The 57,671-nt window shown below is 64.9% G+C and carries 44 protein-coding genes and 1 pseudogene (1 of these 45 running past the window's edge); 42 read left to right on the top strand and 3 right to left on the bottom strand.

The features are described 5' to 3' along the window. The 30 genes from AC1VXC_RS02690 to AC1VXC_RS02545 form a co-directional block, all read left to right on the top strand. Positions 1-599: the 3' portion of an ESPR-type extended signal peptide-containing protein gene (locus AC1VXC_RS02690; protein WP_481538797.1), read on the top strand. 5,509 nt of this gene lie to the left of the window's left edge; 599 of the gene's 6,108 nt are visible here — the last part of the coding sequence; its start codon lies off the left edge, out of view; its stop codon occupies positions 597-599. Positions 600-972: 373 nt separating this feature from the next. Further along, positions 973-2,778, top strand: coding sequence for a S8 family serine peptidase (locus tag AC1VXC_RS02685; RefSeq protein ID WP_481538796.1), 1,806 nt, complete (start codon positions 973-975; stop codon positions 2,776-2,778). Between the two features lie 693 nt (positions 2,779-3,471). Beyond that, positions 3,472-11,841 carry an ESPR-type extended signal peptide-containing protein gene (locus tag AC1VXC_RS02680; RefSeq protein WP_481538795.1) on the top strand — a complete coding sequence of 2,790 codons (8,370 nt, stop codon included), beginning with the start codon at positions 3,472-3,474 and terminating at the stop codon, positions 11,839-11,841. Between the two features lie 155 nt (positions 11,842-11,996). Continuing rightward, positions 11,997-13,880 (top strand): S8 family peptidase, encoded by a 1,884-nt coding sequence (locus AC1VXC_RS02675; RefSeq protein WP_313493086.1) that lies wholly within the window; start codon positions 11,997-11,999, stop codon positions 13,878-13,880. A gap of 123 nt (positions 13,881-14,003) precedes the next feature. Next, positions 14,004-15,731 carry a type II secretion system ATPase GspE gene (gene gspE, locus AC1VXC_RS02670; protein WP_313172435.1) on the top strand — a complete coding sequence of 576 codons (1,728 nt, stop codon included), beginning with the start codon at positions 14,004-14,006 and terminating at the stop codon, positions 15,729-15,731. A 31-nt stretch (positions 15,732-15,762) separates the two neighbouring features. Continuing rightward, positions 15,763-16,980 (top strand): type II secretion system protein XpsF, encoded by a 1,218-nt coding sequence (gene xpsF / locus AC1VXC_RS02665; protein ID WP_313172431.1) that lies wholly within the window; start codon positions 15,763-15,765, stop codon positions 16,978-16,980. 27 nt (positions 16,981-17,007) lie between these two features. Beyond that, the gene (gene gspG, locus AC1VXC_RS02660) at positions 17,008-17,436 is read left to right on the top strand and encodes a type II secretion system major pseudopilin GspG (protein WP_313172429.1); all 429 of its coding nucleotides are present in this window, start codon (positions 17,008-17,010) and stop codon (positions 17,434-17,436) included. A gap of 72 nt (positions 17,437-17,508) precedes the next feature. Next, complete coding sequence (gene xpsH / locus AC1VXC_RS02655; RefSeq protein ID WP_313172658.1) at positions 17,509-17,955, top strand: type II secretion system protein XpsH; 447 nt, start codon at positions 17,509-17,511, stop codon at positions 17,953-17,955. Beyond that, complete coding sequence (gene xpsI / locus AC1VXC_RS02650; RefSeq protein ID WP_313172427.1) at positions 17,952-18,344, top strand: type II secretion system protein XpsI; 393 nt, start codon at positions 17,952-17,954, stop codon at positions 18,342-18,344. Before xpsH ends, xpsI begins: the two co-directional genes overlap by 4 nt. 17 nt (positions 18,345-18,361) lie before the next feature. Further along, positions 18,362-18,991 (top strand): prepilin-type N-terminal cleavage/methylation domain-containing protein, encoded by a 630-nt coding sequence (locus AC1VXC_RS02645; RefSeq protein ID WP_481538800.1) that lies wholly within the window; start codon positions 18,362-18,364, stop codon positions 18,989-18,991. Then, positions 18,988-19,842 (top strand): type II secretion system minor pseudopilin, encoded by an 855-nt coding sequence (locus tag AC1VXC_RS02640; protein WP_313493088.1) that lies wholly within the window; start codon positions 18,988-18,990, stop codon positions 19,840-19,842. Before AC1VXC_RS02645 ends, AC1VXC_RS02640 begins: the two co-directional genes overlap by 4 nt. Next, the gene (locus AC1VXC_RS02635; protein WP_313172423.1) at positions 19,839-20,966 is read left to right on the top strand and encodes a PilN domain-containing protein; all 1,128 of its coding nucleotides are present in this window, start codon (positions 19,839-19,841) and stop codon (positions 20,964-20,966) included. The genes AC1VXC_RS02640 and AC1VXC_RS02635 overlap by 4 nt, the downstream gene beginning before the upstream one ends. Continuing rightward, complete coding sequence (gspM, locus tag AC1VXC_RS02630) at positions 20,941-21,549, top strand: type II secretion system protein GspM (protein ID WP_313172421.1); 609 nt, start codon at positions 20,941-20,943, stop codon at positions 21,547-21,549. Before AC1VXC_RS02635 ends, gspM begins: the two co-directional genes overlap by 26 nt. Beyond that, positions 21,539-22,216: a hypothetical protein gene (locus tag AC1VXC_RS02625; protein WP_313172419.1), complete on the top strand. Its 678-nt coding sequence runs from the start codon at positions 21,539-21,541 to the stop codon at positions 22,214-22,216. Before gspM ends, AC1VXC_RS02625 begins: the two co-directional genes overlap by 11 nt. Positions 22,217-22,225: 9 nt before the next feature. After that, positions 22,226-24,463, top strand: coding sequence for a type II secretion system secretin GspD (gene gspD, locus AC1VXC_RS02620; protein ID WP_313172417.1), 2,238 nt, complete (start codon positions 22,226-22,228; stop codon positions 24,461-24,463). Next, positions 24,460-25,329, top strand: coding sequence for a glycosyltransferase family 2 protein (locus AC1VXC_RS02615; protein ID WP_313172654.1), 870 nt, complete (start codon positions 24,460-24,462; stop codon positions 25,327-25,329). The genes gspD and AC1VXC_RS02615 overlap by 4 nt, the downstream gene beginning before the upstream one ends. Then, the gene (locus tag AC1VXC_RS02610) at positions 25,326-26,159 is read left to right on the top strand and encodes a glycosyltransferase family 2 protein (RefSeq protein WP_313172415.1); all 834 of its coding nucleotides are present in this window, start codon (positions 25,326-25,328) and stop codon (positions 26,157-26,159) included. The genes AC1VXC_RS02615 and AC1VXC_RS02610 overlap by 4 nt, the downstream gene beginning before the upstream one ends. Positions 26,160-26,403: 244 nt before the next feature. Further along, on the top strand, positions 26,404-27,573 hold the full coding sequence (gene pncB, locus AC1VXC_RS02605; protein ID WP_313172413.1) for a nicotinate phosphoribosyltransferase: 1,170 nt from the start codon (positions 26,404-26,406) through the stop codon (positions 27,571-27,573). 357 nt (positions 27,574-27,930) lie between these two features. Next, positions 27,931-29,301: an undecaprenyl-phosphate glucose phosphotransferase gene (locus tag AC1VXC_RS02600; protein WP_313172411.1), complete on the top strand. Its 1,371-nt coding sequence runs from the start codon at positions 27,931-27,933 to the stop codon at positions 29,299-29,301. Beyond that, positions 29,301-29,552, top strand: a complete 252-nt coding sequence (locus tag AC1VXC_RS02595; RefSeq protein WP_482994994.1) for a glycosyltransferase family 2 protein — start codon at positions 29,301-29,303, stop codon at positions 29,550-29,552. The genes AC1VXC_RS02600 and AC1VXC_RS02595 overlap by 1 nt, the downstream gene beginning before the upstream one ends. 5 nt (positions 29,553-29,557) lie before the next feature. After that, positions 29,558-30,226 (top strand): glycosyltransferase family 2 protein, encoded by a 669-nt coding sequence (locus AC1VXC_RS02590; RefSeq protein ID WP_482994993.1) that lies wholly within the window; start codon positions 29,558-29,560, stop codon positions 30,224-30,226. Continuing rightward, on the top strand, positions 30,223-31,008 hold the full coding sequence (locus AC1VXC_RS02585; protein WP_313172407.1) for a polysaccharide biosynthesis/export family protein: 786 nt from the start codon (positions 30,223-30,225) through the stop codon (positions 31,006-31,008). Before AC1VXC_RS02590 ends, AC1VXC_RS02585 begins: the two co-directional genes overlap by 4 nt. Then, positions 31,005-32,987, top strand: a complete 1,983-nt coding sequence (locus AC1VXC_RS02580) for a GumC domain-containing protein (protein ID WP_481539123.1) — start codon at positions 31,005-31,007, stop codon at positions 32,985-32,987. The genes AC1VXC_RS02585 and AC1VXC_RS02580 overlap by 4 nt, the downstream gene beginning before the upstream one ends. Next, positions 32,988-34,154 (top strand): glycosyltransferase, encoded by a 1,167-nt coding sequence (locus AC1VXC_RS02575; RefSeq protein WP_481539124.1) that lies wholly within the window; start codon positions 32,988-32,990, stop codon positions 34,152-34,154. Next, entirely contained in the window at positions 34,151-35,500 is a 1,350-nt protein-coding gene (locus AC1VXC_RS02570; protein WP_481539125.1) for a glycoside hydrolase 5 family protein, read from the top strand. Before AC1VXC_RS02575 ends, AC1VXC_RS02570 begins: the two co-directional genes overlap by 4 nt. After that, positions 35,500-36,702 carry a glycosyltransferase family 4 protein gene (locus AC1VXC_RS02565; RefSeq protein WP_313493096.1) on the top strand — a complete coding sequence of 401 codons (1,203 nt, stop codon included), beginning with the start codon at positions 35,500-35,502 and terminating at the stop codon, positions 36,700-36,702. Before AC1VXC_RS02570 ends, AC1VXC_RS02565 begins: the two co-directional genes overlap by 1 nt. Further along, a complete protein-coding gene (locus AC1VXC_RS02560) occupies positions 36,693-37,796 on the top strand; it encodes a glycosyltransferase family 4 protein (RefSeq protein WP_481528011.1) in 1,104 nt (367 codons plus the stop codon). Before AC1VXC_RS02565 ends, AC1VXC_RS02560 begins: the two co-directional genes overlap by 10 nt. Beyond that, positions 37,793-39,190, top strand: coding sequence for an O-antigen ligase family protein (locus tag AC1VXC_RS02555; RefSeq protein WP_313493099.1), 1,398 nt, complete (start codon positions 37,793-37,795; stop codon positions 39,188-39,190). Before AC1VXC_RS02560 ends, AC1VXC_RS02555 begins: the two co-directional genes overlap by 4 nt. Then, the gene (locus tag AC1VXC_RS02550) at positions 39,187-40,008 is read left to right on the top strand and encodes an acyltransferase (protein WP_313493101.1); all 822 of its coding nucleotides are present in this window, start codon (positions 39,187-39,189) and stop codon (positions 40,006-40,008) included. Before AC1VXC_RS02555 ends, AC1VXC_RS02550 begins: the two co-directional genes overlap by 4 nt. 3 nt (positions 40,009-40,011) lie before the next feature. Continuing rightward, a complete protein-coding gene (locus AC1VXC_RS02545) occupies positions 40,012-41,442 on the top strand; it encodes a lipid II flippase MurJ (protein ID WP_313172392.1) in 1,431 nt (476 codons plus the stop codon). Positions 41,443-41,510: 68 nt separating this feature from the next. Here the strand turns inward: AC1VXC_RS02545 and AC1VXC_RS02540 are convergent, their stop codons facing one another. Continuing rightward, positions 41,511-41,873 carry a hypothetical protein gene (locus tag AC1VXC_RS02540; RefSeq protein WP_481539126.1) on the bottom strand — a complete coding sequence of 121 codons (363 nt, stop codon included), beginning with the start codon at positions 41,871-41,873 and terminating at the stop codon, positions 41,511-41,513. A 438-nt stretch (positions 41,874-42,311) separates the two neighbouring features. Between AC1VXC_RS02540 and AC1VXC_RS02535 the strand changes: the two genes are divergently transcribed. The 5 genes from AC1VXC_RS02535 (at position 42,312) to AC1VXC_RS02515 (ending at position 48,303) form a co-directional block, all read left to right on the top strand. Beyond that, positions 42,312-42,851, top strand: a complete 540-nt coding sequence (locus AC1VXC_RS02535) for a fimbrial protein (RefSeq protein ID WP_313172387.1) — start codon at positions 42,312-42,314, stop codon at positions 42,849-42,851. A 67-nt stretch (positions 42,852-42,918) separates the two neighbouring features. Next, positions 42,919-43,635: a fimbrial biogenesis chaperone gene (locus tag AC1VXC_RS02530; protein WP_481539127.1), complete on the top strand. Its 717-nt coding sequence runs from the start codon at positions 42,919-42,921 to the stop codon at positions 43,633-43,635. A gap of 69 nt (positions 43,636-43,704) precedes the next feature. After that, positions 43,705-46,335, top strand: coding sequence for a fimbria/pilus outer membrane usher protein (locus AC1VXC_RS02525; RefSeq protein WP_481539128.1), 2,631 nt, complete (start codon positions 43,705-43,707; stop codon positions 46,333-46,335). Next, on the top strand, positions 46,326-47,357 hold the full coding sequence (locus AC1VXC_RS02520; RefSeq protein ID WP_481539129.1) for a fimbrial protein: 1,032 nt from the start codon (positions 46,326-46,328) through the stop codon (positions 47,355-47,357). Before AC1VXC_RS02525 ends, AC1VXC_RS02520 begins: the two co-directional genes overlap by 10 nt. A gap of 160 nt (positions 47,358-47,517) precedes the next feature. Then, positions 47,518-48,303 (top strand): DUF3667 domain-containing protein, encoded by a 786-nt coding sequence (locus AC1VXC_RS02515; RefSeq protein ID WP_313493108.1) that lies wholly within the window; start codon positions 47,518-47,520, stop codon positions 48,301-48,303. A 33-nt stretch (positions 48,304-48,336) separates the two neighbouring features. Here the strand turns inward: AC1VXC_RS02515 and AC1VXC_RS02510 are convergent, their stop codons facing one another. Then, positions 48,337-49,653 (bottom strand): NCS2 family permease, encoded by a 1,317-nt coding sequence (locus tag AC1VXC_RS02510; RefSeq protein WP_313493110.1) that lies wholly within the window; start codon positions 49,651-49,653, stop codon positions 48,337-48,339. 348 nt (positions 49,654-50,001) lie between these two features. Beyond that, on the bottom strand, positions 50,002-51,666 hold the full coding sequence (ettA, locus tag AC1VXC_RS02505) for an energy-dependent translational throttle protein EttA (RefSeq protein ID WP_313317166.1): 1,665 nt from the start codon (positions 51,664-51,666) through the stop codon (positions 50,002-50,004). 217 nt (positions 51,667-51,883) lie between these two features. Here ettA and AC1VXC_RS02500 point away from each other — a divergent pair. From AC1VXC_RS02500 to ribD, 7 genes and pseudogenes are all read left to right on the top strand, one after another. Then, positions 51,884-52,355, top strand: a pseudogene (locus AC1VXC_RS02500) (RcnB family protein). 170 nt (positions 52,356-52,525) lie between these two features. Next, positions 52,526-53,779 (top strand): serine hydroxymethyltransferase, encoded by a 1,254-nt coding sequence (glyA, locus tag AC1VXC_RS02495; protein WP_313172374.1) that lies wholly within the window; start codon positions 52,526-52,528, stop codon positions 53,777-53,779. Positions 53,780-53,795: 16 nt separating this feature from the next. Continuing rightward, positions 53,796-54,356, top strand: a complete 561-nt coding sequence (locus AC1VXC_RS02490; protein WP_313172372.1) for an energy transducer TonB — start codon at positions 53,796-53,798, stop codon at positions 54,354-54,356. Between the two features lie 7 nt (positions 54,357-54,363). After that, positions 54,364-54,897, top strand: a complete 534-nt coding sequence (gene nrdR, locus AC1VXC_RS02485; protein ID WP_481539130.1) for a transcriptional regulator NrdR — start codon at positions 54,364-54,366, stop codon at positions 54,895-54,897. Between the two features lie 33 nt (positions 54,898-54,930). Continuing rightward, positions 54,931-55,857 carry a hypothetical protein gene (locus AC1VXC_RS02480; protein ID WP_481539131.1) on the top strand — a complete coding sequence of 309 codons (927 nt, stop codon included), beginning with the start codon at positions 54,931-54,933 and terminating at the stop codon, positions 55,855-55,857. A 48-nt stretch (positions 55,858-55,905) separates the two neighbouring features. Beyond that, a complete protein-coding gene (locus tag AC1VXC_RS02475; protein WP_481539132.1) occupies positions 55,906-56,373 on the top strand; it encodes a GNAT family N-acetyltransferase in 468 nt (155 codons plus the stop codon). 93 nt (positions 56,374-56,466) lie between these two features. Then, positions 56,467-57,564 (top strand): bifunctional diaminohydroxyphosphoribosylaminopyrimidine deaminase/5-amino-6-(5-phosphoribosylamino)uracil reductase RibD, encoded by a 1,098-nt coding sequence (gene ribD, locus AC1VXC_RS02470; RefSeq protein WP_481539133.1) that lies wholly within the window; start codon positions 56,467-56,469, stop codon positions 57,562-57,564. Positions 57,565-57,671 lie beyond the last annotated feature (107 nt).

Raw genomic sequence — 57,671 nt, 5'->3', positions numbered from 1 at the left:
CGTTGGGAGAAGGTGCCAACGTAACCGCGGCGTCCAGTACCGCAGTTGGCCAGGGCGCCGTTGTCACTGCCAGTGCCGGTACCGCAATTGGACAAGGCGCCAGTGTCCGGGCCGAAGGGGCGGTGGCCATCGGCCAGGGATCCATGGCCGATCGTGCCAATACGGTGTCCGTTGGTAGTGCCGGTAATGAGCGGCAGCTAACCCATATTGCCGAAGGCACGCAGGCAACTGACGCAGTCAACAAGGCGCAGCTGGATCGGAGCGCCGCGGCAGCAAACGCCTATACAGATGGCAAGTTCAGCGCAATGGCTGACAGCTTCGAGGTGTTGCGCAGCGATATGGGCAAGCGCCTGCAGCACATTGATGAACGCATTGACCGGCAAGGCGCGATGAGTGCTGCGATGTTGAACATGGCGACCAGTGCAGCCGGTGTGCGAACAGAGAACCGGGTGGGGGTTGGCGTCGGCTTCCAGGGCGGTGAGTCGGCGTTGTCGGTCGGCTACCAGCGGGCGTTTGGTGATCGCGCAACCGTGACGGTGGGCGGTGCGTTCAGCAGTGACGATAGCTCGGTGGGTGTGGGTGCTGGCTTTGGTTGGTGAAGTGCATTTTTGGGTGCTTCAACGTGGGGTTTGGCGGTGTAGCTGATCCGGCAACAAAAGGTGCTGAGAAGCGGGTTCAGCACCGGCGATGCCGAGGGACCCCGTTGTGCAGGTTCTGGCGTTCGGCATTGGCAAGGAGCCGATGCCGCATCGTTTCGCGGCGCCAGGGAGGCGCTGCTATCGCCCTGCCAAAGGTGGTCGTCATCCATTGCTTGCAGAGGGCAGGCCGTGCGGGCGATTGGCTGCCCAAGCTGCCCTGATTGTGATCTACACCGCGTCGTAAACAGCGTTTTCCTTTGAATCCTCGATTTTCATAGACATGGGGTTTTACATGAAGCAGACATCAAGGCTATGTGCGGTCGTGGTACTAGGCATGTTGCTCGCGCTGTCAAACAGCGAGTCAGCGTTGGCGGCTGGACAAGGGGTCGATACAAAGGCACCGGCAGCTGTTGCCGGTGGACAGCGCTACCTTGTCAAATACCGCGCGGACAGCGTCGAGCGACGTGATGCGAATGCAGTAGCCACGGGGCTGAGATCGGCAATGGCACGCGCGGGGCTGGACCGTGCTGTGGTTGCCAGGTCCGGTGTGCAGGGGCGCAAGGCGGCTACCGCAACGTTGTTGCACCGGTCTGCCAGCCCAGGCTGGAATGTGGTCAAAGCGGACCGCGTACTGGACAGCCGGGAGTCGGCTGATTTCATTCGCGAGCTGAAAGCCAATCCGGCCGTGGAAAGCGTCGAGCAGGATCACCTGGTGCAGTTGCAGAACGTTGGGCAGGCTCAGGTTATGGTCCCAAATGATCCTGACTACGCGAAGTATCAGTGGAACTTGTTCAGCGAGATCGCCGGGGTCCGCGCGCCGCAGGCATGGAACCTCTCGCAGGGCGACGGGGCGGTTGTTGCCGTGGTCGACTCCGGCATCGCCAAGGGCGCTCCTGATCTGGTCGAGGTACTGACTGGTTATGACATGATTACCGATGCGAAGCTTTCCAGGCGCGGTACCAATGCACGCGCGCCCGGTGGCTGGGACCTGGGTAACTGGGTACCCCCTGGTGAGGACTGCTACACCGGTACTCCTTCCGCTCTCGGGTCGCCTAGTAATTGGCATGGGACTCACGTCGCCGGCACGATCGGGCAACTCAGCAACAACGGTAGTTGGTTGGCTGGACTGGCCTACAAGGCAAAAATCCTGCCAGTACGTGCGGCCGGAATGTGCGGCGGCTGGCACAGCGACATCGCCGATAGCATCATATGGGCTGCGGGAGGCAGTGTCCCGGGGCTCCCCCTGAATAAGAACCCTGCAGATGTGATCAACGTGAGTATGGGGTGGGGTGAGGCTGGCACCTGCCCGGACTATATGCAGAGTGCTTTCGATACCGCAGCGGCATTGGGAAGTATCGTCGTGGTTGCCGCGGGCAACGAGAGCACCGCGGCGGCTAATATCCCCTATGCAAACTGCAGGAATGTGATTGCAGTTGGCGCAGTCAATAGTCGTGGTGAGATTTCCAACTTCTCGAACCATGGCCGCGCGGTATCCCTGCTTGCGCCAGGGGGACAGCAGTACAGTAGCGATATCGACGGCGCCATATGGCAGGTTGTCAATGCAAGTTTGAACGCGCCTCTTGCGGGGCGATGGAAACTCGGCGGTATGCAGGGAACGTCAATGGCTGCGCCACATGTCAGCGCTGCGGTTGCAATGATTCAAAGTGCGGTGCTGACGCCATACACGCCGGCACAAATGCTGAAGCTGCTGCAGGAAACGTCGCGACCTCTGGCGGTGCAGCCTACCGCTGACAAGCTCCCAAGCGCCGGGATGCTCGATATTGAGGCGGCGTTGCTGAAGGCGATAGGGGACTGTGACGAGTGCGGGTCGGTTCCGGTAGCGTTGATCAACAAGGTAGCGCTCAGCAATATCGCCGGTGACCAGGGGCAGTCGAGGTTCTACCAGTTCGAGGCTGAGGCTGGCAAGGTGCTCACTTTCATGACCTATGGTGGCAGCGGTGACGTGTCATTGCATGTACGGCAGCCGGGGGTTTTATTTGGTCATGGGGACGATACGCGGTCAGTCCGTGTTGGCAACATCGAAACCGTGCGCTACGTGACTCCAGTGGCAGGAACCTATCTCATCAATTTGGTGGGAGAGCAGGCCTACGCCGGGGTTACGCTGGTGGCAAGGCAGTAGCAGCTGCTGCGTGGTGGTGGAACAGGCTCTGGTTTTCCAGAGCCTGTTTTTTTTTGGGGGGGGCTGCAATTGCCTCCAAGGCAGGTCCGGGGCTGGCAGTCGGCTTTGCCGGTTGGGGCCGGGGAGTCTTGTTCGTTGATGCGGCGTGCTTTTGACGCTTCTGCCGCGTCGATGCTCGGGGCGGTTTGGGTTGGCGCTGACCGCCGCGCAATTAACCTTGTTGCAACGCAGCTGTACAGGGCGCTTGAAGGACATCAACCCGGTCTTCTCAGGCAAATAGGACAAATTGGCAAAAAAGCCCGCAGCCCAAGGCTCGCGGGCTTCTTTTTTATTGTCCATCCGGGCGCCGGCGGAATCGATGTCTCAACAGTCAATTGCGACTAGGCAACTGTTTCAGAAGTAATTTTTCCGAAAATCTCATCAAACTGAGAGATTTGAGTGGTTCCTCACAAAACCTGACTTTTGAGCCAAATATTTGACGAATCATGAATCGTCGATTAAGACTCCATCCATCCCGTAGTCACCCGACAGGTATGGAACCAGGGGGGTAGACCACGACAGGCGTGAGCCTCACGTGCCCAGTTTCAGCGGGACCGGGATCACAACACCACAGGGGGATCGTTGGGTACACGCATGGCCCGGCGATGGCGCGTTTATGCAAGGAAAAAACCGTCCACTTGAGGAGCAGCAGCGATGAACCGGATCTACCGCAAGGTATGGAACAAGGCATTGGGGCAGTTGGTGGTGGCGTCGGAGTTGGCATCGTCCAGCTCGGCCGGTGTGGTCATGGATGAGCGGCATAGCGCCGGAATACGCCTGCAAGCCTTGTCGGTTGCCGTCGCGTTGGGTCTAGGAGCAAGCGCCTGGGTAACCGCGGCGCAGGCACAGTCGGTGGAAGTGGGCGGTAACGCGCAGTGCATGGTGCTTGGCAGTGCAACGCTGGTGGATTGCGCCATCGCCAACAGCGCCGATGCATCGGGCACGAATGCAGTGGCCATCGGTGCGGGCACGGTCGCGTCTGCCGCTGGCAGCGTGGCACTGGGCGCCGGCTCCATCGCCGATCGCGCCAACACGGTGTCAGTGGGCTCGGCGGGCAACGAACGCCAGATCAGCAATGTCGCCGCCGGTACCGCGGGCACCGATGCGGTAAATCTCGATCAACTCAATGCGGCTGCCGATGGTGCGCTGTTGGCTGGCCGCTATTTCAAGGCGAATGGCGCTGCCGACGGCAGCGATGACGCCGTGGCCAGCGGCGAAGGCGCGATGGCTGCAGGTGTTGGCTCGTTGGCAAGCGGTGTGGAAAGCACCGCGGTTGGCAGCTACAACGTCGCCGCCGGTGACTATTCCAGTGCGGTGGGTTATGTGAACACCGCCAACGGCGAAAGCAGTTCGGCTGTCGGCAATTTCAACCAGGTGGATGGTGCCAACAGCAGTGCATTTGGTTCCGGCAACCTGGTGGATGGTGCCAACGCAATCGCGCTGGGCAGCAACAGCGTCGCCAGTGGTGATGGCAGCGTGGTGATCGGCGATGGCGCCTACGCGGCTGCCGATGATTCCACTGCGGTCGGCTCCGGCAGTCTCGCCAGCGAGCTGGGCAGCACTGCTGTTGGTAGCGGTGCAGAAGCGACCGGTGCCTATGCAAGCGCGCAGGGCAGCCAGGCGCTTGCTTCCGGGCAGCAGGCAACGGCCAACGGCTTCCGTGCGGATGCCAGTGGTCGTGGCACCACTGCGCTTGGCGCCTATAGTTCAGCCTCCGGCGACCTTGCTTCGGCAGTGGGGTATGGCGCCGATGCCAGCGGCGATTACGGCGTTGCGATGGGCCTGGGTGCTTCCGCCTCGGCGACCAGCACCACGGCGGTAGGCGAATCGGCGATCGCTTCTGGCGAAGAATCCACTGCGGTTGGCGGCACCACTTTCGGTGGCTTCATCAGCACCGAAGCGTCGGGTACCGGTGCGTCGGCATTCGGCAATGGCGCGTGGGCGATAGGTGAGTACGCCACCGCGATTGGCTTCAACAGCTGGGCTGATGCAGACGATTCCACCGCGCTTGGTCAAAGTGCCACCGCAGCGGCAGCCAACAGCGTCGCCATCGGTGCGAACTCCTGGGCCGACCGCGAGAGCACGGTTTCGGTCGGTGACGTGGGCAGTGAACGCCAGATCACCAATGTCGCTGCCGGTACTGAAGATACTGACGCGGTGAACAAGTCGCAGCTCGACGAAGTGGCGGCCGTTGCCGAGAACACCAGCAAGTACTTCAAGGCAAGCGGCAGTGCTGACAGTGATGCCGGTGCGTATGCGGAAGGTGATGCGGCCACCGCAGCGGGTGAAGCGAGCAACGCGATCGGCAACGGCGCGTCGGCATATGGCAACGGCGCTAATGCCGTCGCCAACGGCGCAACCGCGGTCGGCATGAATGCCTTGGCTGCAGGCCAGAACAGCGCCGCCTTTGGCCAGAACGCCGAAGCGACCGGTCCGGCGGCGGTGGCCGTCGGCGGCAATGCGGTGGATGCCGATGGCAATCCCTTGATCACCTTCGGTGGGCAGCCGGTGACGACCGGCGCAACCAGTGCCGGCCTCGGTGGTACCGCGCTGGGTGCCAGCGCCAGTGCCGAGGGCTTTGCCGCTACGGCCACGGGCCTGGGTGCCTTCGCGCAGGGCGCGCAGTCCTCCGCATTTGGTGCGGTGGCCAATGCCATCGGTGACTACAGTACCTCGGTGGGTAGCCAGAGCGCGGCGTCGGGCACCAGCAGCGTTGCGCTGGGCGGCCCGATCGATCTGATCCCGGGTCTGGGTTTCTTCGTGGATACCCAGGCCAGCGGTGAGGCGTCCACGGCGTTGGGTGCAGGCGCGATTGCCTCCGGCGACTATGCGTTGGCATCAGGTGCCTTGAGCGAAGCCGCGGGTGCCGAATCCACCGCAGTCGGCTACTTCGCCTATGCGCCCGGTGACAATGCCAGTGCGCTGGGCGCCGAGAGTTGGGCCAGCGGTGCCAACAGCACGGCAGTCGGCTTCTACAGTACCAGCCGCGGTGTGGACAGCACCGCGCTGGGGGCCAACGCCACCGCTACCGCCGCCAACAGTGTTGCCTTGGGCGCAAGCTCGCTGGCCGATCGTGCCGATAGCGTGTCGGTCGGGGCGGCAGGTGCCGAGAGGCAGATCACCCATGTTGCTGCCGGTACCGAAGGCAGCGATGCGGTCAACGTCGATCAGCTCACTGCGGTTGCCGAAGGTGCGGAACTGACCGCGCGCTACTTCAAGGCCAACGGCGCCGCCGATGGCAGTGATGACGCGGTCGCCAGCGGCGATGGCGCTACCGCCGCCGGTGTTGGCTCGTTGGCCAGCGGTGCGCAGAGCACCGCGGTTGGCAGCTACAACGTCGCTGCCGGTGATTACGCCAGCGCCCTTGGCTATGTGAATACCGCCAACGGCATGAACAGTTCGGCGGTTGGCAACTTCAACCAGGTGGACGGCGAAAACAGCAGTGCATTCGGCATGGCCAATCTGGTCGACGGTGCCAATGCCATCGCGCTGGGCAGCAACAGCGTCGCCAGTGGTGACGGCAGCGTGGTGATCGGCGATGGCGCATTGGCAGATGCCGATGATGCCGTCGCCGTGGGCTCGGGCAGCGTCGCCAGTGGCGACGGCAGCAGCGCCCTGGGCGCGGGTGCGGAAGCTTCGGGCGCGTTCGCCACGGCGCAGGGTGCGCAGGCAGTGGCCTCCGGACAGCAGGCCTTGGCCAGCGGTTTCCGTGCCGAGGCCAGCGGTCGCGGCACCACGGCGGTTGGCAGTTACAGCGTTGCCTCCGGTGACCTCGCCTCGGCCGTTGGCTACGGGGCCGAAGCCAGTGGCGACTACGGTGTCGCGATGGGTCTGGGCGCGGCCGCATCCGGCGTCAGCACCACGGCTGTGGGTGAATCGGCAATTGCCTCGGGCGAGGAGTCGACTGCAGTCGGCGGCACCACCTTCGGTGGCCTGATCAGCACCAAGGCGTCGGGCACCGGGGCGGCGGCATTCGGCAACGGCGCGTGGGCCGTGGGCGAATACGCGACCGCCATTGGTTTCAACAGCTGGGCCGATGCGGACAACTCCACCGCCCTGGGCCAGAGCGCGGTGGCCGAAGCGGCCAACAGCGTCGCCATCGGTGCCAATTCCTGGGCGGATCGCGAAAACAGCGTGTCGGTGGGTGACGTGGGCAGCGAACGCCAGATCACCAATGTCGCCGCCGGTACCGAGGGTACCGATGCGGTCAACAAGAACCAGCTGGACGAAGTGGCTGCGGTAGCCGGCAACACCAGCAAATACTTCACCGCCACCGGCAGCGCCGACAGCGATGCCGGTGCGTATGCGGAGGGCGACAACGCCACTGCGGCGGGTGAGGCCACCAATGCGATCGGCAATGGTGCATCGGCGTTCGGCAGCGGCGCCACCGCCGTGGCCGACGGTGCGACTGCGGTCGGCATGAACGCCTTGGCCAGCGGCCAGAACGCCGCCGCTTTCGGCCAGAACGCGCAGGCGATGGGTCCCGGCGCAGTGGCCGTGGGCGGCAATGCGGTGGACGCGAACGGTGATCCGCTGATCAACGTGGGCGGTGCGCCGGTGCAGACCGGCGCCACCAGTGCCGGCGTCGGCGGCACGGCGCTGGGTGCAAGCGCCAATGCCGAAGGCTTCGCCGCTACCGCCAGCGGTGTCGGTGCGTATGCCAAGGGCGATCAGTCCACCGCCAATGGTGCGGTGGCCAATGCACTGGGCAACTACAGCACTGCCACCGGCTCGCAGAGTTATGCGGAGGGTGCGGGTACCACCGCGGTCGGCTTCAACGCGGCCGCCTATGAGGACGGCAACGTCGCCGTAGGCCGCAACGCGTCCGCACTCGGCGCAGGCAGCCTGGCAATCGGTGATGGCGCCGAGACCGGCTTTGGCTTCTTCGGCATCGGCGCGACCAATGCGGTAGCGATCGGCAGCGGCAGCTGGGCCTTCGGTGATGACGCTACGGCGGTTGGCGCCAATGCCTGGGCCTTCGGCCAGCAGAGCACCGCCGTTGGTACCGGCGCCGAAGCCGGTGCCACCAATTCGGTGGCGCTGGGCGCAGGTTCGATAGCTGGCCGCGACAATACGGTGTCGGTGGGCGATGCAGGTGCCGAACGGCAGATCACCAATGTGGCCGCCGGTACCGAAGGCACCGATGCTGTCAACGTCGATCAGCTCAACACCGCAGCCGAAGGTGCGCTGCTGGCAGGGCGTTACTTCAAGGCAAACGGTGCGGCCGATGGCAGTGACGACGCTGTCGCCAGTGGTGACGGCGCAACTGCTGCAGGTGTTGGTTCGGAGGCGTCGGGCGCACAGAGCACGGCGGTGGGTAGCTACAACGTCGCCGCCGGTGATTACGCCAGCGCCGTCGGCTATGTGAACACCGCCAACGGCACGAACAGTTCGGCGTTCGGCAACTTCAACCAGGTGGATGGCGAGAACAGCAGTGCGTTTGGCTTCGCCAACCTGGTCGATGGTGACAACGCCATCGCACTGGGTAGCAACAGCGTGGCCAGCGGTGAAAGCGCCATCGTGATCGGCAACGGTGCCAGTGCATTGGCCAGTGGTGCCGCAGCCATCGGCATGAATGCAGTGGCCAGTGGCCAGAACGCTGCGGCGTTTGGCCAGAACGCACAGGCCACCGGTCCCGGAGCGGTGGCCGTGGGTGGCAATGCCGTGGACGAAAATGGCGATCCGCTGATCACCTCCAATGGTGAGCCGGTGCAGACCGGTGCCACCAGTGCCGGCGTCGGTGGTACCGCGCTAGGTGCCAGTGCCAATGCATCGGGCTTTGCCGCAACCGCAACCGGTGTTGGCGCATGGGCACAGGGTGATCAGTCCACCGCCAGCGGTGCAGTTGCCAATGCGGTTGGCGACTTCAGCACCGCCAGCGGTTCGCAGTCGTATGCGGAAGGGGTTGGGACCACGGCGGTGGGCTACAACGCCGCCGCCTATGAAGACGGCAACGTCGCCGTTGGCCGTAACGCCTCGGCCTTGGGCGCAGGCAGCCTGGCAATCGGTGATGGCGCTGAGACCGGCTTCGGCTTCTTCGGCATCGGCGCAACCAATGCCGTCGCCATCGGTAGCGGCAGCTGGGCCTTCGGTGATGACGCGACCGCAGTAGGTGCCAACGCCTGGGCCTTTGGCCAGCAGAGCACCGCCGTTGGTACCGGTGCCGAAGCCGGCGCCACCAATTCGGTGGCGCTGGGTGCCGGCTCGATTGCCGGTCGTGACAACACGGTATCGGTGGGTGATGCAGGTGCCGAACGGCAGATCACCAATGTTGCCGCCGGCACCGAGGGAACCGATGCCGTCAACAAGGATCAGCTCGATGAAGTGGCTGCGGTGGCGGCCGAAGGCCAGACCACGGCGAAGTACTTCAAGGCCACCGGCAGCGCCGACAGCGATGCCGGTGCCTATGCTGAAGGCGACAACGCCACGGCCTCCGGTGAGGCGACCAATGCGATTGGCAACGGCGCATCGGCGTTCGGCAGTGGCGCCAATGCAGTGGCTGACGGCGCAACCGCAGTCGGCATGAACGCCTTGGCCAGTGGCCAGAACGCAGCCGCATTCGGCCAGAACGCACAGGCGATGGGCCCGGGTGCAGTGGCTGTGGGTGGCAATGCGGTGGACGCGAACGGTGATCCGCTGATCAACGTGGGCGGTGAGCCGGTGCAGACCGGTGCCACCAGTGCCGGCGTTGGTGGTACCGCACTGGGTGCCAGCGCCAATGCCGAAGGCTTCGCCGCAACCGCAACTGGTGTTGGTGCGTATGCCAAGGGTGATCAATCCACCGCCAGTGGTGCGGTGGCCAATGCACTGGGCAACTACAGCACCGCGACCGGCTCGCAGAGCTACGCCGAAGGCGTCGGCGCCACCGCAGTCGGCTACAACGCAGCCGCCTATGAAGATGGCAATGTCGCCGTAGGACGCAATGCATCGGCCTTGGGTGAGGGCAGCCTGGCGATTGGTGATGGTGCCGAGACCGGCTTTGGCTTCTTCGGCATCGGCGCGACCAATGCGGTAGCGATCGGCAGTGGCAGCTGGGCCTTCGGTGATGATGCAACCGCGGTGGGTGCCAATGCCTGGGCCTTTGGCCAACAGAGCACCGCTGTTGGTACCGGCGCTGAAGCCGGTGCCACCAATTCGGTTGCGCTGGGTGCAGGCTCCATTGCCGACCGTGCCAACAGCGTGTCGGTGGGTGATGTGGGCGCCGAACGGCAGATCACCAATGTCGCAGCCGGTACCGAGGCAACCGATGCGGTCAACAAGTCGCAGTTGGATGCCGTGGCGGATGTCGCAGGCGAGACCAACAGGTACTTCCAGGCCTCCGGCGATGGTGTGGCAACTGCCAGCGGTACCAACGCGGTCGCTTCCGGTTCGGGGGCGGTTGCCAGTGCCGAGCGCAGCACGGCGCTGGGTGCGTCAAGTACCGCGAACGCCAATGGCGCCACGGCGGTCGGTGCCGATGCATCGGCACGTGCCAGCAATAGCACCGCGCTGGGCCGGCAGACCTCGATCACCGCCACCAATGGTGTTGCCATTGGTTACGGTGCCTTCGCCAACAATGGTGCCAACAGCGTGGCCATCGGCGCGGGCGCCGGGGTCTCGGGGGCCAACTCGGTGGCGCTGGGTGCAGGGTCGCGTGCAGTGGAGGCCAATGTGGTATCGGTCGGTGGCGGCAACGGCACCAGCGGTCCGGTAACGCGTCGCATCGTCAACGTTGGTGCAGGACGCATCGCCGAAGGCAGCAGCGACGCGGTGACCGGCGGCCAGCTGCATGTCACCAACCAGCGTGTCGGCGCGGTGGAAACCCGCGTCACCGACATCGATGGTCGCATCGGCAGCATCGAGGGCGTCACCGCCAATGCGGTGACCTATGACGATGCCAGCCGCGACAAGCTGAGCCTGGCGGGGATCCAGGGCACCACGCTGGATAACGTGGCTGCCGGCGCGATTGCTGCGGGCAGCATGCAGGCCATCAATGGCGGGCAGTTGTTCCAGTCGCTGGGCAATATGGCCAGCTTCCTCGGTGGCGGTGCAGGCATTGGCATGCAAGGCATGTTTGTCGCCCCGACCTATGTCATCCAGGGTGCCAGCTACAACAATGTCGGTGCAGCACTGTCGGCACTTGATGGCCAGGTCACCTCGCTCAACAACCGTATTGCCAACAACGGCAATGGGAACGGTCACGGCAATGGCAACGGCAACGGCAACGGCAACGGCAATGGCAATGGCAATGGCAATGGCAATGGCAATGGTCCGCGCTCGGAGACCGCGGCACCCGCCGCGAGCAGCGGCGTAGCTCTGGGCGAGCAGGCCAAGGCCAACAACGTGGCTGGCAGCGCCGTCGGCAACAACAGCTACGCGCATGGTCCGAATGACACGGCGATCGGCAGCAATGCCCGTGTCAACGCGGATGGCAGTACCGCGGTAGGGGCCAACACCAGCATTGCCGCTGTTGCCACGAATGCAGTGGCGATGGGTGAAGGTGCCACGGTCAGTGTCGCCTCGGGTACCGCGATCGGTCAGGGCTCCAGCGTCACCGCAACCGGTGCCGTTGCCCTGGGACAGGGCTCGATCGCGGACCGTGCCAACAGCGTATCGGTTGGCAGCGTCGGCCATGAGCGGCAGATCACCAGTGTTGCCGCAGGCACGCAGGCCACCGATGCGGTCAACAAGGCGCAGCTGGACAGCGGTATCACCGCGGCCAATACCTATACCGATACCAAGTTCAGCAGCATGGCCGACAGCTTCGACATCTTCCGTGGCGATATCGACAAGCGTCTGCGCCATGTCGACCGCCGCCTGGATCGCCAGGGCGCGATGAGCGCGGCCATGTTGAACATGGCCACGAGTGCTGCGGGCGTGCGCACGCAGAACCGGGTCGGCGTCGGTGTCGGCTACCAGGGCGGCGAATCGGCGCTGTCGCTGGGCTACCAGCGCGCCATCAGTGAGCGTGCCACCGTCACCTTCGGCGGTGCCTTCACCAGTGACGACAGCTCGGTGGGCGTGGGCGCCGGCTTCGGCTGGTAAGCGGTTTGGTTTCGCCCCCGCCTGCTGCGGCGGGGGCTTCCAGGTTCATCGCCAGTGGCCGTGCTGCCCCCGCAGTGCGGCTGTTGCGAGCCAGGACGGCAAAGCGATGCAGCGTTGAAGTTCCATCCCTGTTCTATCAAGACGAGAGATCCGACATGAAGAAGAAGACCCAGCTTGGTTTGGCGATCACCGGTGTCGTACTGATGGCTTCGATCGGCGCGCCCGCCGTATCCGCTGCAGAAATTGGACCTGCAAAAGTCGTTGGCCTGAGTGCGTCCACGGTGGATACCAGCGGTGGCTATCGGTTCGTGGTCAAGTACCGTGCCGGTACCAGCGAGCTGCGTGATGCGGCCACCCTCAATCGTGGCCTGGGTGCCGCGGCGGCGCGCGCCGGCTTGGATCGCGCCGTGGCGAAGACCTCCCGTGCCGCCGCGCGGCCGGCCGTCGAGGCTGCGTTGCTGCGTCGCATGGGTGCACCGGGCTGGAGCGTGATCAAGACCTCGCGCGCGCTCAATGCGCAGGAAGCCGCGGACTTCGTGCGTGAGCTCAAGGCCAATCCGGCGGTGGAACGCGCCGATATCGATCGCATGTACCAGCGCATGGTCGACGTGGCACCGTCGATGACCCCGACCGACCCCAACTATGCACAGTACCAATGGAACTTCTTCAACCCGACCGCCGGCGTGCGTGCGCCGCAGGCCTGGGATCTGTCGCAGGGCGAGGGTGTGGTGGTGGCGGTGATCGATACCGGCATCACACAGGGCAATCCGGACCTGCAGAACAACGTCATTCCCGGTTACGACATGATCAGCGACAAGCGCGTGTCGCGCCGCGATACGGATGGGCGTGCGCCGGGTGGCTGGGATATCGGCGACTGGGTGGAAGCCAACTACTGCACCGGCTGGGCGACCGGCGGCTCGCACGCCGCCGATGTCAGCTCCTGGCACGGCAGCCATGTGTCCGGCACCATCGCCCAGGAAACCAACAACGGCCGTGGCCTGGCGGGCCTGGCCTACAAGGCCAAGGTGATGCCGATACGCGTGCTGGGTTCCTGCGGTGGCTTTGGCAGTGATATTGCCGACGGCATCGTCTGGGCCGCAGGCGGCGAGGTGCCGGGGCTGCCGCTCAACACCAATCCCGCCGAAGTCATCAACATGAGCCTGGGCAGTGTGTCGCCCTCGACCTGCCCGACCGAGTACCAGGAAGCCATCGATCTGGCCAACAGCAAGGGTGCCATCGTGGTGGTGGCGGCGGGTAACGACAATGCCAATGCCGCCAGCTACACCATGTCTTCCTGCAACAACGTGATCAGCGTCGGCGCTACCGGCATTACCGGTGCGCGCGCCTACTACTCCAACTACGGTGCGCGGGTGGATCTGTCGGCGCCGGGTGGTGGCGGTTCGGTAGACGGCAATCCGAACGGCTATATCTGGCAGGTGATGAACGGCGGTGAGAAGGGGCCGGAGCCGAGCAACTGGATCCTGGGCGGCATGGGCGGCACATCGATGGCATCGCCGCATGTGGCCGCGGCGGTGGCGATGGTGCAGAGCGTGGTGGATACGCCGCTGACCCTGAACCAGATGCGCGACCTGCTGAAGAAGACCGCCACGCCGTTCCCGGTGGCGATCCCGGCCTCCACACCGATCGGCGCCGGCATCCTCAACATCAACGCTGCCCTGGTCAAGGCCACCGAGCCGCCGTGCGATCCCAACGTGGAGCAGTGCGGTCCCGAGGCAACCCCGCTGGTCAACAAGGTGGCAGTGACCGGGCTGGCCGGCAGCGCGGGCAGCGAGACCGTCTACAGCTTCCAGGCCGAGGCCGGCAAGGTGCTGACCTTCATGACCTATGGCGGTGCTGGCGATGTATCGGTGTATGTGCGCTACGACGCGGTTGCCAGCAGCACCGCGTTCGATGCCAAGTCCACCCGCGCGGGCAACAGCGAGACCGTGCGCGTGAACAAGCCGCAGGCAGGCACCTATTACGTCACCCTGGTGGGGGCGGGTTCCTTCAGCGGCGTGAGCCTGGTTGCCCGTCAGTAAACCTGACTTCTGCACGAGCTTGGAACCCCGGCATTGCCGGGGTTCTTTTTGCCTGTAATGCAGGTTCATGTGCACGACCGGCGGGTACGAACTGCTAAAGTTCGGGCAACCCAGGAGGATTGCGTGAACGCGGTAGCCCACGACGCCCAACTTGCGCCATCACCTGCCGACCGCATCGTCACCGAACTGTTGGCGCAAGGCCGGCTGAAAGAGGCGGACCTCCAGCGTGCCCGCCAACTGCAACGCGAATCCGGGGGGGATCTGCTGGTGTTGCTGGCCCGGCTGGGCCTGGTTTCCGAACGCGACCACGCCGAGGCCTGTGCCAAGGTGCTGGGGCTGCGGCTGCTGGCCGCCCGCGACCTGCCCGAACATCCGCCAGAACTGGTGGAAGGCGCCGAGCCGGTGCCGCTGCGCTTCCTCAAGCAGTTTCTGGTGCTGCCGCTGGGCGAGCAGCGTGGCCGCATCCTGCTGTGGATGGCTGATCCACAGGATGGCTATGCGATCGATGCGATCCGTCTGGCGACTGGCTGCGAGGTGGCGCCGGTGGTTGGCGTGCGCAGCGAAGTGGATGAGCTGATCGAGCGCTGGTACGGGCAGGGTCGCAGTGCGATGGGCACCATCCTGGAAACCACCGATGGCGAGCTTGCGCCGCTGGACGATATCGAGCACCTGCGCGACCTCGCTTCCGAAGCACCGGTCATCCGCCTGGTCAATCTGTTGATCCAGCGTGCGGTGGAGCTGCGTGCGTCGGACATCCACGTCGAACCGTTCGAGAACCGACTGAAGGTGCGCTACCGCGTTGATGGCGTATTGGTTGATGGCGAGAGCCCGCCGGTCAACCTCACCGCGGCGGTGATCAGCCGCATCAAGATCATGGCCAAGCTCAATATCGCCGAGCGCCGCCTGCCGCAGGATGGCCGCATCATGCTGCGGGTACAGGGCAAGGAGCTGGACCTGCGCGTGAGCACCATGCCCACCGCGCACGGGGAGAGCGTGGTGATGCGCCTGCTGGACCGCGAGGCCGTGGTGTTTGATTTCCAGCGGCTGGGTTTCAGCGAGGATTTCCTGCCACAGTTCCGCAAGGTGCTGGAGCAGCCGCACGGCATCCTGCTGGTCACCGGCCCCACCGGCTCGGGCAAGACCACCACGCTGTACACCGCGTTGAACCAGCTCAATACCGACAAGGTCAAGATCATCACCGTTGAAGACCCGGTGGAATACCAGCTGGAAGGCATCAACCAGATCCAGGCCAAACCGCAGATCGGGCTGGATTTCGCCAACGCCCTGCGCAGCATCGTGCGCCAGGACCCGGACATCATCATGATCGGCGAAATGCGCGATCTGGAGACCGCGCGCATCGCCATCCAGTCGGCGCTGACCGGCCACCTGGTGCTGTCCACCCTGCACACCAACAACGCCGCCGGCGGCATCACCCGCTTGCTGGACATGGGCGTGGAAGACTACCTGCTCACCTCCACCATCAACGGCATCCTCGCCCAGCGCCTGGTGCGCAGGTTGGAGCCGACCCATGCGCTGCGTTACCGCGCGTCGGACGAGGAAATCCAGCGCTTCGGCCTGCGCCGTTTCCAGCCGCAGGGCGACATCCATCTCTATCGCGCGCAGCCCTCGCCGCACGCACCCACCGGCTATCTCGGCCGCACGACCATCGTCGAGTTCCTGGTGATGGATGACGCGCTGCGCACTGCGGTGATGCGCAAGGCCGGCATGGGCGAGATCGAACAGATCGCACGCAAGGCCGGCATGCGCACCATGTACGAAGACGGCATCGGCAAGGCACTGCGTGGCGAGACCACGCTGGAAGAAGTGCTGCGGGTAACGGAGGACGCATGAGCCATCGCGTTCGCCTGGAGCGGTGCTGCTGATGCCGCGTTACCGTTACAAGGCGCTGGATGCCCGTGGCGACCTGCTGGAAGGGCAGATGGATGCGGCCAGCGAAGGCGAGGTGATCGCGCGCCTGCAGGAGCAGGGGCATCTGCCGGTGGAAGCCAGGCCTGCGACCGGTTCGGCGTTCGAGGGTGGCAGCTGGAAGCAATGGCGGCAACGCCCGTTTGCCGGTGCGACGCTGGTCCAGTTCACCCAACAGTTGGCGACCTTGTTGGGGGCAGGGCAGCCGCTGGATCGCGCCTTGTCGATCCTGATGGAAACGCCGGAAGACCCGCGTTCTCAGCGGGTGATTGCCGACATCCGCGACAGCGTACGTGGCGGTGCGCCGCTGTCGCAGGCGCTTGAACGCCAGCACGGCCTGTTCTCGCGGCTGTACGTCAACATGGTGCGTGCCGGCGAAGCCGGCGGCAGCCTGCATGAAACCCTGCAGCGCTTGGCCGATTACCTGGAGCGCAGCCAGGAGTTGAAGGGCAGGGTGATCAATGCCCTGATCTATCCGGCTATCCTGCTGGTGGTGGTTGGGTTGGCGCTGCTGTTCCTGCTCGGCTACGTGGTGCCGCAGTTCTCGCTGATGTACCAGAGCCTCGATGTGACCTTGCCTTGGTTCACCCGCGCGGTGCTGGAAGTCGGCCTGCTGGTACGCAAGGGCTGGTTGGTTTTCATCGTGGTGCCTGCATTGCTGCTGCTGTGGGTGGAACGCAAGCGGCGCGATCCGGTTTTCCGTCTGGCATTTGATACCTGGCTGTTGAAACGGCCGATGATTGGCGGGCTGGTCGCCAAGCTGGAGAGCGCGCGACTCGCGCGCACGCTTGGCACCTTGCTGCGCAATGGCGTGCCGCTGCTGGCCGGGCTGGGCATTGCCCGCAACGTGCTCGGCAACCGTGCCCTGGTCGCGGATGTCAGTGAAGCCGCCGAGGCGGTGAAGAATGGTGCCGGGCTGGCGTCGTCGCTGGGTCGCAATGGCCGTTTCCCGCGGCTGGCCCTGCAGATGATCCAGGTTGGCGAGGAGTCGGGCACGCTGGAAAGCATGCTGCTCAAGACCGCCGACACCTTTGAACAGGAAAGTGCCCGCGCCATCGACCGCATGTTGGCGGCGCTGGTGCCGGTGATCACCTTGTTGTTGGCGTCGGTGGTGGGCGTGGTCATCATCGCGGTGCTGGTGCCGCTGTACGACCTCACCAATGCCATCGGCTAATCCCTGGATTTCGGAAAGGAAGAAGAAATGAGGCGAACCCTGAAACAACCGCTGTCACGCGCACGCCAGGCCGGCATGAGCCTGTTGGAAATCATCATCGTCATCGTGCTGATCGGTGCGGTGCTGACCTTGGTGGGCAGCCGTGTGCTCGGCGGTGCCGACCGCGGCAAGGCCAACCTCGGCAAGACACAGATCCAGACCTTGGCCAGCAAGGTGGAGAACTACAAGCTCGACACCGGCCGCCTGCCGGGCAAGCTGGAGGATCTGGCCACCCAGCCCGCAGGTGTGGCGGGCTGGCTGGGACCGTACTCCAAACCGGCGGAGTTCAATGACCCGTGGGGCAATCCGGTGCAGTACCGGGTGCCAGGTGAAGGACGTCCGTTCGACCTGATCAGCCTGGGCGCCGATGGCCAGCCCGGTGGCGAAAGCTACAACGCCGACATCCGTTACGAATAAGCCTTGATGGTCGCGCCGCGTTCTCCACTTCCGTTTGCCACCGCGCGTACCGTACCCGCGCGGCATGGCGTGATGCTCGGCATGTCGTTGCTGGAGATGGTGCTGGTACTGGCGTTGGTGGCCGCGCTGGCGATGATGGCGGCCATGGCCATGAATGGCGGCATGGATGGCCTGCGCCTGCGTTCGGCGGGCAAGGCCCTGGCGGCCGAGCTGCGCTACACCCGCACCCGCGCGATCAGCACCGGCACCGTCCAGCAATTGCAGATCAATCCGGGCAGTCGGCGCTGGCAGGGTGCGGATGGTCATCATGGAGAGCTGCCGCAGGCGCTGACGGTGCGCTTCACCGGCGCTGGCCAATTGCAGACGCGCAGGGATGAAGGCGTCATACGCTTCTTTGAAGATGGCGCCTCCAGTGGTGGCCGTATCGAACTGCGCGCAGGCAAGGCGGTGTGGCGCATCGACGTGGCGTGGATCACCGGCGAGGTCAAGGCCGGTCCGCTGCACGAGGGCGCCGGATGAGGCGTCAGCGCGGTTACTCGCTGATTGAAGTGATTGTCGCCTTCGCGTTGTTGGCCTTGGCGATGACACTGCTGCTGGGCAGTCTGTCCGGCGCCGCACGCCAGGTCAGCTTGGCCGATGGCTATGGTCGTGCCGCCCTGCATGCGCAATCGCTGCTGGCGGTTGCCGGGGTTGAAGCGCCGCTGCAGGCGGGTCGTCAGCAGGGCGAGTGGGAGCAGGGCCGCTACCACTGGAACCTGCAGGTTTCGCCGTACGTTGAGCCGCGCCAGCAACAGTCGCGGCTGTGGTTGCTGGACCTGCAGGTGCGCTGGGGTGACAGCGCGCAGGAACAGCTGCGTTGGCGCACGCTGCGCCTGCGTGGCAACGCGCCGCTGGAGGCGCAGCCGTGAGACATCCACCCCTGCGAATGCGTGCCCGCGGCTTCACCCTGATCGAGGTGTTGCTGGCGACGGTGCTGCTGGCAGCCGGCATGGCGCTGGCATTTGCCGCGGTGCGTTCCACCCTGGCCATCAGCAGTCGTGGTGAGGCGATTGCCAGTGGCAACGAGCGCATGCGTGCGGTCGAGGGCTTCCTGCGCAGGCGGCTGGTCTCGGCGATGCCGTTGCCGCTGCAACGTGATGCGCTGAGTGGCAATGCCAGCGTGTTCACTGGCACGCCACAGCAGCTGCGATTCGTGGCCAATGTACCGGACTATCTGGGCCGGGGTGGCCCCTACCTGCACACGCTCGAGGTCAGTGGCAGCGGTGACAGTCAGGAGCTGAGGATTGGCCTGACCCTGCTGCAGAACGGAGAGTTGCTGGAAGAAAATCCTCCGCGCGGCAGCGAACTGCTGGCGGAGGATCTCAAGCAGGTCAAGCTGCGTTATCGCGGTACCGATCCGAACACCGGTGCAATGGGGCGTTGGCAGGACAGCTGGGATTCGCCCGGGCGCATGCCGGCCTTGGTCGCCATCGAGATCACCCCGGCGCGCGGCGGCGCGTGGCCGCCGCTGGTGGTTGCGCTGCCGCAGCATGGCGTCGCCGGGAGCTGGCGATGACGATGCGCGGCGCGGCCCTGGTGCTGGTGCTGTGGGTGGTGGCCTTGCTGGCCACCACCATTGCGGCGTTCGCGATGACGGCGCGGGTCGAGCATCTGCAGGGACGGGTCAGCGGCGACCTGGCCGGTGGTGAACAGGTGGCCCATGCCGGCATCGATTACGCGTTGTCGCGCATGCGAGCCACGCCGACCCAGCCCAGCTGGCACGCTGACGGGCGCCCTTATCGCTGGCAGTTCGACGGTCATGCAGTGACGCTTCGGATCGTTGATGAGACCGGCAAGGTCGATCTGAACCAGGCTGACCTGAACCTGCTGCAAGCGCTGTTGCGTGCGCTCAATGTGGCCCCTGACAAGGCCGCCCGGCTGGCTGGCGCCATCGTTGACTGGCGCGACGTCGATGCGTTGCTGCAGGTCTCGGGCGGCGCGGAAACCGCGGATTACCAGGCCGCCGGACTGCCCTATGGTGCCAAGAACGCGCCATTTGACAGTGTCAGCGAGGTGCAGCGCGTGCTCGGTATGGAGCCCGCACTTTATGCACAGTTGGCTCCCTTGCTGACGGTTTACGGTAGCGGGCGGCCCAGCCCGCGTTTCGCGCCCGCACCGGTATTGACCGCCATGGGGATGGATGCGGCGCTGATCATGGCGCAGCGTGAGCGTGCAGACGGCGGTGCCGGGATGGGCGAAACTTCCCCCACGGGAGGTGACAGCGGCACTTATAGTGTGGAAAGCACGGTGCAGCTGGTGGCCGAGCGGCAAGCGGTCATCCGCGCCGTGGTACGTCTTAATCCCGGTGCGATGGCCGGTGCACCGTATACGGTGCTGCAGTGGGAACAGGGAGCGATGTCCAGATGACGGGGTTGCGTGAACGACTGGGGCTGGCGACTGCGCGCATCGTGCCGGGTGCCGGTGGCTTCTGGGCATGGTGGACGCAGGGCTTGCTGGCATGGCTGCCGGCACGTTGGCGGAGCCTGCTCGGGGTATCGGACGCGCGCCTGCTGCTGGACGTTGCCGATGCCCAGTTGCGGGTGTCTCTACTGCAGGGTGGGCAGCAACAGCTGCTGCAGACCTTGCCCGCTGGCGCGGTACCCACTGCGGTCGAAGCGGCGTTGCCGCCGCGCATGCTGGGCCTGCCACGCCACGCGTTGTTGCCAGCCCGTGCGGTGCTGCGCAAGCCCCTGCGCATGCCGGCCGCGGCCGAGGCACGCCTGCGCGAAGTAGTGGGCTTCGAGATAGACCGGCAGACCCCGTTCAGCGCCGCCCAGGTGTATTACGACGTACGCCTGCTGCAGCGCCGCGAAGACGGGCAGTTGGATGTCGAACTGGTGGTCGCGCCGCGACCGCTGGTCGAGGCGTTGCTGGGCCAGGCAGAAGCCTGGAAGCAGCAACTCGACGGCGTGGACGCGGTCGATGCACAGGCCCAGCCGCTGGGCGTGAACCTGTTGCCACCGGCAATGCGCAGGCAACGCCATGACCCGATGCGGCGGCTCAACCGACTGTTGTTGATCGCCGGTATGGTGATGGTGGTGCTGGCGGCATGGCAGTTGCTCGACAACCGCCGTGCTGCGGCCGCGCAGTTGTCGGCGCAGGTGGATGCCGCCGCGGTGCGCGCACGCGCGGTGGCCACGCAGCGGCAGCAGTTGCAGGATCTGGTCGATGGACATCAGTTTTTCACCGCGCAGCGCGCCGAGCAGGCTTCGGCCACTGAGATCATCAACGAACTCAGCCTGCGCCTGGGCGATGACACCTCGCTGGAGAAACTCTCCATCGAAGGCGGTCGCATGCAATTGATCGGCATGAGCAGCAGTGCCTCATCGCTGGTCTCCAAGCTGGAAGGTTCCAGGCTGTGGAAGACCCCGTCATTGACCGGCGTGCTGCAGGCCGGCCAGGGCGCCGCGCGGGAGCGCTTCACCTTGACCGCGGAACTGCGTGGGCCCAACCCGGAGGCTGCCGATGGCAACGCACCGCGCGCACCGTGACCGTTGGCTGGCCCTGGCGCTGTTGTTGGCCGTCGTGGCCGTGGTCTGCCTGTTGGTGGTGCAACCGCTGTGGATCCGGCCGATGCAGGCGGTGGAGGCCGAGATCGCGGCCTTGCAGGAGCGCCAGCAGCGCATTGGCCTCCAGCTGCGGCAGGCACCGCAGGTCGCGCAACGGCTGCAGCAGGCACAACAGGCCTTGGCCGACCAGCCCGGCTTCATGGCGGAGAATTCGGTGGAGCTGGCGACCTCCAAGCTGGTGCAGCGACTGGAAGAGGCCGCGCGCCTGGCCAGCCCGGACCAGCGCAGTTGCGCGATCAGTGATCGTTCGCCACTGCCGGCCGACAACAGTGGCCGCTTCCCGCGGGTTGCGGTGCAGGCACGGCTGCGCTGTGGCATGAATGAATGGATGAGCGTGCTGCAGACACTGGAGACCGGCACGCCGCAACTGCGCGTGGATCGGCTCGATATCCTGTCCGCGGGCCTGGGCGAAGGGGGGGGCGGCCTGGATGTGAGTTTCGAACTCAGTGGCTATCTGCGCCCCGGCGTGGTCGCGCCAACGGCGGAGGTTGCCAATGCGCAATGACGTAGCAGGTCTGCGCACCTGGTTGCTGGGCGCGTTCGCGGCCTGGGCACTGCTGGTATGGGCAGCATGCCTGTTCGGCCTGGGTAGCAGGATTGGCGGCACCGCTACCGTGCTGGAGGTGCCGCCCTTGCCGGCGGTGCCGCAAGCAGCGCGGCTGGCGGTTGCAGACAATGCCGAAGCCTTGAACCGTCCTCTGTTTGCCAGCGATCGGCGCCCGCACCCATTCTTCATCGGCGAAGCGGGTGAGCCGGCAGCGGCCAGTGTGCGCTTGACCGGCGTCTTGATGACGCCAGGTTTGGACATGGCCACCTTGACCACGGAGCAGGGCAAGTCGTTGCGCCTGCGTCTGGGTGGCGAGGTACAGGAGGGTTGGCAGTTGCTGTCGCTGCAGCCGCGCAGCGCAGTGGTCAGCGGGCCGGCCGGCACGTTGAATCTGGAGTTGCAGGTATTCAGTGGCGGGCCGAGGCCACCCGTTGACGCTGCGGGCGTGCCTGCCGCAACCGCCGCGCAGGCGACTGCTGCAAACGTCAGCGTGCCACCGCCGCCAGCAGCCGACCCGGTGACGCCTTCGGCAGACCAGATCAAGGCGATCCGCGATCGCATCCAGGCCCGCCGTCGGCAGGCACAACAAAATCAGAACGGCAGCTCCGGCCGCCAGAACCCGTAGAGTGAGCGTATGACATCACGCATAGTTGCAGTCAGCCTGCTGATCGGTGCCCTGAGTGGCTGCGTTACCACGCCGGCACCGGACATCCGTCGCAATGCTGCGACGGATACCAGTACGCCGGCACCCGGTGAGGCAGCGCGCACCAGTCCGCTCGGCGCCGAAGATGCCCCCAAGGCCGATGATGTCCAGGGCAGGGCGGTGATCCGTCGTGGCAACGGCACGGTGATCAACCGCGCGGCTGCCTCGGCTCCGGCTCCTGCCCTGACCGCCGCTGGCAATGGCACGGCGGTGTTCAACTTCGAGGGCGAGTCGGTACAGGCGGTCACCAAGGCCATCCTCGGTGACATGCTCGGCCAGAACTACGTCATCGCCCCGACCGTGCAGGGCACGGTAACCCTGGCCACGCCCAAGCCGGTGTCGCCGGCGCAGGCGCTGAACCTGCTGGAGATGGTGCTGGGCTGGAACAACGCCCGGCTGATCTACAGCGGCGGTCGCTACAACGTGGTGCCGGCCGATCAGGCGCTGGCAGGCACGGTCGCGCCGAGCACTGCACCGGCTTCGGCCGCACGTGGTTATGAGGTGCGGGTGGTGCCGCTGCAGTACATCTCGGCCAGCGAGATGAAAAAGGTGCTGGAACCTTATGCGCGGCCCAACGCGATCGTCGGCGTCGACGGCTCACGCAATGTCATCACCCTGGGGGGCACCCGTACCGAACTGGAAAACTACCTGCGCACGGTCGAGATCTTCGACGTGGATTGGCTGTCGGGCATGTCGGTGGGCGTTTTCCCGATCCAGTCCGGGCGTGCCTCGCAGGTGGCCAGTGATCTTGAGAAGGTATTTGGCGAAGCCAGCAAGACACCCAGTGCCGGCATGTTCCGCTTCATGCCGCTGGACAACGCCAATGCGGTACTGGTGATCACCCCGCAGGCGCGTTACCTGGACCAGATCCAGCAATGGCTGGACCGCATCGACAGTGCCGGCGGCAGCGCCCGTCTGTTCTCCTATGAGCTGAAGTACATCAAGGCCAAGGACCTGGCGGACCGCTTGGCCGAAGTGTTTGGGGCTGGCAGTGGTTCGCGTGGCGGCGAGAATGGTGGCGCTTCGCTGGCCCCGGGGGCCAGTGCAGTCAGCCTGCAAGGCGGGGGCACCGTCGATCCATCGGCCAGCGCCGACGACAACCTCGGTGACGGCGGCGGTTCGTTCGGTAAAAGCGATGGCGTGGGCGGTGCTAGCGGCAGCAGCGGCATGGGCGAGGGCATGGCCTTGCCGCAGCGCAGCTCGGGCAATGGCAGCGTGACCCTGGAAGTGGAAGGCGACCGCGTCGGTGTTTCCGCCGTCGAGGAAACCAATGCCTTGTTGGTGCGCAGCACGCCGCAGGCATGGCGTTCAATCCGCGAAGTGGTGGAAAAACTCGATGTGATGCCGATGCAGGTGCATATCGAGGCGCAGGTAGCCGAGGTCGCCTTGAGCGGCGACCTGAGCTATGGCGTCAACTGGTACTTCGAACAGGCGGTCAACGCCGCCGTCGACAAGGGCGGCGCCGGCCTGCCGTCAGCCCTCGGGCGCGGCATCTGGGGTGATATCGCTGGCTCGTTGATTCCTGGTGACGGCAAAGGGGGCGGCGGGCTGAGCTGGACCTTCCTCGGCAAGAACGCCGCCGCGGTGATCACCGCATTGGACCAGGTCACGGATGTCCGCCTGCTGCAGACCCCGTCGCTGTTCGTGCGCAACAACGCGGTGGCCACTTTGAACGTGGGCAGCAAGATTCCGGTGTACTCGGTGTCGGTATCGGGCATCAGCGACAACCAGTACTCGCAGGTGCAGTACCTGGAAACCGGCACCATCCTCAAGGTGCGTCCACGTGTCACCCGTGACGGCATGGTGTTCCTGGACATCGTGCAGGAAGTCAGCTCGCCTGAAGGTGAGCCTGATGACAACGGCAACGTACGCATCAACACCCGCCGCATGAAGACCGAAGCGGCGGTCAATGCCGGCGACACGGTGATGCTGGCCGGCCTGATCGAGGACAGTGCCATCAAGGGTTCTTCCGGCTTGCCCGGCTTGAGCCGGCTACCGGTGATCGGTGGCCTGTTCGGGCGCAAGACCCAAAGCAGCCGACGCAGCGAAGTAATCGTGCTGCTGACCCCGACCATCGTTCGCAATCCGCAGGAAGCACGCAATCTCACCGACGAGTACGGCAGCAAGTTCCGTGCGCTGGATCCAATCAACGCCCCGAAGGGCCGCTGAGCATGACGCTGCCCGTCATCCTGCTGCCGGTGGGGGTGGACGACGCGGCGCTTGATGCCTGCCTGGCGGCATTGGAGAAGCACACGCCGGCCGGAACGCCGGTGTGGCTGGCCGACGATGGCCAGAGCGGCCCGCGCGGGCAGGTGGTGATCGAGCACTGGCTTGCCAGCACCCGGCTGCAGGCCGAGTACACGCGGCGCCCGCGCGCGATTGGTGAGGCGGCGCATCTGGACGAGATGCTCAAGGCCTGTGGCGACGCCGATGTGGCGGTGCTGGCGCCGGATGCCTTGCCGATGGCCGGTTGGTTGCAGCAACTCAGTGATTGCCTGGCGCGTGATGCCTCCATTGCCACCGCCACGCCGTGGAGCAACGCCGGCGAAGCGGTGTCGTGGCCGCGTGCGGGCGAACTCAATCCCTTGCCTGCCGATCCGGCGCGGCTGCTGCAGGCCTTGGCGATGATGCCCTTGTTGCAGCCCGAGCTGCCTTCGGCGGTCACCCATGCGGTATTGATACGCGGCAGTGCGCGACGCCGTGCCGGCGGCCTGGATATCCACAGTTACGGCTCCTGGTATGCGGCCCTGGTGGACCTGAGCCTGCGCATGAGTGGCCTGGGCTGGCGCAACGTGCTGTGTGACAACGCCTTCGTCGGCCGCCAGGGCGAGGGCCGGCCGGCCGAAGGCGACATGGAAGTGTTGGCCAACCGCTGGCCGGTATGGACGGCGCGCCTGGCCGCGTTTCTGATGAACGACCCGCTGCATGCGCACCGGCGGCAACTGCAGCAGTTGTGCGAGCAGGCGATAATGCCGCAAGCCCAGCCCGACCTGTTCGACGCCTGTGGTTCCCTTCCAGGCGCGGAGCCGGTGTGAGCGATTCGATTGCAGTAGTGGTGGTCAGTTACGAGAGTGCGAGTACGCTGGATGAGTGCCTGCAGCGGCTGCGTGCGGCCGAGGGTGTGGCCGAGATCCGGGTGGTGGACAATGACTCACGTGACGGCTCGGTGGCCATCGCACAACGCCATGCCCTGGCTGATGCGCGGGTGCGTTTCATCGCCAATCCGGATAACCCCGGTTTCGCCACCGCCTGCAACCAGGGGGCATACGCGTCCCATATGCCGTGGCTGGCCTTCGTCAATCCGGACCTGATGGTAGAACCGCAGACCTTGTCGCAGTTGCGCGACCTTGGCCGATCGCTGGGCGATTGCCTGCTCGGCGTGGAGCAGGTGGACGAGGACGGCGTCGCTGACCCGGCGGTACGCCGCCGCGATCCGGATTTCGCCGCGATGCTGCGCCGCCCCGGTGCCGGTTCGCGGCTGGCGGTGGAGGTGGACCATTCCACGGCATTGCAGCAGGTGCAGGCCTTGTCGGGTGCCTTGTTGTTGATGCCGCGATCATTGTTCGATCGCCTGCAAGGTTGGGATGCTGGCTACCGGCTGCATGCCGAAGACCTGGATCTGTGCCGTCGTGCGCGCCAGGCCGGTGCGGTGGTGGCCATTGCCAATGATTTGCAGGTGGTGCATGTGCGTGGGGTCTCCAGCCGCTCGCGGCCATTCTTCGTGGAATGGCACAAGCATCGTGGCCTGTGGCGTTACTTCCGCAAGTTTGAAGCCAGCCAGCGCAGCCTGCCGGTGAGGGCAGGGGTGTGGTGTGCGATTTGGGCGCATGCGGCGTTGCAGGTGCCGCGGCTGTTGCTGAAGTAGATTCGTTCCCTGGGCTGGTGGGGCTCGAAGAGCACCCCTCCCCAACCCTCCCCCTGCGCGGGGCGCAAGGGAGGGGGCAGGACCGTGCATTGCTCCCTCCCTTTGGCGTAGCCAAGGGGAGGGTTGGGGAGGGGGGCTCTTCGAGAAGACGCCATCAGCCCTAAGCCCCTTGCCCGCCACAGACCATGAACAAGCCTCCGCGCCAGCCTGAATCCGAGCCGCCAGCCAGCGCATAATGCGGGACATGATCATCCAATCCCTGCTCGACACCGACCTCTACAAGTTCACGATGATGCAGGCGGTACTGCACCAGTACCCGGGCGCCATCGTCCAGTACCGGTTCAAATGCCGTACGCCGGGGATTGACCTGGCCGCGCATCTGGATGAGATCAGTGCCGAGATCGATCATCTGTGCAGCCTGCGTTTCACCGTGGACGAGCTGGAATACATGCGCCGGCTGCGCTTCGTGAAGCCGGATTTCGCCGACTTCCTCGGCCTGTTCCACCTGGACCGCAAGTACATCGATCTGCGCGCATCGGAAACCGTGCCCGGCGAGATCGAGCTGGATATCACCGGCCCGTGGCTGCACACCATCATGTTCGAAGTGCCGCTGCTGGCGATCATCAACGAGGTCTGGTTCCGCAATACCAGCAGCGCGGATTTCGCCGAGGGCGAACGTCGCCTGCAGGCCAAGACCGCCCTGCTGCGCGACACCCCCGGCTTCGAGAACTGCCGTATCGCCGACTACGGCAGTCGCCGCCGTTACTCGCGGCAGTGGCACGGCACGATGCTGCCGTTGCTGCGCGATGCGTTGGGCTCCCAGTTTGTCGGTACCAGCAACGTCTATTTCGCGCGCATGTACGGCATGACCCCGCATGGCACGATGGCGCATGAGTACCTGCAGGCCTTCCAGGCACTGGGTCCGCGCCTGCGCGATTCGCAGGTGGCCGCGCTGGAGTCGTGGGCGCGCGAGTACCGCGGCGACCTGGGGATCGCCTTGTCGGACGTGGTCGGGCTGGATGCCTTCCTGCGCGATTTCGACATGTACTTCTGCAAGCTGTTCGACGGCGTGCGCCACGATTCCGGCGACCCGTTCAGCTGGGGCGACCGCATGCTGGCGCATTTCAAGGCCAACCGGGTCGACCCGACCAGCAAGGTGCTGGTCTTCAGCGACGGCTTGAACATCGAGAAGGTGATGCAGCTGTATGACTACTTCCGTGGGCGCTGCCAGGTCGCCTTCGGTGTGGGCACCCATCTGACCAACGATCTGGGGCCGACGCCGCTGAACATCGTCATCAAGATGGTCCGCTGCAACGGCCAGCCGGTTGCCAAGCTCAGTGATTCGCCGGGCAAGAGCATGTGCGATGACCCCGGCTATCTGTCCTATCTGCGGCAGGTCTTCGAGCTCCAGTAAGCGTCAAATATCTGTCACTTCGTCTTGACAACTGCGGTTGCTTCCTTAACGCAGCGCATCACTGTGCCTATACCCCTATAAACGTGAGTGCCATCACGTTATTGTATTGCCCATGGAACAGATGACCAGGTACAGCCGTACTCGTCGTTGAATGGGTTCGGCGGTTGTCTGCAGGGGGGCAGGTGGCTCACAGGGTCAAGCCAGTGGCGTCGCGTTGTAGGCGATCACGTCGGTTTGCGCCTGTGTGTGCTTGTTTGGTTCGCATCAGCACAAGTGTCCGGCGTCTTAATGCGTTTACCGTTCTCAGATGCACTGTTTGCAAATACACGTCCGATAGTGATGCGCTGGTCGCGTCTGATGGCACGTATTTTCCACTTCTGCGCCGCGGTTTCGCCTGCGGCGCTGGTGCTGTTGCTGATGGGGGTACACGACGGCAGCCTGATACGCACCTACGGTGTGTTGGCCTTGCTGGCGGGCCTGCTGACCATCCTGGTATTCACCGCCTTCGGCATGTACGGGCGCGAGATGTTCAGCAACCGCGTGCTGATCCGCTCCACCATCGTCGCCTGGTCGGCCAGCTTCGGCCTGGTATTGCTGTTGCATACCGTGTTCCGGGTGATTGCCTACCTGCCGGTCAAGATGGCGGTGCTCTGGTACCTGACGACCCTGTTGCTGCTGGTGGTGGGGCGGCTGCTGATGCTGGCGTTCTTCCAGCGGCGTATCCGTGAAGGGCACTTCGTTGGTCGCTCGGTCATCCTCGGTGCGACCGAGAACGGCAGCCGGCTTGCGCAGCACATGCAGCAGAACGTGGACATCGCCAGCGGCCTGTTGGGCTTCATCGATGACCGCAGCCCGGACCGCATCGCCTCGCACCTGCGCCCGCAGCTGATAGGCAATTTCGCACTGCTCGAGCAGCTGATCCGCAACAACGAAGTGGACCAGGTATTGATGGCGTTGCCGGCGGCCGCCGAAGGCCGCAACCACCACTATGTGGAGCTGCTCAGGAAGATGCCGGTGCAGGTCTTCCTGGTGCCGGAGATGCAGGCTTTCAACTTCGCCCTACCGCGGGTGGCGGATATCTCCGACGTGCCGATGCTGGTGGTGTCCGAGCCACCATTGAAGGGTTGGGCCCCGGCCTACAAGCGCGCCGAGGATGTGGTGCTGGCCAGCCTGGCGTTGCTGCTGCTGGCACCGCTGATGCTGCTGGTCGCGCTTGCCATCAAGCTGGATTCGCGCGGTCCGGTGCTGTTCCGGCAGCGTCGCTATGGCTACAACCACCAGCTGATCGAGGTCTACAAGTTCCGCTCCATGTTCCATGATCAGCGCGACATGGATGCGCAGACCCAGACCCGCGCCGGCGATCCGCGGGTGACCCGGGTTGGCCGCTTCATCCGCAAGAGCAGCATCGATGAGTTGCCACAGTTGTTCAATGTACTGGCCGGCAGCATGTCGATGGTCGGGCCGCGCCCGCACGCCACCGCCACCAAGGCGGCGGACATCCTGTTCGAAGAGGCCGTGGCCAACTACGTGGCACGGCACAAGGTGAAGCCGGGTATCACCGGGCTTGCACAGGTGCATGGCTATCGCGGCGAGACCGATACGGTCGAGAAGCTGCAGAAGCGCGTGGAGTACGACCTGGCCTATATCGAGAACTGGTCGCTGGGCCTGGATGCCTTCATCCTGCTGCGTACCTTGCCGGCCGTGTTGTCGATGAAGGCGGCGTACTGATGGCCAAGCCGCGTGTTGCCCTGATCATTCCAGTGCGGAACGGCGAAGCGCATATGGCGCGGATGCTGCCGGCGCTGCGTGCACAGTCGCTGCAGCCGGACGAGCTGCTGGTGATCGACAGTGCCTCCACCGACGGCGGCGTTGCGCGCTGGCGCGAGTTCGGTGCGCGGGTCGTGGAGATCGACCCGGCCACGTTCAATCACGGCGGCACCCGCCGCCTGGCCGCCAGCCTGGTCACCCCGATGTGCTGATCTACATGACCCAGGATGCGATCCCGGTGCCGCCCAACGCATTGCAGGCGCTGGTGGATGGCGTATACGCCGCCGAAGACGTGGGGGTGGCCTACGGCCGGCAGATTCCGCACCCGGAGGCTGGCGTGCTGGCGCGGCATGCGCGCGCCTTCAACTATCCCGCGCAGGGGCGCATCAAGCGCCGCGGCGACGCCGCCGAGCTTGGGATCAAGACCTGCTTCAGTTCTGACGCGTTCTGCGCCTACCGAGCCGATGTCCTGCACGAGGTGGGCGGATTTCCAGAGGATGTGATCGGCACCGAGGACACCCATGTCGCAGCGCGGATGCTGCTGGCAGGCTGGGCGGTGCATTACGTGGCCGATGCCGAGGCCTGGCACTCGCATGACTACAGCGTCGTGGAGGAGCTCCGGCGCTACTTCGATATCGGCGTGTTCTATTCACGTGAGCGCTGGATACGGCAGAACTTCGGTGGTGCTGGGGGCGAGGGTGGGCGCTTCGTCCGGTCCGAATTGCGCGCGCTGCGCACGGCCGGTGCGGTTGGCGCCATACCCGGCGCGTTGCTGCGTACGGCTGCAAAGTTCATTGGTTACCGTCTGGGGCACATGGAGCGGCATCTGCCGTTGCGCCTGAAGCGGAATATTGGAATGTTTACCGGCTACTGGAGGCAATCATGAAGCCCTTGCGATTGGCGCTGCCGGCGCTGCTTACCCTGTTGTTCACCGCCTGCGCGATGTCCAATGTCGTCCAGTTGCCTGCCGGCAAGGTGGTACGCGAGCGCCAGATCAGCAATTTCAGCCCGGAGCAGCTGCCCAAGCCGGTACTCAAGGTGCATACCGGTGATGTGCTGCGGATCGTGCGAGACGCACAGACCCCGGCCGAGAAGGACGAGGCAACGCTGTACCGGGTCCGCCCCGATGGCAGCATCGCCTATCCGTTCATCGGCATCGTCAAGGCCGGCGGACGCACGCCGGAGGCGATCGGTGAAGAGATCAGCCAACGGCTTGATGCGATCTACCGCGAGCCGCGGGTGACGATCAATATCGCCGAGGCACCTGGCAGCCGGGTCTATGTCGGCGGCGCGGTGCGCAACCCGGGGACCTTCGACCTGATGTCGGCGGTGACCGTGCCGCAGGCCATCACCGCGACCGGTGGCGTGCTGCCAACCGCTGACAGCCATCATGTTGCATTGGTGCGGCAGGATGACGAAGGCGTGCAGCAGGTGTATTTCTTCGACTATGCCGCCCTGCTCAGCCCGGCCACCAACGGCCAGCCAGGGGTGCAACTGCAGCGCGGCGACCTGGTGTTCGTGCCCAGCTCGCGGATTGGCAATGCCATCCAGCGCGTGGACATGTACGTGGGCCAGTTGCTGATGTTCCGCGGCTTCGGTGCCTCGGCCAACTACCAGATCAATGAGCCGTCCTATCGGATCAATACCCCCACCGGGAGCGTGCCGTGATCGAAGTCCGTAGCCTTCGCGACGCCTTGCGTCTGCTGTTCATCTTTGCCCGCGAGTTCCGTTTGACCCTGCTGGTCACGATCGCGGTGGTGGTGGCCGGTGCCTTCCTGCTGCCCAATCGCTACGTGTCCGATGCGCGCCTGCTGGTCAAGCCAACGCAGAGTGCCAGCGTGCAGTTGCCGGTGCAGCCAGGCCCCGAATCGGGCTTCGTGCAGCAGAGTCCGCAGCGCGATCCACTGCTGGATGAGGAGAAGATGGCGACCAGCGCACCGGTCATGCTGAAGGTCGCCAAGGCCTATCTGGCAATGTCATCGGTGCCGCCGCAGGGTGGCTGGGCGCGGTTCAAGTTCCATATGGGCAAGGCGGCGGCCTGGTGCAAGGAACTTGTCCGTGATGTGTTCGTGGGCGTGGGCCTGATGGACACGGCGCCGCCGGAAGACAGGTTGGCGGCACGCCTGGCCAAACGCCTGGCGGTAAGCCATGACCCGGGCTCGAACGTGATGGAAATGCGCGTGACATGGGGTGACCCGCATGTCGCGCAGGGCATTTCGCGCGCCTGGGTGGACGCCTATTTCGATGAGCGCGCCAATGCCGCCGGCGGCGATGCGCTGTTTGATTTTTACCAGCAGCAGAACACCGAGCTCAACGACACCATCGTCAAGCTGAAGCAGCAGCTGCGTGATCGACTGCGTGTCATCGATGCCACCAGCGTCGAGCAGCGCATCGAAGATGTGACCGATCAACTGCAGAAGCTCTATCGGCAACGCCGTGAGTTGCAGGCCGAGCGCGAATCCCTGCTCGGCATTCTCGGTGCGGCCGGGCGGCAGTTGCCGGCCGTTGCCGGCGAGGTGGTGACCGAGCGCGAGATCAGCCTGAACCCTGCGCGCGAAGACCTGAAGCTGAAGTTGAATGGACTCAAGCAGCAGCGCCTGGATCTGCTGCGCAACTTCAAGGAAGGCGCACCACCGGTGCGTGCACTGGACGAGAGCATTGCCGGGCTGGAGGCCGAGATCGCCGCGGTCAACGACAATGTCGTGCGTTCGCGCAATGTCGCCCCCAATGCACTGGGAACGCGCCTGCGCCAGGACATGCAGGATGCGCGCATCAACGTTGCCAAGATCGATGCCAACATTGCCGAGATCGACCAACAGTTGAAGCAGCTGCAGGCCTCACGCGAAGAAGTGATGGCCGCCGAGCCATCGCTGTCACGCCTGAGCCTGGAGTTGAGCTCGGCCGAAAAGACGTTTGCGCAGTACTCGGACTATCTGCTGCGCGCGCGCGTCATCCGTGACTTGAACCGCAACCGGCTCAGCAATGTGGCGTTGGTCGGTGAGTCGAGCTTCACCCCGTCGCGGGTGTTCCCGAAGAGCATGTTGATGCTGCTGCTGACCCTGCCGGTGGCGCTGGTCGTTGCCCTGGTGGTGGTGTTCCTGCTGTACCTGATGGACCAGCGCATCCATGATGGTGGTCGCATCGAGAGGACCTTCAACGTTCCGCTGCTGGCCACCGTGCCGGAGGTAGAGCGTGATCAGGACACTTCGCAGGCCCTGCGCGCCGCCTTGTACCGTATCTATTGCCGCTTGCCGTTGGAGCAGATCGCCGAACGTGGCCTGTCGGTGGGCTTGACCTCCAGCCGCTCCGGCGAGGGTGTCAGCTTCATTGCCTCCCGCCTGGCCATCGTGCTCCGGCAGCAGGGCTATACGGTGCGCGACGGCCAGCTGCCGGCGCAGCCAGGTGAGCTGGTGATCGTGCAGGCACCGCCCTTGAGCGATGAGCATGCGCTGATCGAGCTGCGTGGCTGTGAGCGCATCATCCTGGTTGTGCAGGCACGCAGCACCACCGTTCCGGCGGTGGAGAGCGCCCTGGCCTTGCTGCGCGATGCGCTGGGACGTGTCGATGGCATCGTGCTCAATCGCCGCGTATTCGAGATCCCGGCCAGGTTCTGGAAGCCGATCAGCCGTTGGCTCGGAGCGTACTGAGTGAAAGTTGCGCTGCTCGCACCCTTGCCGCCGTTGCAGAACGGCATCGCCGACTACGCGCAGGCGTGGATGCAGGCGCTGCGTGGCGCGGGCGTGGAAGTGCGGGTGCCGCCGCAGCGTGCAGATGGCAGCTGGGACACCGACGACATGCAGTTCTGGCCGCACGTGGATATCGTGCATGCGCAGCTCGGCGGCGGACGCGGCCCGGAGTTTCTGGCACTGGAACAGCTGCGCGCGCGCTGGCCGCGGTTGGCGACCAGCGCAACGGTGCATGATCCGGAGCGGTTGGTGTGGCGGTCACCGGAGCCGGCCCGCGGCATGACCCGCCGCATCGCCGGCTGGCCGCGACCGCTGCCACAACTGCTGGCGCTGGCGCAGGACCGCGGCACGCTGGCCCGTGAGCGCCATCTGGCGGCGGAGCTGGACGCGATGGTCGCCTTGACCCGCAGCGGTGGCGCCTGTCTCGTCGAGAGGATGCAGGTTGCAGCGGACAAGGTGCACTTCATCGCGCACGGCAATCCGCTGTTCGCGCCTGCCGAACTGCCCGCGGACGAGGTGCTGAAGCTGCTGTATTTCGGCTTCATCTATCCTGGCAAGGGCATCGAGGACCTGTTTGATGCCGTGGCCGCCGTACTTCGCCTGCGGCCACAGGCACGGTTTTCCTTGACCATGGCCGGCGGCTCATCGCCCGAGCTGGCGTTTGGCAGCCGCGGCAACTACCTGTCGCAGTTGCGTGACCTGGCCAACGGGCTGGGTATCGCCGAGCGGATCGAATGGCAGCTCGACCTGCCCGCCGAGCGCATCCTGCAGTGCGTGCAGGCCCATCACGTGATGGTGTTGCCTTATCGCGATTCCAGGAAGCTGGCCCTGCTGGGGCGGATGCGTGGCACCAGCGGTGCGCTGTCCTGGGCCAATGCCAGTGGACGCGGGGTGATTGCTTCCGATGCGCGTGCGTTTGCCGAAGAGGTTTCGTATGGCAATGGCGTGGTATTCGCGCAAGGTCGGAGCGAAGCCCTGGCCGGGCGCATGATTGCACTGCTGGACGATCCTGCGCAGGCGCGCAACTGGGCAATGGCGGCGGCCGCGTTGGGAACGCAACGCCAGTGGACGAAGATCGCCGACGAATTTGCGGCATTGTTTGCCGCGGTGGTGGAGCGTAAGCGATGAAGGGAGCGGGTTTGTTCAAGACACGGCTGATGCGGCTTTTGGCTTCCGTGCTGCTGGTTGCGTCATTGCTCTGGGGCGTTACCGCCTGCGCCAAGGGCGAACGGCCGGCGCTGGAGCTGGTGCCGCCGCGACCGCTGCTGTGGTCCGACTATCTGGGCGTCAATGCGCACTTCCTGTGGTTTGAGCCCGCGCAGTACCGCAAACAGATGGATCAGCTGCAGGCGCTGGGCCTGCAGTGGGTGCGGGTGGACCTGCACTGGGACACCATCGAACCGCGGCAAGGTCAGCTCCGCTGGGATGTGCTGGATCCGCTGATGGCGGAGATCAAGCGGCGCGGCCTGAAGGCCGAGGTGTATCTGGTCGGTTCCGCGCCGCATGCGACCTCCGCGCCGGCGGGCAGTCCCAACCCGGATCAATATCCGCCGCGGGACCCGAAGCTCTATGCACGTGCGCTGGTGCAACTGGCACAGCGTTACCCCGAGGTCGCCGCGTGGCAGGTCTGGAACGAACCCAACCTGCCGGCGTTCTGGCAACCCCGCGAAGACCCCGCGGCCTACGGCCAGCTGCTGCTGACCACGGTGGAAGCCATGCGCCGCGAGGCGCCGGGGCGCCGGATCGTGTTGGGTGGCATGGGGTACTTCAGCCAGATGCCGACCCGCGGCGGCGCGCTGATGGTCGAAGCATTGGCCAAGGGCGGCTTGTTTTCGCTGGATGTGATCACTGCCTATCACCCGTACTCGCTGTATCCGGAGGGGGACGATGCGCACGCGCTGGACTTCGTGCAGCGCGCCCGGCAAGGCAACGCGTCGCTGCGCGCGGCCGGCGCGCGTGACATCTGGGCCGATGAGTGGGGCTGGTCCAGCTATGCCGGGCCCAAGGAAGAGCAGCCGATCATCGGCGCGCAGGGGCAGGCCGACTTCGTCACCCGCCGCCTGGCCCTGATGAGTGCGCTGGATTACGACAAGATTTTCCTGTTCGCCCTGAGTGACCTGGATCAACGTGCAGGTGCACGCGATCGCCGTTATGGCCTGCTCGACGAGGCGGGTGACGCCAAGCCGGTCTACAACGCCGTGCAGCGGCTGTTGCAGATCACCGGGCCGCGTCTGGTCCCGGGCAAGGCGCCAGTATTCACCGGTGATACGCCGGGCATGATCAGCATTGGCTGGGAGCGCCCGGACGGCCGTCGGCTTTGGTTGTTCTGGGGCGCGCAACCCGGGCAGGTACAGGTCAATGGCCTCAAGCAGGCGGTGCTGCACGATGTATTGAGCGGCGCGCACAAGGAGATCGGCAGCGGCGATGCAGTCAACGTGCCGGTGTCGACATCACTGTCGGTGTTGGAGTGGTGATGCGACCGCTGCGCATCCTGTGGATCCTGCCTTACCTGCCCTGGCCGACCACCAGTGGCGGCAAGCTGCGCCAGTACCATCTGCTGCGTTGCCTGGCCGCGCGTGGCCACCGCATCACCTTGCTGGTGCAAAGCAAGGTACCGCTGGATGCCGCCACCCAGGCACAGCTGGAGCCGTTGCTGGAACGCCTGATCGTGCTGGAGCGGCGACCGCTGCGGTCACTGCGGACGATGCTTGCCGGATTGCTGTCGCCGATACCGCTGCTGGCCTCGGTCAACGGCCATGCGCCGGCTTTCAGTCGGACATTGGCGCAGTTGCTGCAGCAGTCCTGGGATGTCGTGCAGTTGGAACACTCCTATATGTTCGAGCCGTGCCGGCAACCGCTGCAGCACTACCCACGCGGCTTTCTGCTCAGCGAACACAACGTGGAATCCACGCTGGCCGAGGTGACCTACAGCCGATTGCCGGCGTTGTTCAGGCCTCTGGCGCGCTTGGATCGCTGGCGCTACCAGCGCTGGGAGCGGCAGGTCGTGGGTGCCGCACGCAAGGTGGTGGCCTTGACCGAGGGCGATGCGAAGGCGCTGGCGGCCTATAGCCGGCAAGCGATCGCAGTGGTCGTCAACGGCACCGACACCGAGGCGTTCTCCGATGTTTCGGCCGATCCTGCGGCCGGCCGGATCCTGTTCGTCGGCAACTTCGAATACGCGCCCAATATCGATGCGGTGGAGTGGCTGCTGGACGAGATCATGCCTGCGGTCTGGGCGGCGGCACCGGCTACACGGCTTTGCCTGTGTGGCTACGCCCTGCCGACGCAGTGGGCCAGGCGGTGGCCGGACCCACGCATCGAGTGGCGCGGTTTCGTGCCCAGCCTGCAGCCGGTACAGGCCAAGAGCAGCCTGTTCCTGGCCGCGTTGCGCGATGGCGGCGGCTCCAAGCTCAAGGTGCTGGAAGCCATGGCGGCCGGCTTGCCGCTGGTTGCCACGCCGCAGGCGGTATCCGGACTGGATGTGCAGCGTGGTACGCATTACCAGGGCGGAGCGGATGCGGCTGCGCTGATCGCAGCGGTGCTGCAGGTGTTGGCCGATCCGGCGTTGGCGCAGGCGACCGGCGAGGCGGGGCGGGACTACGTGCGCGCGCAACACGATTGGCAGCGCTCGGCCGACCAGTTGGAAGCGGTATACGCGGAGCTGACATGCGCGTAGGCATCGATTACCGACCGGTGACCGCCGCGCCGCATTCGGGCATTGCCCGCCAGGTGCTGGCGCTGGAACAGGCACTGTTGGCCGAAGGCTGCGAGGTGCTGCGTTTCAGCATGGCAGCGGACGGGCATCCGCACCGCCAACTGGCGATCTGCCCACCGGGCCCGGTGGCGGGCAACGGGCTGCATCGTCCGCGTGCGCGGCTGGCATTCGAGCTGGGCTTCCTGCCGACTGCGTTGCGGCAGCAGCGGATCGATCTGTATATCGCCACCGCCAACAGCGGCTTGCCGTTGCGCCGTCCCTCGACGCTGCGCAGGCAGGTCGTGCTGCTGCACGATGTGTTCCAGCTGACCTTGCCAGGCCGTCATGCCAGTGGCTTGCATCGTCTGGTCTATGGCGGCATGGATCGCTTCCTGATCGGGCATGCGGTGCGCGCTGCCGATGCGATCTGGACACCTTCGCAGTTCAGTGCCGGCGAGCTTGCGCGGTTGTACCCGCGCGCGCAGCCGCGGACCTCGGTACTACCCAATGCGGTGCCGCCGTTGGCCATGCCTGCCACGGCAGCGGATACCGACTTGCCCGCGCGCTACTGGCTGGTGGTGGGCACCCGTGAGCCACGCAAGAACATTCCCTTCCTGTTGCAGCAGTGGAATGCGTTGCGCCAGGAGGGCCATGCACTGCCGGACCTTGTGCTGGTCGGTGATCGCGCCGACGTAGACACGGCACAGGCAGGGCTGGCAGGGCTGCACTGGCGTGCAGGGCTTAGTGATGCGGCATTGTCGCGCCTGTATCACGATGCCGAGCGCCTGCTGCATCCGGCGACCGCCGAGGGCTTCGGCTTGCCGGTGATCGAAGCGCTGGGCTGCGGTACTCCCGTTGCGGTGGCCACTGGCAGCGCGCTGGATGAGATCACGCCAGCACAATCGCTGCGTTTCGACCCGCGCGAGGTGTCATCGCTGCGCAACGCATTGCTGGTTGCGGCGGAGGGGCGGGGCGGGCAGGAAACAGCGGATGTCCTGATCAAGGCGGCACAGCGTTTTGGCGCCGGACCATATCGGCAGCGCGTCGCGCAGCTGCTGCGGGAGGTGCTGCAATGAGGCTGGGCAGCACCGTCGCCGTGGTTTGCGGCCTGCTGTTCGGCAGCCTGCTGCTGTTTCTGCCGCCATCAAAGTTCTTCGTGGTGCTGATGGGGCTGCCGGCCGCCCTGGTGGTGTTGCGCTGGCCGGTGGTCGGGCTGTCCCTGTTCGCGCTGGTGGCCACCTTCATGCCATTCAGTACCCTGCAGGTGGGTTTCCGTTTCACCCTGGCCGAGGCGATGCTCGGGCTCACCTGGGCCGGGGTTGCGTTGCAGCTGTTCTTCCAGCGCCTGGAGCGGCCACAGTGGGGCAACGTCGAGCGGGGCATGTTGCTGTTGATGGCCTTCAGCGTGCTGCCGTTCCTGGTAGGCCAGGTCACGGTGGTGGCCGATGGCAATGGACCCGTCAACTGGGTGCGCTGGCTGGCCAATTTGTCCTTGCTGCTGCTCGCCCCGTTGATGTTGTCGCAGGAAAAACAGCGCGAGCAGCTGATGCTGATGCTGTTGCTGGGCAACCTGGCGATGTTGCTGCTGTCGCTGGGCATGTTCGTGAAGTCACGCAGCGCACTGGACATGATCCCGGTGCTGGAGAAGATGCGCTATGCGCACCCGGAAGCCTTGCTGGACATCTTCAGTGCCGAGAACGCGCGCCTGGGTTCGCCGTGGGTGCATCCCAACCTGACCGGCGGCGCGATGGCCATGTTCGTGCCGCTGGCCGCGTTCTACGGGCTGTATCAACATGGCTGGCGTCGCGTGTTGGGAGCAGCGGTGGCTGTGCTTGGCGGGGCGGCACTGCTGCTGAGCAGCTCGCGCGGCGCGATCCTCGCCATCGGTGTGGTGCTGCTGTGGTTGTCATGGCTACGGGTGCCGTACGCACGGGCGATGGTCCTGGCGGGCATCCTCCTGGGCGGCGTATTGACCCTGACCTATGCACCACTGCAGGACCGACTGGCAACCATGTTCTCCTCCGACAACGCCAGTACCGAAGTGCGCGTGGACGAGTACAAGCGCTTCCCCGAAGCGGTGGCGCGTTATCCCCTGGGCATAGGCTTCCGCACCGAACCGCCGGTTCCTGGCAGCGGATTGCTGGGTATCTCCAACCTGTGGCTCTACTACATGTACAAGCTGGGCCTGCTCGGCATGCTGCTGTACTGCGTGGTGACCTGGCGCTGGTGGCGACAGGTGCGGCCGCAGGGCAAGGTGCTGACGGTGGATCGGCGCAACGGGCTGTGGATGGGCTGCACGACGGCGCTTGTGGCGGCCTTGCTGACCGGGCTGATCGATCACTACTACAGTTTCACCATGGTGCTGGTTGCCTTGTTCTGGTTGGTGATGGGGCTGGGGCTGCAGAGTGCCGCCGCCGTTCCAGCGGGCAGCCCTGGCCAGCCCTTATCGAGTTTGAGGAAGCAACAATGAGACATCGTATCTTTCATTCCGTGGACCTGCGTGCGCGCCTGGGCGATTACGCTGCGCGCATGGGCGTCGAACCAGCTGCGTTGAACGAGGCCTATGACTGGTTGCTGGCCAACGAAGGCGTGTTCGAGGAAGTCAGTGGTGATCAGCTGCGGGTGTCGATCTGCTCGGTCGATATCGAAGCGCAGCTGCAGCACCCACTGGGCAAGCAGCTCTATCACGTGCTGAAAACCGAGGTGCCGGCGCAGTTGGTGCCGCGCTATGGCATCAATTGGCCGACCTTCAAGGACCGCTGCCTGCGCCTGTGGGAGCAGATCTACAACATCGCCATCAACAAGGTGCCTTTCCACTGGGTGCGCTTGACCTGGTTGCGCATCGGTGGAGCCAGGATTGGTGAGGGTTCCACCATCTGGCGCAATACCGAGGTGCTGGGCGTCAATAATCTGGTGATCGGCAAGGACAGCGTGATTGCCTGGCATTGCCAGATCGACGCGCGCGCCGGGCTGCGCATCGGCGACCATGTGGCGGTGGCATCGCACGTACTGATCATTGCCGGCTCACATGATCTGACAGCGCCGGAATTCTGGTCGGTGTCGGCACCGATCGTCATCGAAGACTATGTGTGGATCGCCAGCCGCGCCTTGATCGCGCATGGTGCGCACCTGGGCCAGGGCTGCGTGATCACCGCCAATACGGTGGTGGCCAAGGAGGTGCCGCCATACAAGATCATTGGTGGCACCGGTGCCAAACCCATGGGCGAGCGCCCGCACAACCTGTCCTATCGGGTAGGCGGCAAGAACATCCTGACCCTGTTGCACTGAGCCATGTTCCGCGCCACGTTCTGGCTGACCCTGGTGACCGTGGCTGGGCTCGCGCTCGGCTTCGGGCGTGAATGGCTGCTGGTCGATGCCTGGGGCGCCGGTGCGCGCAGCGATGGCTTCCTGGTGGCCCTGTTCGTGCCAGAGGCCATCCGCATGACCTTGGCGGCAGGGCTGTTGTCTTCCGCGGCGCTGCCCTTGTACCAGCAGCTGGAGGCGATGCGACGCCCGGCATGGGTGTCCACGCAGTTGAGCAGCCTGTTGCTGATGGGCGGTTTGATCGCCGCTGTGCTGGCGACCGGCGCGGATCTTTGGGTCCGTTTGATCGGGCCGGGCTTGGCGGCGGACGCGCGGCACACTGCCGCCTCCAGCCTGTTGGTATTGAGCGGCGTGGTGCCGCTGTTGCTGGTGCATGCCTTGGCGGCGGCAGTCGGGCAGGCACAACAGCGCTTCCTGGTGGCCGGGCTGGGCTCGTTTCTGTACAACCTGCCGGCCGTGCTGCTGCTGTTGCTGCGCCGCTCGGCGACCGACGAGCGCAGCCTGGCGTGGGCGTTTGTTGTCGGTGCCGTGCTGATGCTGCTCTCGGTGCTGCCCTTGCTGTGGCACGGCGGCTGGCGGCCCTGGCGCTGGCGTTGGCAAGCCGCGGATGCCCGCGGCCTGTACGCCCGGCTTGGGCCCTTGCTCGCCAGTGCCAGTGCCAGCCAGGGCCTGGTCCTGCTGGAGCGCATCTGTGCTTCGTTGCTTGGCGAAGGCGCGATCACGCTGGTCAACCTTGCCCGCAAGCTGGTCAACCTGCCGCTGGTCGCGCTGATGAGCCTCAACCAGGTGGTGCTGGCGCGCATGGCACAGCTGGGCGAGGACCTGGTCGCGCGGCGCAACGCGCTGCGCCTGGGCCTGCTGCTGACGGCGACCCTGACCTTGCCCGCCGCGGCCGGCATGATTGCCAGCGCGCCTTCGTTGGTGGTGTTGCTGCTGCCAACCGGCATGGCGCAAGGCCCGCTGCCGATGTTGTTGGCGTGGTTCGCCTGCGTGATCGTATTCGGCGCATGGAACGCACTGCTTGCACGCTATGCCTACGCGGCTGGCAACACGCTGCTGCCAATGCGCTACGAGTTGGCGGGCAGTGGACTCAACGCCTTCGCCTTGCTGCTGGTGCCGGCGCTGAGTGGCATCGCCGGTATCGCCTGGGCAGCGTTGGCCGGTTGCCTGCTCACCGCCTTCCTGTTCCTGCGCCGCTATGCGCTGCTGGCCGACCCCTTGATGCTGCGGCTGCCATTGCTGGCGGTCCTGGTGCTGGCTGGAGCGACGCCGTTGTTCGCCTTCGTGCCGGGTGTCTGGATGCAGATGATGGCAGCAGCGCTCTACGGGTTCGCTGTGCTGCTGCTGTTGGGACGCTGGAGTTTGAAGGCGGCCAGGGAACCGTTGGCCAGGGCGTGATCGGACCGGGCTGGCACCGCATCCGGCAGGTCCGTTCTGTGCGGGCCTGCCGGTAGCAGCGGCGGATGTCACGGATAGTCGATGACCACCAGGTAGCCATTTGCCGAGGGGTGCCAGGTCTGTACGTCGAGCCGGTAGTTCTGCGAGAACACGCGTGCGTTGGAATGACCAGCGGTCGCGGTCAGTGCGTGTCTGGCCAGTACACCGTTGCGGGTTGCGCCACTGTCTGCCGCAAACGGGGCTACGGTCACCTGGGCGCCCAGTGCGGCCAAGGGGCAGTGATCCAGGCGCAGTTGTTGCTGGCTGAGGGCTAGGCTGGCCTTGCAGCCGGGGTCGACGATACGACCACTGAAATGCACGGTGCCGGCGCTGGCATGTGCGAACGAGGTGAGCGAGAGCAGTGCCACACCCAGCATAGAATATCGGCTCATGGCGATTCTCCGCGTTGTGGGGCTCCAGTAAGCACCAATCGACGACCGTCGATAAGAGGCGAATGCAGGTTCTGCCCGCAGGCATCACGCGGTGATCGTGATCAACATCAATCTTGATTTCGCAGTCGCTTCCGTGCCCGCTGCTGGCTGCGAAAGCGCAGGTTTGGCAGTGTCGGCAAGGCAGGCCCGAGTTGCGTGATCCATACCTTTCCCTGCAACGGTACAGCTGCGGGCAGTGCAAGCGCTGTCTTGCCGCAGCGGATTTTTCAATTCGCAAATTTTGTGGAGCAAGTCACGTTCCACAGCGCTAAGGTGCGCACCGGAGTCAACGGCGATGTCGCTGGCTTTGACGCGGAAACAACGCAAGGATGGGCTTGGGTCCGCGCTGTTCCTTGCTGTCTCCGCCGCTCATCACTTCTCAAGGGCTGGATACCGGCAATGCGCACCATCAAATTTCTCCCGCTTCTGGTGCTGGCTGTAGCGCCATTCACTGCCAGCGCCGTCGATGGCACCATCACCTTCAATGGTGAAGTGACCGACAAGACCTGCACCATCGTCACGCCACAGGGCAAGGATTTCACCGTCACCCTGCCGACGGTATCCAGCAGCACGCTTGCTGCCGCCGGCCAGGTTGCGGGCCGCACACCGTTCTCGATCAATCTGTCGCAGTGCAATCCGGGCAATGTAGCCACCTACTTCGAACCAGGCGCCACCGTCGACCTGGGCAGCGGGCGCCTGAACAATGCCGCCGCAACCAGTGCTGCGACCGAGGTACAGCTGCAATTGCTGGGCAGCAACAGCCTGTTCCTGCCCGTGGTGAGCGCCGGTGCCGGCAGCACCCAGGCCAATTCGCAATGGGTGACGGTCAATGCCGGCGGTACCGCGGACCTGAACTACTTCGTGGAGTACTACGCTACCGGTGCGGCGACGCCCGGTGAGGTCAGCAGCAGCGTGAAGTACACGATCATCTACAACTGATCGTCGCCGCTTGCAGCAGCGATTGCTTGCAGGTTGGCTGCTGCGGGCTTTCCGAGGTGTGCATTCCGTGACCAGATCTATCTCGATGGTAGTGCTATGCCTTGGACTGATGCTGCCTGCGCAGTTGGTGGCCGGGGTTGTGGTCAACGGTACGCGGGTGATCTACCCGGCGCAGGCACGTGAAGTCACGGTGCAGCTGGACAATGTGGGGGACGCACCGTCGCTGGTGCAGGCCTGGGTGGATGCGGGCGACCAGACGCAGACCGCCGAGAACAGCGATGCGCCCTTCATGCTGACGCCGCCGATCAGCCGCGTTGAGTCCGGCCGCAGCCAGGCGTTGCGGCTGGTGTTCACCGGTGCGGATCTGCCAGCGGATCGCGAATCGGTGTTCTGGCTCAACGTGTTGGATGTGCCGCCCTCGCCACAGGCGGGTGGGGAAGGACAGAACTATCTGCAGGTGGCCTTCCGCTCGCGGATAAAGTTGTTCTATCGACCAAAGGGCCTGCTGGGTACTGCCAACGATGCGCCGCAGGCGCTGCGCTGGCAGTACCGGGACGGGCAGCTGCGGGTCAGCAATGCCACCGCCTATCACGTGACCCTGGCCGAAGTTTATGCGCTGGATGCGGCTGCGGAACGTGTGTTGGAACGCCAAGGCAGGATGGTCGGCCCGCACCAGAACCTGCAATTCGACAGCAGCGAAAAGGTCGAGCGGGTGCGCTTCATCAGCATCAACGACTACGGCGGGCGGGTCGAGCACACCGCCAGCGTCGACGCTGGCGGTTGAGGCGGGAGCCAGGTGCCAAGGTGGCCATGGATGCGCTGTCGTGCGCAATCGTCCTGAAGGAATAGCAGTGTGAGCCAGAGCAGATGGGGCACGTCAACCCAGCCGATCGCGACACGCAGGCCGATGCTGTTCGTGCCGCGTTTGTGCCTGGTGGCCGGCACCCTTTGCTCCGCTGCGGCGATGGCGGCACCAGCAGCAACGTCCAATCCTGACGCGCAGATGTTGCTCGCGCAGGGTGTGACCGGCAGAGCAGCGATGCCTGCGTCGGCACAGTTCGACGCTGATTTCCTGTCCGGGCAAGGCCAGCGGGTTGATCTGTCGGCTTTCAGCCATGGCAACCCGATGCTTGCCGGCAGCTACCGGGTGGACATCTATGTCAACGGCCGCTGGCAGGGGCGGCGCGACCTGCAGTTCAAGGCCAACGCGGAAGGCGTCGTCGACGCGTGCCTTGGCATTGCATTGCTGGAAGAGCTGGGGGTCGATAGCGCGCGTCTACAGGCCGCGCCGCAGGCGGATACCGCGGCCGCGGCGGAAGATTGCGTGCAATTGGCGCAACGCATGGCCGATGCCTTTGGCAGCTACAACAGCGCCGACCTGCGTTATGACCTGAGCATTCCACAGGCATTCCTGCGTCGTGAGGCGCGCGGCTACGTCAATCCTGCGCTATGGGACCGGGGCATCAATGCGGCCTTCATCGGCTACAGCGTCAATGCGATGGACAGTGATATCCGCCTTCCGGGGGGAGACCGCAATCGCTCGGCCTATCTCGGCTTGAACATGGGCTTGAACATGGGCGGCTGGCAGTTGCGACAGGATGCCAACCTGACCTGGAACCAAGCCGTTGCCGATGGCAGCCATTGGCAGCGGATCGCGACGTATGCGCAGCGTGGCTTCCCGCAAGTGCGCGGAATGCTGACCATCGGCGAAGCCTTCAGCAATGGCGAACTGTTCGATTCGGTGGGCTATCGCGGTATCAGCCTGGCCAGCGATGACCGCATGCTGCCCGATGCGCTGCGCGGCTACGCGCCGGTGGTGCGTGGCATTGCCGAGACCAATGCGCGGGTGGAAATCCGCCAGAACCAGCAGCTGATCTATTCGACGACGGTCTCACCCGGCAGCTTCGTCATCGAGGATCTCTACCCGACCGGCTATGGCGGTGACCTTGAGGTCACGGTGGTCGAGGCGGACGGTCGCCAACGGCAATTCAAGGTGCCATTCGGTTCGGTGCCGCAGATGCTGCGCCCGGGAGTGTCGCGCTATGCATTGATTGCGGGACAGGTGCGCGACACGCGGCTGCTGGATGAACCGTGGCTGCTGCAGGGAACTTACCAGCGTGGTATCGGCAACCAGCTCACGCTCTATGCAGGTAGCGTGCTGAGCGAAGGCTATGCGTCCGCGCTGTATGGCGCAGGTGTGGCCACGCGATGGGGCGCGTTTGCCACCGATGTCACCCACGCCCGCAGCCGTCTGCAGCGCCTGGGCAATCGCCAAGGCGCAAGTATGCGCTTGAGCTACAGCACCTTGTTCGCTGATACCGGCACCAACCTGACCCTGGCCGCGTATCGCTACTCGACGCGTGGCTTCTACAGCCTGCAGGATGCCTTGTACGCGCGTGATGTCATCGATCGTGGGTTCGCCGCGCTGCCGGGCGGACGCCAACGCAGCCAGCTCCAGCTGACCCTGAATCAGCCTTTGGGACAGCGCTGGGGGGCCTTGTACCTGACCGGCGCAGTGCGTGATTTCTATGACGTGGCGGGGACGAGCACGCAATATCAGTTGGGCTACAACAACACCTGGCGATCACTGAACTTCGGTTTCTCCGCGTTGCGCAGCGAACAGGGGCCGAACGCTGAGAAAGATACCCACTACCTGTTGAGCGTGAGCATGCCGCTGGGCCGCAAGGCAGGGCCGTTGGCTGTCAGTGCCGATCTGGGCATGGGCGACCGTGGTCGCTATGACAGCAGTCGACTCGGCATCACCGGTAGCCTGGGCGTGGACAACAGCTTCAGCTATGGCCTGGCGCTGTCGGACAGTCGCGATGGCGGTGGCAGCAGCATCGCCAATGCCGGTTATCAGGGCCGCTATGCTGCCTTGACTGCTTCCTACGGTCAGTCCAGCGATTTCCGGCAGTTCTCGGTGGGGGCGACCGGCAGCCTGGTTGCCCATGCAGGAGGGGTAACGCTGACCCCGCAGCGCGGTGACACCATGGTCGTGGTACAGGCCGATGGCGCCCGCGATGCGCGCCTGACCAATGCCAGTGGTGTGCGCATCGATGGCCGCGGTTTTGCGGTTGTGCCGTATGCCGCACCGTACCGGCTCACCACGGTAACGCTTGATCCGCAGGATATGTCGCGGGGGGTGGAGCTGGAGAGCAGCAGCCAATCGGTGGCGCCCTATGCCGGCGCGATCAGCTTCCTCCGTTTTGAAACCCGCAAGGGCCGGGCGGTATTGATGCAGCTGCGTGATGGTGATGGCCAACTGCTGCCGTTTGGGGCACAGGCCCGCGATGCGCAGGGCCAGCCGGTGGGCATGGTCGGGCAGGCCGGGCGTCTGTATGTGCGTAGCGAACAGGATGCCGGCCATCTGCAGCTTGTATGGGGTGAAGGTGCCACTCAGAGCTGCGGCATCGACTATCAGCTGCCTGCGGTGGATGAGGCCGAGCCCATGGGGTTCGTCAAGGTGGAGGCAATATGTCGTTGATCCGTGGAATTTGCCGCAGTCACGCGGCGGTGGCCCTGGGTCTTGCAGGGGCGTTGCTGGTGCCAACAGCGCAAGCCGCATGCGCGTTGAACTCCGGCGCTTTCGTGCCGCAGGACGTGCAGATGGATATGGGGCAGGTGGTGATACTGCCGGGTCTACCGGTAGGTGGCGTGATCAAGGAACTGGTGGTCAACATCGATCAGCGCGATCGTGTCGCGCAATGTACTGGTTCGGGCAGTGCCAACGGGCGCTACATCAACGCCGCGCAGCAGACCTTGCTGGCGGGCTTCAGCAATGTCCATGCGACCGATGTTGCTGGCGTGGGTATTCGTGTCTACCGTGACTCCGGCACCATCCAGACCTTTTATCCACATACGTTGGCGCTGAATACCAACGGGGCGGTGAGTCTGGTCGGTGGTACGTTCCGGGTGGAACTGATCAAGACCGCAGCCATCACCGGCTCGGGGTTGATTGCTCCCAGTGGCAGGTTCACCACGTATTACTTCGATGGGGATGGCCCGATCAAACCGGTGCTGGTCTCAACCTTCAGGGGTTCCGGAACCACCGTGGTCAACCCCACCTGCGTGGTGCAGGCAGGAAGCCGGAACATCGTGGTCGAGTTTGGATCGGTACCCGCCAGCACCTTCAACGGGGTTGGTACGCGTGCGGTCGATCGCGATTTCGATATCCACCTGGAATGCCAGGGCAGCAATGTCGCCCAGTACCAGAGCAGGATCGGCATTCGCTTGGATGCGATCCAGGACAGCTCCAATCTGCCGGGTGTCCTGCCCTTGGCTGCCGTCGCGGACGCGGCAGGCGGCATCGCCATCGAACTGGTGCAGCGCAATGGCAGCGCGGAGAAAACAGTGCGGTTTGCCGAGAACATCGACCTGGGGGCCAGCGTGGCGGGTAGCAGCAGCTTCAGCCTGCCGCTGCGTGCCCGTTACATCCAGACCCGGGCCGGCAGGGTGACGCCCGGCAAGGCCAACGGCACGGCGACGTTCACCATCCAATACAACTAGGTCGTGCCGGGCAGGACTGCATCGATGCCGGCCGGCGGCGGGAGCGGCCGGGTTACGGTGGTAGTGCGCGCAGCTGGCATTGGGCTGCCGGCAGCTGGGCGATGGCGTAGATTCTTCGCCTCGTTCTAGAATGCTGACTTGCCATGAACGGGGGCGCTGCATGGGGATGCACGTCGATACCAGTTGCATCAATTGTGATCGCGCCACCGGCGGTCCTGAGCAGAAGTACTGCCCGAACTGCGGCCAGCCGACGCCGGCGCACCGCATCGACTGGCATTTCCTGGGCCATGAGCTGGAGCACAGCGTGCTGCACATGGACCGGGGCATTCTGTATTCGCTGAAGCAGCTGATGCTGCAGCCGGGCAGGTTGCTGCGCGATTACATCGAAGGGCGGCGTGGCAACCAGGTCAAGCCGCTGCTGCTGATCACGATGATGGCGGCGGCGGTGGTGCTGTTGAATCGGCTGATTACCGGCGGCAGCATGATGGATACCGGTGCAAGTGAAGCAATGGCGACCGCGCAGGCAGTGCCTGCCGAGGTACTGCGGGTGATGGCCGCCTATCGCACGGTCGGGGCGTGGATCGACTCCCATTTTGCCGCGTTCACATTGATGTTGCTGCCCATTGAAGCGCTGGTGTTCTGGCAGGTGTTCCGCCGCTACAGCCAGCTGAATTACCCCGAATGGCTGGTGATGATCACGCTGCTGACCGTGCAGACATTCGTCATCTGGTCGGTTCTGGTGCTGCTGCACCGTTGGCTGCCGCATGCGCAGCTGATGGCGGCGTTGCTGGGGATGATCTACGCCGCCGTCTCGCTGGTGCAGTTCTTCCAGGATCGAGCGGTGTGGTCGACGATATGGCGAACCGCGGTATCGCTGGCCTTGTTCTCGCTGATCAGTTCGTCTGCGGTCATGGCAGCTGCGTTGGTCGTGATGCGGGTCGGATGACCCGCGCACGTTCGGGTTGAGCCGCGACCGCGATCATTCCAGCGCGTAGCGCAGCACGAACAGGCTCGCCACCAGCCATACCGCCGGGTGTACTTCGCGCCAGCGGCCGGTGCCTGCCTTCAGCGCCGCATAGGCGATGAAGCCGAAGGCCAGGCCGTTTGCAATCGAGTAGGTGAACGGCATCGCCAGCGCACACAATGCGGCGGGCACCGACTCGGTCAGGTCATCCCACTTCACTTCCACCAGCTCGCGCAGCATCAGCCCGGCGACGAACAGCAGTGCCGGTGCGGTGGCATAGGACGGCACCATTGCCGCCAGCGGCGAGAACAGCAGCGCAGCCAGGAACAGCGCGGCAACCACCAATGCGGTCAGGCCGGTTCGACCGCCGACCTGCACGCCGGAGGCGCTTTCGGCAAAGGCGGTGGTGGAGCTGGTGCCCAGCAGGGAGCCGGCGACAATCGCGCTGCTGTCTGCCAGCAAGGCGCGGCTGAAACGCTTCTTGCCGTCCGCCAGCTTCAACAGGCCGGCGCGTCCGAGCACGCCATACAGCGTGCCGGTCGCGTCGAAGACTTCCACCAGCACGAATACCAGCACCACCTGCAGCAGCACCGCCAGCGGCGCGCCGCCGTCGTGGTGCAGCAGCCCTGGCAGGTCCAGTTGCAGGAAGGTCGGGGCCAGGCTTGGCGGCAGCGAGACGATGCCCTGGTACTGCACCGAGCCGATTGCCCAACCAATGCCGGTGACGGCGAGAATGCCGATCAGGATCGCACCGCGCACCTTGCGTGCTTCGAGAATGGCGATCAGCAGGAAACCGGCCAGTGCCAGCAGCGGCGGTGCGGTATTGAGCGGGCCGAGCGTGAGCATGGTGTCTTCATTGGCGACGATCACATTGGATTTCTGCAACGCGATGATGGCCAGGAACAGACCGATGCCGGCAACGATGGCAGAGCGCAACGAGGCGGGAATGCCGGCCACCAGCCAGGCGCGGATGCCGGTCAGCGAGAGCACCCAGAACACGATGCCGGAAATGAACACCGCCGCCAGCGCCTGTTGCCAGGGCAGGCCGGCGGCACCGACCACGGTGAAGGCGAAGAAGGCGTTCAAGCCCATGCCTGGGGCCATGCCGACCGGGTAGTTGGCGGCCAGCGCCATCACTGCCGAGCCGATTGCGGCCGCCAGGCAGGTCGCCACAAACACCGCGCCCGGATCCATGCCGGTGGTGCCGAGGATCTCCGGGTTGACGAAGACGATGTAGGACATCGTCAGGAAGGTGGTGATGCCGGCCAGCACCTCGGTGCGGACGCTGGTGCCGTGCTGTTGCAGTTTGAAGATTCGGTCTAGCAGGGACATGGTGATTCCGTGGATTGCAGGCATTGCCTCTGGCTGGGTGGAAGAGGGTGCCGGAGGCGGGAGCGGGGCTTGGGCCCGTCCGTTGCGGGAACGGAAGGCGGAGTCCTGTCTTTTCTTCTCCCGCGTGCGGGAGAAGGTGCCCCGAAGGGACGGATGAGGGGGAGCTTCACCCGTTCTTCAGCTCTTTGAGCTTTTCTGACAAAAACAAGCGATGCCAGTTTCTTGCGCAGAGCTTGCCCTCACCCCAACCCCTCTCCCGCAGGCGGGAGAGGGGCTAAAGCGGTGTCCCGCGCCTGCTTTGGGCACCGCAAAAGCAGACGGCCGCACTGGGCGGCCGTCTGTCGGGTATTACTTCAGTGCCTTGAAACGCAGGCGCTTAGGACCGGCATCGTCGCCGAGGCGACGCTTCTTGTCCTCTTCGTACTCGCGGTAGTTGCCCTGGAAGAACTCCACGTGCGAGTCACCTTCAAAGGCAATGATGTGCGTGGCGATGCGATCCAGGAACCAGCGGTCATGCGAAATGACGAAGGTGTTGCCCGGGAACTCCAGCAACGCATCTTCCAGCGCACGCAGGGTTTCGATGTCCAGGTCGTTGGACGGTTCGTCGAGCAGCAGCACGTTGCCACCCTGCAGCAGGGTCTTGGCCATGTGCAGGCGACCGCGCTCACCACCGGACAGCGAGCCAACCATCTTCTGCTGGTCCTGGCCCTTGAAGTTGAAGCGGCCGATGTAGGCACGCGACTGGATCTCGACACCGTTGATGTTGAGGATGTCCAGGCCGCCAGCGATTTCCTGGAACACATTGTGGTTGCCGGTCAGCGCGTCGCGGCTCTGGTCGACGTAGGACAGCTTGACGGTCGGGCCGACCACGATCTCGCCCGAATCCGGCTTTTCCTGGCCGGTGATCATCTTGAACAGGGTCGACTTACCGGCACCGTTCGGGCCGATGATGCCGACGATGGCACCCGGCGGGATGATCATCGACAGGTTGTCGATCAGCAGGCGCTCGCCGAACTTCTTGGAGACGTTCTTGAACTCCATCACCGAGTTGCCCAGGCGCTCGCCCGGCGGGATGAAGATTTCATTGGTCTCGTTGCGCTTCTGGTAGTCAACGCTCTGCAGTTCTTCCAGGCGGGCCAGACGGGCCTTGCCCTTGGTACGGCCACCCTTGGCGTTCTGCCGCGACCACTCCAGTTCCTTCTGGATCGCCTTCTGGCGAGCCTTTTCCTGGTTGTCTTCCTGCTTCAGGCGCTCGTCCTTCTGCATCAACCATTCGGTGTAGTTGCCCTTCCACGGAATGCCGCGACCGCGGTCCAGTTCCAGGATCCACTCGGCGGCGTTGTCCAGGAAGTAGCGATCATGGGTGACGGCCACCACGGTGCCGGTGTAGCGCGCCAGGAACTGTTCCAGCCATTCCACCGACTCGGCGTCCAGATGGTTGGTCGGTTCGTCGAGCAGCAGCATGTCCGGCTTCTGCAGCAGCAGGCGGCACAGGGCTACGCGGCGCTTTTCACCACCGGACAGGTTGCCGATCACCGCATCCCACGGCGGCAGGCGCAGCGCGTCGGCGGCCACGTCCAGCTGGTTCTCCAGGGTGTGGGCATCGCCGGCGGCCAGGATGGCTTCCAGCCGTTCCTGTTCCTTGGCCAGTGCATCAAAGTCGGCGCCTTCCTCGGCATAAGCGTCGTAGATCTTGTCCAGCGCGGCCTGGGCCTGCAGCACTTCGCCCACGCCTTCTTCAACCGCTTCACGCACGGTCTGGGCCGGGTCCAGGCGCGGTTCCTGCTCCAGATAGCCGACCTTGATGCCGGCCTGCGGGCGGGCCTCGCCCTCGAAATCGGTGTCCACGCCGGCCATGATCTTCAGGACGGTGGACTTGCCGGCGCCGTTCAGGCCCAACAGGCCGATCTTGGCGCCCGGGAAGAACGACAGCGAGATGTCCTTGATGATCTGCCGCTTGGGCGGGACCACCTTGCTGACGCGGTTCATGGTGTAGATGTATTGCGAGGACATGACGTCTCCGTAGCGCACGCCTGCACCCGGTCCGGGGGGGACAGGGCGCAAAGCAAAAGGGAATCGCTCATTATAACCGCAACCCCTGATGCCCGGCTTGACGGTGGCTGCCCTTGCTGATTTATGAATGGGAAAGGCCGTAACCGTTTCCAGCCGGAAACTGTTCAGATGAAGTGAGCATTATGGAAACCGTCCACCAACCCAGTGAGGGCCACCCATGAAGATGAACCGCTTAGCTGTTGCAGCGATGACCACCCTGCTGGCATTTGGTGCCACCGCCCCGGCCTTTGGCGGCAGGTGACCGCGACGACCACGACCGTGGCCGCCATGGCTGGGATGACCGTGGCAGGGGCCATGATCGCGGCCGTGGCCACGGCCATGATCGCCACGACCGCCGTGACGACCGTCGTCATTACAGCAATGGTTACCGCGAGGGCTACCGCGATGCCCGCTACAACGACCGCCGCTACTACGCGCCGCCGCGCGTGGTGTATCGCCCGTATGGCTTCGAACGTGGCCACCGGTACAGCAATTACTACGGCGGCCCGGTCTATGTGGTCAATGACTACGACCGTTACCACGTGCGCCGCCCGCCCTACGGCCACCGCTGGATCCGCGATGACCGCGGCAACATGCTGATGGTGGCCATCGCCACCGGCATCATCGCCGACATCGTGTTCAATCATTGAGGCCGGGGGTAATAAGCCCGGACCAATGGTCAAGGAAGGCGCCCCCCCCGGGGCGCCTTCCGCGTTTGTGGGCCAGCTCGAAGGTTTCAAACGCCACCGCCGGGCCGGGTTCTGTGGCGGAAGGACGGGTTACAATCGACAGCTCCCTCGCCCCCGTACCAGGAGCTGTGATGTTCCCGCGTGAAGCCCGTATCGAGTCCTACGATCCCGAGTTGGCCAAGGCCATTGCCGATGAGTGCCAGCGTCAGGAAGACCATGTCGAGCTGATTGCCAGCGAGAACTACGCCAGCCCGATGGTGATGGAAGCCCAGGGCAGCCAGCTGACCAACAAGTACGCCGAGGGCTACCCGGGCAAGCGCTACTACGGTGGCTGCGAGTACGTGGACATCGCCGAGAAGCTGGCCATCGACCGTCTGAAGCAGCTGTTCGGCGCCGATTACGCCAACGTGCAGCCGCACAGCGGCTCGCAGGCCAACCAGGCCGTCTACTTCGCACTGCTGCAGCCGGGCGACACCATCCTGGGCATGAGCCTGGCCCATGGCGGTCACCTGACCCACGGTGCCAAGGTCAATGCCTCGGGCAAGATCTTCAATGCGATCCAGTACGGCGTGAACGAAGCCGGCCTGATCGACTATGACGAAGTCGAGCGCCTGGCGCTGGAGCACAAGCCGAAGATGGTGGTGGCTGGTTTCTCCGCCTATTCGCAGGTCGTCGACTGGGCGCGCTTCCGCGCCATCGCCGACAAGGTTGGCGCCTATCTGTTCGTGGACATGGCGCACGTTGCCGGCCTGGTCGCTGCTGGCGTGTACCCGAGCCCGATCGAACACGCGCACGTGGTCACCTCCACCACCCACAAGACCCTGCGCGGTCCGCGCGGCGGCATCATCATCGCCAAGGGCGCTGGCGAAGAGATCGAGAAGAAGCTGCAGTCGATCGTGTTCCCGGGCATCCAGGGCGGTCCGCTGATGCACGTCATCGCCGCCAAGGCCGTGGCCTTCAAGGAAGCACTGGAGCCGGAATTCAAGGCCTACCAGCAGCAGGTGGTGAAGAACGCCCAGGCCATGGCCACCACGTTGATCGCGCGCGGCTACAAGATCGTCTCCGGTGGCACCCAGAACCACCTGATGCTGGTCGACATGATCGGCAAGGATGTGTCCGGCAAGGATGCGGAAGCGGCGCTGGGCAAGGCCCACATCACCGTCAACAAGAACTCGGTGCCGAACGACCCGCGTTCGCCGTTCGTGACCTCGGGCCTGCGCCTGGGCACCCCGGCCATCACCACCCGCGGTTACCAGGAAGCCGACTGCGTGGCACTGGCCAACTGGATTGCCGACGTGCTGGACGCCCCGGCCGACGAAGCCGTCATCGCCCGCGTGCGTGATGCAGTCAGTGCGCAGTGCCGCAAGTACCCGGTTTACGGCTGACGCGGAGATAACGGGAATGACGAACAAACGATTGCTCGTATTCCCGTTGTTGTTGCCGCTGATGTCTGGCGGCAACGTTTTTGCCTCTGATCCTGCCAAGTCAACGGAGCTAAAGCCCGCGCCGAACCTGGTCGAACTAAAAATCGATACTTCGGATAGCGGGCAGCCTCTTGGCGTTACATACGACTCCGACTGGGGTGTGTGCAGTGTTGGGGCAGTGCAGTTGTTGAGAGGGGATGAGGTGCGGAAGATCGCGGCGAGGCCGCCGGTCGTCACCGACTGTGATCCCGTGCAGCCTTTGTCAAATCCCCGTCAGGCCGAGTATCCGGTGGAGATGATCGAGGCCAATAAGTCTGGTAGCGCACAGGTGGTGGCGCTTATCGATGAAGGCGGGCACGTGATGACGGCGGATGCCGTGTGTGTCAGTGAAGCTGGTTTTGCGGCGTTGGCCGAAAATGTCATCCGCGCGATGCAGTTTGTCCCGGCACGCTGCGGCATTGACAAGCTCCCGGTAAAGAGCGTGATTATCTTGCCGGTGTCGTACGATGTTCACTACCAACGAACTTTTTTACGCTGAGTCTGCGATGTACTGCCCTTTCTGCCAGCACACTGACACACGCGTGATTGATTCACGCGTTTCCGAAGATGGCGCCACCATCCGCCGCCGCCGTGGCTGCGAAGCCTGTGGCGAGCGCTTCAGTACGTTGGAAACGATCGAGCTCAAGTTGCCGGTCATCGTGAAGAGTGATGGCGGCCGCGAAGCCTTCGATGCGCGCAAGCTGCGGGTTGGCTTTGACCGCGCGCTGCAGAAGCGGCCAGTGTCCGAAGAACGCATCGAGGCGGCAGTACGCGCGGTGGTGCACCACCTGCGTATGTGCGGCGAACGCGAGGTGCCGTCGATCAAGGTCGGCGGTTTCGTGATGGATGAGCTCCGCAAGCTCGACCATGTCGGCTATGTGCGCTTCGCCTCGGTCTACCGCAGCTTCGAGGACGTGGCCGATTTCCGCGACGAGATCGAAAAGCTCGAGCGTGATCATTCCAGTGACGAGGATCAGCTGCCTCTGTTGGCGCATGCGCGGGCGGAAGCGGCACGGGCAGGCAAGGGCGGCAAGCGCTGACGGGTTGGTTGGCTCGGTAGGGAGGCCGAAGTGGTGATGCAATCAACGGGGCGGCGGTTCTCACGCAATGGGTTGGTCGTGGCCGCGTTGTGGCTGGCCACGACTGCGCATGCGCAGGAGCGGTCCAGTCCTGCGGATCCGGCTGAGCGCGCCCGGTTGGCCGCGCAGCAGGCTTTCAACGCTGTTGCCGCGCTGGATCAAACGCAGCGCGACCCAACTTCCTGTGTGGGGGATGCCTGTACGCCAGCGATGCTGGCAGGGCGTTATCGTGTCGTCGAAGACGCATTTGCAGGCTCGCTGCTGGAGTTGGGTGTCGGCGGGAACTATGCGTTGCAGCTGGCGTTGTCTCCCTTGCCGCGGAGCTCGAAAGGGCAATGGTCGCTGGAGGACGGCATGCTGTTGCTGCATCCGCGCGATGACCTCGCCAGCACCGTGCAGTTGGTGCCGTATGAAGCCAGGTCAGCCGAGCGCGCGCAGTTGCAGCAGCTGCTGGCCGACCTGCAACAGGCGCGTCCGGATCCGGCTGATCGCAGCGGCCAGGGCGAGCTCGAGGAGCTGCAGGCGCAACTGGCAGACACGCACGTAGCAGGCAGGCCGCTGTACGTGAATCTGCTCGATCCAATGAGCGGCGTAGCCAGCGACGGCGTGCAGGTGGTATTGGAGCTGGCCCAGGGCGAGCTGGCTGCTGAAGGCGGGTTGGCCGGGGGAAATACCTATCGTTTCCCGTCGCCGGCACCGGGGCAGGTGGTGACTGGCCTGCGTTTGCACTTCTCTGGCATCGGGGCGACGCTGCGTTTGCCGTTACAACCGCCGCTGCGGCCCAGCTACCAGGTGCTGTTCGATGGCTGCGCGGTAGGAATGTGCGAGCCGGAGACGATGGGCATGGTGCTGGAGCAGGCGGAGGGGGGCGTGCGCTTTGCTGCCTGGGGCGTTGGCGTGTTCCAGCGTGTGAACGACTAGTTGTTTGGATGTGCAGGCCGCCGAGCGTGGCCGCGTGAGTTGAATCCGATGAAGATCATCAATCTGCAGGACCGGCCCGAACTGCTGCCGGCGATCGCGCTTGCCCATGTGCAGGCTTTCGGCATGCTGCTGCCGGACTGGACGCTGGCCCAGGCCGAGGCCGAGCTGCGTGCGCAGCAGCGCGACGGCATTCCCTGCACCTGGCTGGCCGAAGATGACAGTGGCTGGCTGGGCTCGGTCAGCCTGTTGCATGACGATCACGAACAGATCCGCGGCTGGTCGCCCTGGCTGGCCTCGCTGTATGTAGACGAAGCCGCGCGCGGCAAAGGCGTCGGCGCAACGCTGGTGGCCCACTGCGTGGCGCAGGCGGCGGCGCTGGGTGTGCCGGTACTGTATCTGTATTGCGAAACACCGATGGTGGCGTGGTATCGCAGCCTGGGTTGGCGTGTGCATGCTGAGCTGCAATTGGGGCCGTTGGCGATCGTGGTGATGGCAACCGATACCGGATCTCCCTGATTTGCCGGAAACACGGGTGCTGGCACCGGTGCGCATACACTTGGCGCACGGCTACTGCCGAACGGGCAGCACAATCGCAATGAGGTTTTACCGATGAGTCAGTTCACCGCCACCGATCACCTGCTGATGGCTCGCGCGCTACGCCTGGCCGAACGCGCGGCCTGGACCACCCGCCCCAATCCCATGGTGGGTTGTGTCATTGCCCAGGGCGATGAGGTGGTGGGCGAGGGCTGGCATCAGCGCGCTGGCGGCCCGCATGCCGAAGTGTTTGCGTTGCGCCAGGCCGGTGAGCGCGCGCGTGGCGCTACCGCTTACGTCACCCTGGAGCCCTGCGCGCACTATGGCCGCACGCCGCCCTGCGCATTGGCGTTGATCGATGCGGGCGTGGGCCGGGTGGTGGCGGCGATGGCCGATCCCTTCCCCGATGTGGACGGCGGCGGCTTTGCGCTGCTGCGCCAGGCCGGTATCTCCGTCGAGGTGGGTTTGATGGCCGCGCAGTCGCGTGAACTCAACCACGGCTTTCTATCGCGCATCGAGCGTGGCCGGCCGTTTGTGCGGGTGAAACTGGCCGGCAGCCTGGATGGGCGCACCGCAATGGCCAATGGCGAATCCAAGTGGATCACCGGTGAGGCGGCGCGTGCCGACGTGCAGCAGTGGCGTGCCCGCGCGGGCGCCATCCTGACGGGCGCGGCCACGGTGTTGGCAGATGATCCGCTGCTGACAGCACGCCCAGAGGCTGGCGAATTCCTGCCGCCATTGCGGGTGGTGCTGGATGCCCGCTTGCGCACATTGGAATGCAGACGTGTGCGCGAAGGTGATGCGGCGACTTTGTATCTGCACGATCCGTCGCTGCCGCCGCCCGCGCTGGAGGATGCCGAATTTGCCGGGGTGGGGGTGCAGGACGATGGCCGGCTTGATCTGGCCGGGGTGATGGCGATGCTGGCGGCGCGTGGCATCAACGAGGTGCATGTCGAAGCGGGACCAACCTTGTGTGGTGCCTTGCTCAAGGCCGGATTGGTCGACGAACTATTGCTGTACATGGCGCCCTTGCTGATGGGCGATGGCGCGCGGCCGCTGTTGGCGGGCCTTGGCATTGAGCATATGGCCCAGGCCCTGTCGTTGGAGCTGCATGACGCCCGCATGCTCGGCAAGGACCTGCGCCTGCAGTTGCGGCCGACGACGCACAACTGAGCGCACCTGTAGTGGGGGGGGCGGGGGGGGCGGCGGCGGGGGGGGGGGGGGCGGGGTGCTGGGGGGCGGGGGGGCGCCAGCCGCGCAGCACCCCCTCGCGCCCCCAC

Source organism: Stenotrophomonas sp. STEN033 (genome assembly GCF_056856655.1).
Note: the sequence above shows the minus strand (reverse complement) of the source record. Positions and strands in the feature narration are given on the sequence as shown.

Coding starts and splice junctions, on each gene's coding strand:
- AC1VXC_RS02685 (WP_481538796.1), top strand. CDS start 973: ATGTTGCTCGCGCTGTCAAACAGCGAGTCAGCGTTGGCGGCTGGACAA.
- AC1VXC_RS02680 (WP_481538795.1), top strand. CDS start 3,472: ATGAACCGGATCTACCGCAAGGTATGGAACAAGGCATTGGGGCAGTTG.
- AC1VXC_RS02675 (WP_313493086.1), top strand. CDS start 11,997: ATGAAGAAGAAGACCCAGCTTGGTTTGGCGATCACCGGTGTCGTACTG.
- xpsF (WP_313172431.1), top strand. CDS start 15,763: ATGCCGCGTTACCGTTACAAGGCGCTGGATGCCCGTGGCGACCTGCTG.
- gspG (WP_313172429.1), top strand. CDS start 17,008: ATGAGGCGAACCCTGAAACAACCGCTGTCACGCGCACGCCAGGCCGGC.
- xpsH (WP_313172658.1), top strand. CDS start 17,509: ATGCTCGGCATGTCGTTGCTGGAGATGGTGCTGGTACTGGCGTTGGTG.
- xpsI (WP_313172427.1), top strand. CDS start 17,952: ATGAGGCGTCAGCGCGGTTACTCGCTGATTGAAGTGATTGTCGCCTTC.
- AC1VXC_RS02645 (WP_481538800.1), top strand. CDS start 18,362: ATGCGTGCCCGCGGCTTCACCCTGATCGAGGTGTTGCTGGCGACGGTG.
- AC1VXC_RS02640 (WP_313493088.1), top strand. CDS start 18,988: ATGACGATGCGCGGCGCGGCCCTGGTGCTGGTGCTGTGGGTGGTGGCC.
- AC1VXC_RS02635 (WP_313172423.1), top strand. CDS start 19,839: ATGACGGGGTTGCGTGAACGACTGGGGCTGGCGACTGCGCGCATCGTG.
- gspM (WP_313172421.1), top strand. CDS start 20,941: ATGGCAACGCACCGCGCGCACCGTGACCGTTGGCTGGCCCTGGCGCTG.
- AC1VXC_RS02625 (WP_313172419.1), top strand. CDS start 21,539: ATGCGCAATGACGTAGCAGGTCTGCGCACCTGGTTGCTGGGCGCGTTC.
- gspD (WP_313172417.1), top strand. CDS start 22,226: ATGACATCACGCATAGTTGCAGTCAGCCTGCTGATCGGTGCCCTGAGT.
- pncB (WP_313172413.1), top strand. CDS start 26,404: ATGATCATCCAATCCCTGCTCGACACCGACCTCTACAAGTTCACGATG.
- AC1VXC_RS02600 (WP_313172411.1), top strand. CDS start 27,931: ATGGCACGTATTTTCCACTTCTGCGCCGCGGTTTCGCCTGCGGCGCTG.
- AC1VXC_RS02595 (WP_482994994.1), top strand. CDS start 29,301: ATGGCCAAGCCGCGTGTTGCCCTGATCATTCCAGTGCGGAACGGCGAA.
- AC1VXC_RS02590 (WP_482994993.1), top strand. CDS start 29,558: ATGACCCAGGATGCGATCCCGGTGCCGCCCAACGCATTGCAGGCGCTG.
- AC1VXC_RS02585 (WP_313172407.1), top strand. CDS start 30,223: ATGAAGCCCTTGCGATTGGCGCTGCCGGCGCTGCTTACCCTGTTGTTC.
- AC1VXC_RS02570 (WP_481539125.1), top strand. CDS start 34,151: ATGAAGGGAGCGGGTTTGTTCAAGACACGGCTGATGCGGCTTTTGGCT.
- AC1VXC_RS02565 (WP_313493096.1), top strand. CDS start 35,500: ATGCGACCGCTGCGCATCCTGTGGATCCTGCCTTACCTGCCCTGGCCG.
- AC1VXC_RS02560 (WP_481528011.1), top strand. CDS start 36,693: ATGCGCGTAGGCATCGATTACCGACCGGTGACCGCCGCGCCGCATTCG.
- AC1VXC_RS02555 (WP_313493099.1), top strand. CDS start 37,793: ATGAGGCTGGGCAGCACCGTCGCCGTGGTTTGCGGCCTGCTGTTCGGC.
- AC1VXC_RS02550 (WP_313493101.1), top strand. CDS start 39,187: ATGAGACATCGTATCTTTCATTCCGTGGACCTGCGTGCGCGCCTGGGC.
- AC1VXC_RS02545 (WP_313172392.1), top strand. CDS start 40,012: ATGTTCCGCGCCACGTTCTGGCTGACCCTGGTGACCGTGGCTGGGCTC.
- AC1VXC_RS02540 (WP_481539126.1), bottom strand. CDS start 41,873: ATGAGCCGATATTCTATGCTGGGTGTGGCACTGCTCTCGCTCACCTCG.
- AC1VXC_RS02535 (WP_313172387.1), top strand. CDS start 42,312: ATGCGCACCATCAAATTTCTCCCGCTTCTGGTGCTGGCTGTAGCGCCA.
- AC1VXC_RS02520 (WP_481539129.1), top strand. CDS start 46,326: ATGTCGTTGATCCGTGGAATTTGCCGCAGTCACGCGGCGGTGGCCCTG.
- AC1VXC_RS02515 (WP_313493108.1), top strand. CDS start 47,518: ATGGGGATGCACGTCGATACCAGTTGCATCAATTGTGATCGCGCCACC.
- AC1VXC_RS02510 (WP_313493110.1), bottom strand. CDS start 49,653: ATGTCCCTGCTAGACCGAATCTTCAAACTGCAACAGCACGGCACCAGC.
- ettA (WP_313317166.1), bottom strand. CDS start 51,666: ATGTCCTCGCAATACATCTACACCATGAACCGCGTCAGCAAGGTGGTC.
- glyA (WP_313172374.1), top strand. CDS start 52,526: ATGTTCCCGCGTGAAGCCCGTATCGAGTCCTACGATCCCGAGTTGGCC.
- AC1VXC_RS02490 (WP_313172372.1), top strand. CDS start 53,796: ATGACGAACAAACGATTGCTCGTATTCCCGTTGTTGTTGCCGCTGATG.
- nrdR (WP_481539130.1), top strand. CDS start 54,364: ATGTACTGCCCTTTCTGCCAGCACACTGACACACGCGTGATTGATTCA.
- AC1VXC_RS02475 (WP_481539132.1), top strand. CDS start 55,906: ATGAAGATCATCAATCTGCAGGACCGGCCCGAACTGCTGCCGGCGATC.
- ribD (WP_481539133.1), top strand. CDS start 56,467: ATGAGTCAGTTCACCGCCACCGATCACCTGCTGATGGCTCGCGCGCTA.